The organism is Methylobacterium sp. J-077, assembly GCF_022829365.1.
GTDB lineage: Bacteria > Pseudomonadota > Alphaproteobacteria > Rhizobiales > Beijerinckiaceae > Methylobacterium.
This window is the reverse complement of sequence record NZ_JAKSYJ010000096.1, coordinates 1-47,554: the sequence shown is the minus strand read 5'-3', so window position 1 is coordinate 47,554 and position 47,554 is coordinate 1. Positions and strand designations below refer to the sequence as shown.

Annotated in this window: 40 protein-coding genes and 1 pseudogene; 20 read left to right on the top strand and 21 right to left on the bottom strand. The window is 65.9% G+C overall.

What is annotated here, in order from left to right:
* Positions 1–226 precede the first annotated feature (226 nt).
* The 4 genes and pseudogenes from MKL11_RS07920 to MKL11_RS07905 form a co-directional block, all read right to left on the bottom strand.
* Positions 227–1,451, bottom strand: a pseudogene (locus MKL11_RS07920) (IS701 family transposase).
* A 141-nt stretch (positions 1,452–1,592) separates the two neighbouring features.
* Positions 1,593–2,627, bottom strand: a complete 1,035-nt coding sequence (locus MKL11_RS07915; RefSeq protein ID WP_243941953.1) for an adenylate/guanylate cyclase domain-containing protein — start codon at positions 2,625–2,627, stop codon at positions 1,593–1,595.
* 46 nt (positions 2,628–2,673) lie between these two features.
* Positions 2,674–3,033 (bottom strand): response regulator, encoded by a 360-nt coding sequence (locus MKL11_RS07910; RefSeq protein WP_243941951.1) that lies wholly within the window; start codon positions 3,031–3,033, stop codon positions 2,674–2,676.
* 31 nt (positions 3,034–3,064) lie between these two features.
* Positions 3,065–5,995 (bottom strand): response regulator, encoded by a 2,931-nt coding sequence (locus tag MKL11_RS07905; protein WP_243941949.1) that lies wholly within the window; start codon positions 5,993–5,995, stop codon positions 3,065–3,067.
* A gap of 1,041 nt (positions 5,996–7,036) precedes the next feature.
* Here MKL11_RS07905 and MKL11_RS07900 point away from each other — a divergent pair.
* From MKL11_RS07900 to MKL11_RS07860, 9 genes are all read left to right on the top strand, one after another.
* Positions 7,037–7,786, top strand: a complete 750-nt coding sequence (locus tag MKL11_RS07900; RefSeq protein WP_243941947.1) for a YfdX family protein — start codon at positions 7,037–7,039, stop codon at positions 7,784–7,786.
* A 271-nt stretch (positions 7,787–8,057) separates the two neighbouring features.
* A complete protein-coding gene (locus MKL11_RS07895) occupies positions 8,058–8,261 on the top strand; it encodes a hypothetical protein (protein ID WP_243941945.1) in 204 nt (67 codons plus the stop codon).
* 190 nt (positions 8,262–8,451) lie between these two features.
* Positions 8,452–8,937, top strand: a complete 486-nt coding sequence (locus MKL11_RS07890) for a PRC-barrel domain-containing protein (protein WP_243941943.1) — start codon at positions 8,452–8,454, stop codon at positions 8,935–8,937.
* Between the two features lie 63 nt (positions 8,938–9,000).
* Entirely contained in the window at positions 9,001–10,419 is a 1,419-nt protein-coding gene (locus tag MKL11_RS07885) for a cytochrome ubiquinol oxidase subunit I (protein WP_243941941.1), read from the top strand.
* 6 nt (positions 10,420–10,425) lie between these two features.
* A complete protein-coding gene (cydB, locus tag MKL11_RS07880; protein WP_243941939.1) occupies positions 10,426–11,412 on the top strand; it encodes a cytochrome d ubiquinol oxidase subunit II in 987 nt (328 codons plus the stop codon).
* 693 nt (positions 11,413–12,105) lie between these two features.
* Entirely contained in the window at positions 12,106–13,431 is a 1,326-nt protein-coding gene (ugpB, locus tag MKL11_RS07875; protein ID WP_243941937.1) for a sn-glycerol-3-phosphate ABC transporter substrate-binding protein UgpB, read from the top strand.
* Between the two features lie 31 nt (positions 13,432–13,462).
* Positions 13,463–14,344, top strand: a complete 882-nt coding sequence (ugpA, locus tag MKL11_RS07870) for a sn-glycerol-3-phosphate ABC transporter permease UgpA (RefSeq protein ID WP_243941935.1) — start codon at positions 13,463–13,465, stop codon at positions 14,342–14,344.
* Positions 14,344–15,177, top strand: a complete 834-nt coding sequence (ugpE, locus tag MKL11_RS07865; RefSeq protein WP_243941933.1) for a sn-glycerol-3-phosphate ABC transporter permease UgpE — start codon at positions 14,344–14,346, stop codon at positions 15,175–15,177. The genes ugpA and ugpE overlap by 1 nt, the downstream gene beginning before the upstream one ends.
* On the top strand, positions 15,177–16,238 hold the full coding sequence (locus MKL11_RS07860; RefSeq protein ID WP_243941931.1) for an ABC transporter ATP-binding protein: 1,062 nt from the start codon (positions 15,177–15,179) through the stop codon (positions 16,236–16,238). Before ugpE ends, MKL11_RS07860 begins: the two co-directional genes overlap by 1 nt.
* A gap of 348 nt (positions 16,239–16,586) precedes the next feature.
* Here the strand turns inward: MKL11_RS07860 and MKL11_RS07855 are convergent, their stop codons facing one another.
* The 10 genes from MKL11_RS07855 to MKL11_RS07805 all read right to left on the bottom strand — a co-directional run bounded on the left by MKL11_RS07855 (position 16,587) and on the right by MKL11_RS07805 (position 31,501).
* Positions 16,587–17,858, bottom strand: a complete 1,272-nt coding sequence (locus MKL11_RS07855; RefSeq protein ID WP_243941929.1) for an efflux RND transporter periplasmic adaptor subunit — start codon at positions 17,856–17,858, stop codon at positions 16,587–16,589.
* Positions 17,859–17,871: 13 nt separating this feature from the next.
* Positions 17,872–21,069: an efflux RND transporter permease subunit gene (locus MKL11_RS07850; protein WP_243941927.1), complete on the bottom strand. Its 3,198-nt coding sequence runs from the start codon at positions 21,067–21,069 to the stop codon at positions 17,872–17,874.
* A 709-nt stretch (positions 21,070–21,778) separates the two neighbouring features.
* Positions 21,779–22,696 carry a hypothetical protein gene (locus MKL11_RS07845; protein WP_243941925.1) on the bottom strand — a complete coding sequence of 306 codons (918 nt, stop codon included), beginning with the start codon at positions 22,694–22,696 and terminating at the stop codon, positions 21,779–21,781.
* A 101-nt stretch (positions 22,697–22,797) separates the two neighbouring features.
* Positions 22,798–26,631: a PAS domain S-box protein gene (locus MKL11_RS07840; protein WP_313900740.1), complete on the bottom strand. Its 3,834-nt coding sequence runs from the start codon at positions 26,629–26,631 to the stop codon at positions 22,798–22,800.
* Between the two features lie 5 nt (positions 26,632–26,636).
* Positions 26,637–26,837, bottom strand: coding sequence for a type II toxin-antitoxin system ParD family antitoxin (locus MKL11_RS07830; RefSeq protein WP_243941923.1), 201 nt, complete (start codon positions 26,835–26,837; stop codon positions 26,637–26,639).
* A 340-nt stretch (positions 26,838–27,177) separates the two neighbouring features.
* Entirely contained in the window at positions 27,178–28,968 is a 1,791-nt protein-coding gene (locus tag MKL11_RS07825) for a PAS domain-containing hybrid sensor histidine kinase/response regulator (RefSeq protein ID WP_243941922.1), read from the bottom strand.
* Complete coding sequence (locus MKL11_RS07820; RefSeq protein WP_279600347.1) at positions 28,958–29,293, bottom strand: circadian clock KaiB family protein; 336 nt, start codon at positions 29,291–29,293, stop codon at positions 28,958–28,960. The genes MKL11_RS07825 and MKL11_RS07820 overlap by 11 nt, the downstream gene beginning before the upstream one ends.
* Positions 29,290–29,634, bottom strand: coding sequence for a circadian clock KaiB family protein (locus MKL11_RS07815; protein ID WP_409565827.1), 345 nt, complete (start codon positions 29,632–29,634; stop codon positions 29,290–29,292). Before MKL11_RS07815 ends, MKL11_RS07820 begins: the two co-directional genes overlap by 4 nt.
* Entirely contained in the window at positions 29,631–31,322 is a 1,692-nt protein-coding gene (gene kaiC / locus MKL11_RS07810) for a circadian clock protein KaiC (protein WP_243941919.1), read from the bottom strand. Before kaiC ends, MKL11_RS07815 begins: the two co-directional genes overlap by 4 nt.
* Positions 31,319–31,501, bottom strand: a complete 183-nt coding sequence (locus MKL11_RS07805) for a YlcI/YnfO family protein (protein ID WP_243941918.1) — start codon at positions 31,499–31,501, stop codon at positions 31,319–31,321. Before MKL11_RS07805 ends, kaiC begins: the two co-directional genes overlap by 4 nt.
* Before the next feature lie 400 nt (positions 31,502–31,901).
* On the opposite strand from MKL11_RS07805, the gene MKL11_RS07800 reads away from it, so the two are divergent.
* Together MKL11_RS07800 and MKL11_RS07795 are read left to right on the top strand one after the other, a co-directional pair.
* On the top strand, positions 31,902–32,165 hold the full coding sequence (locus MKL11_RS07800; protein WP_409565826.1) for a PepSY domain-containing protein: 264 nt from the start codon (positions 31,902–31,904) through the stop codon (positions 32,163–32,165).
* A gap of 42 nt (positions 32,166–32,207) precedes the next feature.
* The gene (locus tag MKL11_RS07795) at positions 32,208–32,426 is read left to right on the top strand and encodes a hypothetical protein (protein WP_243941915.1); all 219 of its coding nucleotides are present in this window, start codon (positions 32,208–32,210) and stop codon (positions 32,424–32,426) included.
* 58 nt (positions 32,427–32,484) lie between these two features.
* Here the strand turns inward: MKL11_RS07795 and MKL11_RS07790 are convergent, their stop codons facing one another.
* Both MKL11_RS07790 and MKL11_RS07785 read right to left on the bottom strand, forming a co-directional pair.
* Entirely contained in the window at positions 32,485–33,474 is a 990-nt protein-coding gene (locus MKL11_RS07790) for an inorganic phosphate transporter (RefSeq protein WP_243941913.1), read from the bottom strand.
* Positions 33,475–33,483: 9 nt separating this feature from the next.
* Positions 33,484–34,125: a DUF47 domain-containing protein gene (locus MKL11_RS07785; protein WP_243941911.1), complete on the bottom strand. Its 642-nt coding sequence runs from the start codon at positions 34,123–34,125 to the stop codon at positions 33,484–33,486.
* A 223-nt stretch (positions 34,126–34,348) separates the two neighbouring features.
* On the opposite strand from MKL11_RS07785, the gene MKL11_RS07780 reads away from it, so the two are divergent.
* From MKL11_RS07780 to MKL11_RS07770, 3 genes are all read left to right on the top strand, one after another.
* Positions 34,349–35,590: an MFS transporter gene (locus MKL11_RS07780; RefSeq protein ID WP_243941909.1), complete on the top strand. Its 1,242-nt coding sequence runs from the start codon at positions 34,349–34,351 to the stop codon at positions 35,588–35,590.
* A 43-nt stretch (positions 35,591–35,633) separates the two neighbouring features.
* Positions 35,634–36,461, top strand: a complete 828-nt coding sequence (locus MKL11_RS07775; protein ID WP_243941907.1) for an EamA family transporter — start codon at positions 35,634–35,636, stop codon at positions 36,459–36,461.
* Positions 36,462–36,535: 74 nt separating this feature from the next.
* Positions 36,536–36,961 carry a GFA family protein gene (locus tag MKL11_RS07770; RefSeq protein WP_243941905.1) on the top strand — a complete coding sequence of 142 codons (426 nt, stop codon included), beginning with the start codon at positions 36,536–36,538 and terminating at the stop codon, positions 36,959–36,961.
* Positions 36,962–37,477: 516 nt separating this feature from the next.
* Here the strand turns inward: MKL11_RS07770 and MKL11_RS07765 are convergent.
* Both MKL11_RS07765 and MKL11_RS07760 read right to left on the bottom strand, forming a co-directional pair.
* Positions 37,478–38,695 (bottom strand): DUF2325 domain-containing protein, encoded by a 1,218-nt coding sequence (locus tag MKL11_RS07765; protein ID WP_243941903.1) that lies wholly within the window; start codon positions 38,693–38,695, stop codon positions 37,478–37,480.
* Positions 38,696–38,759: 64 nt separating this feature from the next.
* Positions 38,760–39,128, bottom strand: coding sequence for a winged helix-turn-helix domain-containing protein (locus MKL11_RS07760; protein WP_243941901.1), 369 nt, complete (start codon positions 39,126–39,128; stop codon positions 38,760–38,762).
* A gap of 184 nt (positions 39,129–39,312) precedes the next feature.
* Here MKL11_RS07760 and MKL11_RS07755 point away from each other — a divergent pair, with 184 nt between their 5' ends.
* From MKL11_RS07755 to MKL11_RS07740, 4 genes are read left to right on the top strand one after another with little or no spacing between them, the layout of a single operon-like run.
* Positions 39,313–40,368, top strand: a complete 1,056-nt coding sequence (locus MKL11_RS07755) for an NAD(P)-dependent alcohol dehydrogenase (RefSeq protein WP_243941899.1) — start codon at positions 39,313–39,315, stop codon at positions 40,366–40,368.
* Between the two features lie 50 nt (positions 40,369–40,418).
* Positions 40,419–41,198: a molybdate ABC transporter substrate-binding protein gene (modA, locus tag MKL11_RS07750; protein ID WP_243941897.1), complete on the top strand. Its 780-nt coding sequence runs from the start codon at positions 40,419–40,421 to the stop codon at positions 41,196–41,198.
* A gap of 36 nt (positions 41,199–41,234) precedes the next feature.
* Complete coding sequence (locus MKL11_RS07745) at positions 41,235–41,444, top strand: molybdopterin-binding protein (protein ID WP_243941896.1); 210 nt, start codon at positions 41,235–41,237, stop codon at positions 41,442–41,444.
* Between the two features lie 2 nt (positions 41,445–41,446).
* Positions 41,447–41,956, top strand: coding sequence for a hypothetical protein (locus tag MKL11_RS07740; protein WP_243941894.1), 510 nt, complete (start codon positions 41,447–41,449; stop codon positions 41,954–41,956).
* A gap of 24 nt (positions 41,957–41,980) precedes the next feature.
* On the opposite strand, the gene MKL11_RS07735 is transcribed toward MKL11_RS07740, so the two are convergent.
* Both MKL11_RS07735 and tsaA read right to left on the bottom strand, forming a co-directional pair.
* Entirely contained in the window at positions 41,981–42,835 is an 855-nt protein-coding gene (locus MKL11_RS07735; protein ID WP_243941892.1) for a substrate-binding domain-containing protein, read from the bottom strand.
* Positions 42,836–42,911: 76 nt separating this feature from the next.
* A complete protein-coding gene (gene tsaA, locus MKL11_RS07730; RefSeq protein WP_243941890.1) occupies positions 42,912–43,406 on the bottom strand; it encodes a tRNA (N6-threonylcarbamoyladenosine(37)-N6)-methyltransferase TrmO in 495 nt (164 codons plus the stop codon).
* Positions 43,407–43,842: 436 nt separating this feature from the next.
* Here tsaA and MKL11_RS07725 point away from each other — a divergent pair, with 436 nt between their 5' ends.
* Both MKL11_RS07725 and MKL11_RS07720 read left to right on the top strand, forming a co-directional pair.
* On the top strand, positions 43,843–44,043 hold the full coding sequence (locus tag MKL11_RS07725; RefSeq protein WP_092046589.1) for a hypothetical protein: 201 nt from the start codon (positions 43,843–43,845) through the stop codon (positions 44,041–44,043).
* Between the two features lie 1,229 nt (positions 44,044–45,272).
* The gene (locus MKL11_RS07720; RefSeq protein WP_243941888.1) at positions 45,273–45,860 is read left to right on the top strand and encodes a phasin family protein; all 588 of its coding nucleotides are present in this window, start codon (positions 45,273–45,275) and stop codon (positions 45,858–45,860) included.
* Between the two features lie 145 nt (positions 45,861–46,005).
* On the opposite strand, the gene MKL11_RS07715 is transcribed toward MKL11_RS07720, so the two are convergent.
* Positions 46,006–47,403, bottom strand: a complete 1,398-nt coding sequence (locus MKL11_RS07715; RefSeq protein WP_313900739.1) for an ATP-binding protein — start codon at positions 47,401–47,403, stop codon at positions 46,006–46,008.
* Positions 47,404–47,554 lie beyond the last annotated feature (151 nt).

Below are 47,554 nucleotides of genomic sequence, written 5' to 3'. Positions count from 1 at the left end.
TAGCATTACAGTTGCGTTTTTTGGCTTTTCCGTCGGCTGCGTGTTTTGCTGGGCTTACGGCGGTGACGCCCTTTGGCGTCTGACGCTCGGCGTTTGAGATGGGCGTTTTGGGCGGCCGCCTGATGCGTGCGTCGCCAGAGCGACCACGCGATGACGTGAGCGGGCTGGATGCGCCGCTGCGCCAGCCGCACGGCGATGCGGCGGATTTCCTGGACCGACCAGCGGATCAGCGGGCGCGCAGCCTCGGGGGGCGTGATCTCGTCCGGGCCCGGCTTTTTGGGGGCGGCGCGTTGGCGTGATGGCGGATCACCGCCAGCAGGGCGAAGGCCATCATCACCAGGCTGACGTGCCGGTGCCAGCCGTGCCAGGAGCGGGTTTCGTTGTGAGCAAGCCCGAGTTCGGTCTTGGCCGTCTCGAACGCGTCCTCGATCGTCCAACGCTGGCCCTCGACCGCCACCAGGGTCGCGATCGGTGTGCCGGCCGGGCACCAGGTCGTGAAGTACGCCCGCTCGCCATCGCTCAGGCTGCGGCGGATCAGGAGCCCCCCGCGTCCACAGGCCAGTCTGATCGTCGTCGGCGCCGTCGAGGTCGGCCAGTTCGCAATAGGCCCAATCGTACAGCCGCGCGCCCTTCGTGCCCTCGCCCGCCGACAGGCGCGCCCAGGCCGACGGCGCGAGGCCGTTCGCGATCGTCTCGGCGGTGCCGGCCACCGGCGGCTTGCCGACCCAGGCATTGAACCTGTGATCGGTCTTGACCCCGAGCACGTAGCCCTTGCCCGCCCGACGCAGCGCCATCGCGATGTCGCCGACCCCGTAGACGGTGTCGGCCGCCACCCACGAGAACGGCACGCCGGCAGCGATCGCCCGCTCGATCATCGCCAGCGCCAAGCCCGGTTTGGTCGAAAAGCGCGTTCCCTCCGGCACGTGGGCGGCGGCCAAGCGGGCCGGATCCGAGGTCCAGGTCTTGGGCAGGTACAAAGCCCGATCGATGAACGCATGACCGTGCTGCGAGGCGTAGGCGGCGAACACGCCGATCTGACAGTTCGTGATCTTGCCGGCCGAGCCGGTGTACTGGCGATGCACGCCGCACGAGGCTTTGCCCTGCTTGAGAAAGCCGGTCTCGTCGAGAACCAGAACCGCGTCCGGGTCGGCCAGGGTCTCCAGGGCATAGTCCCGCACCACGTCGCGCAGAGCATCCGCATCCCAGCGTCCGCGCCCGAGCACCGCTTGCTGACGCCAGGGCCCGGGATCGCCCGCGGCTTCCGCCCGCATCCAACCCGTCTTGCGCCGCTCCGCGCCGAGCAGCCCGTCCAGGAATGCCCCGGCCGAGGCCGCGACCCGCTCCTGCGTGAACAGCGGGCGCAAGCGCCCCTTCACCTCCCGCAGCGACGAGGCCCACAACTCCAGCGTCGCCTCGATCGAGGTCCCCGATGTCCATGATGCGCGAATCATGGTGACGCAGAGAGTCAGAACCTCGTCGAAAATGCAACTGTAATGCTAAACAGGCCAATATGATCCTTTCCTAAGCTTAAGACTTATTAATCCGCTTGTCCGTTTCCGGAAATGAAGCGCTTATTTCAGCAACGAGCGATCTCACTTCAATTCGCAACAGTAAACCTCGCACTCGCCCTTGCCTTTGAGGGCGACTTTGCCGACGGAGCGGATCGCGCCGCTGTCCTGCACCCGGGTCGAGGCTTCCTCCGACAGGTGGACGGCACATCCGTCTCCCAGCGCACAGAGCCGCGCCGCGACGTTCACCGTGTCGCCCCAGAGATCGAAGGTGAATTTGGACCGGCCGACGATGCCGCCGACGACCGAGCCGATATGGATGCCGGCCCGGATCCGCCAGCCGGTGGAGCCGTCCGCCGCGATGGCGACCATGTCGCCCGCGCAGCGGACGGCCGCGGTCACCGGGTCGGCATGGGGCGACAACAGATTGGCGGTCGCCATGAAGGCGTCGCCGATCGTCTTGATCTTCTCCATGCCGTGCCGGTGCGCGACCACCTCGAACGCCTCGGCGAGGCGCTGAACCTCGGCGACGACCGCTTCGGGACTTTGGGCGTGGCACCAGGCCGTGAAACCGACGAGATCGATGAACAGCACCGCGACATCGTCGAAGAGCCGAGGCTTGACCTGCCCGGTCGTCATCAGCTCGCTCACGGCCGCGACCGGCAGGATCGCGTGGAGCAGTTCGTCGGCGCGCTTCCGTTGATGCTCGATGGCTTCGAGATGGGCCATCTCCCGGTCGTGAAGGCGCTTCCTGTCGAGGCACGCACGGATCCGGGCTTCGAGGAGCACCGGCTCGAAGGGCTTCGGCAGGTAGTCCTCCGCGCCCATCTCGATGCAGCGCACGATGCTGCCGATCTCGGTCAGCGCCGAGATCATGACCACCGGGGTATGGCGCAGCCGGTCATGCGCCTTGATGCGGTCCAGCACGGCGTAGCCGTCGAGGATCGGCATCATCACGTCGAGCAGGACCAGGTCGAACGGCTCGGCGTTCAGGAGATCGAGGGCGGCGCGTCCGTTCGCGGCCCGGACGCTCGCATGCCCGAGAAGCTCCAGTTCCTGCTCCAGCAGGTCGAGGTTGAAGGCTTCGTCGTCGACGATGAGGATGCGCGCTGGATCCACCGGTCTCGCTCTCTCCGGGCCGAAGCCTCTTCGGGGCCGCCCGCGCTCAGTCGAGCCAGTGATGCAGCTTGGCGAACAACAGGTCTTCATCGACGGGCTTCGTCATGAAGTCGTCGCAGCCTGCCGCCTTGGCCCTGTCAGCGTCGCCGCTCATCGCGTTGGCCGTGATCGCGATGACGGGAATACCCGCCGTCGCCGGGTCGGCCTTGATGCGCCGCGTCGCCTCCCAGCCGTCGATCACCGGCAGCGAGAGGTCCATGAGGATGAGATCCGGAGCGTGGCTGGCGGCCATCGCGACGCCGGCCCCGCCATCGACCGCGAGCACCAGCGCGTAATCGTCCTCCAGAAGCTGCGTCAGCAGATCGCGATTCAACTCGACATCTTCGACGATGAGGATGGTCTTCATCCGGCCACATCCTCGAAGGCTGCGGCGCCGCTCATCGGGCCGCCTCGGCCGCCGGGCTGTCCGCCAGCGGCAATGCCCGCCTGACCTCCCGGACGAGAGCGTCGCGATCGAGGCCCTGCTTGTCGATCAGCCCGCGCACGCGCTCCCGGAGCATGCCCTGATCGGCCGCGTTCAACGATGCCGCCGTCAGGACGACGACGGGGATCGTGCGGCCTACGGGGTCGGCCTGAAGACGGTCGAGGAAGGTGAGGCCGTCCATGACCGGCATCAGGAGATCGAGGAGGATCACGCTCGGGCGCGCTTGCGCGATGCGCTCGAGCCCCGCGACCCCATCCGGGGCCCAGTCGATCGTGCAGCGCTCGGTATCCATCAATTGGCGGACGAGGTCGACAACGTTCGGATCGTCGTCGACCACGAGGATGCGCTCGCTGTTGGGGGCAGCGCGCCCGAGGGCGCCGATCAGCGACTCCCGCTCGAACGGCTTCACGATATAGTCGCTCGCGCCGAGTCGGAAACCGAGTTCCTTCTGGTCGACGATCGAGATCAGGATGACCGGGATCTCGCGGGTCAGCGGGTCGGTCTTGAGCGCGTGCAGCACCTGCCACCCGTCCGTGCCCGGCATCATGATGTCGAGGGTGATCGCGCGCGGCTGGAGCTCGCGCGCCTTGCGCAGGCCGTCCGCGCCGTTGGGGGCGCCGATCACGTCGTAGCCCGCGTCGGACAGGTTCTCCTTCAGCAGGTAGACGACGTTCGGGTCGTCGTCGATCGCCAGCACGAGCCGGGACCCGGTCCGGGGCGCCGTGTCCGCCGCGGGCGCCGGCGCCTGCAGGCCAGGCTGGAGCTCGATGGCCCCCTCGACCCGCTGCGGGATGGTGAGCGTGAAGGTCGAGCCCTCGCCCTCCCGGCTCTCCACGGCGACGTCGCCGCCGAGCATTCGGGCCAGGCGGTGGCTGATGGCGAGGCCGAGCCCGGTCCCGCTATGGGCGCGGCTCGCGGAATTGTCGACCTGCTGGAACTCCTCGAAGATCACGGTCAACGCCGCGTCCGGGATGCCGATACCCGTATCCGACACCGCGAGCGTGATCCGGTCTCTGACGGCGCGGGCCCGCAGCGTGACCGAACCGGTCTCGGTGAACTTGATGGCGTTGCTGAGGAGGTTGATCAGGATCTGCTTGAGCTTCTCCTGGTCGGTGAAGACCGTTTCCGGCAAGTCCCGCACGTCCTTGACCAGCCGCACGCGCTCGCTCCTGACCAGGGGCTCGACCGTGCGGAGGCAGAGGTCGAGGGTGGGCTCGAGCGCGAATGTCGACGCCTTCACTTCCATGCGGCCCGCCTCGACCTTGGCGAGGTCGAGGATGGTGTTGATCAGCGACAGCAGGTGCTCGGAACTCGTGAGGATTTTCTCCAGGTTCTCGAACTGCTTCTGCGGCAGCACGTCCCTGGCCCGGCGCATCACCAGCCGCGTGAATCCGATGATGGCGTTGAGCGGCGTCCGCAGCTCGTGACTCATGTTGGCGAGGAAGCTGCTCTTGGCCCGGCTCGCGTTCTCCGCGGCCTCCTTGGCCTGGCGCAGGTTCTCTTCCGCGCGCTTGCGCTCGATCACCCGCCCGAGTTGCGCGCCGATGTTGACCATGACCTTGAGCAGCGCCGGATCCGGTGCACCCGCCTCGCACGCGAAGAACTCCAGAACTGCGACGACCTCGCGCCCGATCGTGACCGGGAAGGCGAACGCGGCCCGGATGCCGTCCGCGGCGGCCGCCGCGGCGCGGGGCAGGCCGGGCTCCGGTGCGGCATCGAGGGCCCAGATCGGCGCACCGGAGGCCAGCACGCGCCCCGGCAGCCCGATGCCGGCGGAAAGGCGCGTGTCGGCGGTGACGGCTCGGAAGCGTGCGAAGCGCTCCGGCGTATCCGCGTGCCAGAGGCCGGTGGGCACCAGGGTTCCGCTCCCGTCCTCGGCCAGGGCGTAGGCGTGCCCGAGCGGCCACCCGGTATGGGCAGCGACCCGGTCCAGGCAGAACCGTACGGCGTCCTCCACGGTGAGGGCCTCGTTGGCCGCGGCCGCGGTCACCTGCAGCAATTCGACGAAGGCCGTCTGCTCGCGCAGCGCGAGCTCGGCCATCATGCGCTCGGTGATGTCGCTCCAGGACTCGACGACCTCGACGGGTTCGCCGTCCGGGCCGCGGATGAGGCGCTGCTCGTCCCTGACCCAGCGATAGGTGCCGTCCTTGCGCAGGAACCGGTACTCGATGACGTTGTGGCCCATGGCCAGAAGGCGCGGGTACTCGGCCAGGACCCGGTCGCGGTCGTCGGGGTGAAGCCGGTCCAGCCAGAATTCCGGGCCTGCGAGATAATCGCTCGGCTCGTAACCGAGGAGGTCGCGCACGTTCTCGCTGATGAACGTCGGGGCGTTCCGGCCCCCCACCTCGAAGCTGCAGATCATCGAGGGCGACGCGGTCAGGAGGTAGGTCAGCCGCCCCTGCGTCGCGAGCAGGACCTGCTCGGTTCGCATGATCCCCGTCACGTCCGTGTAGACCGCCACCGTCCCGCCATCCCGGGTCCTGCGCTCGTTGATCTGGATCCAGCGCCCATCGACCTGCTGCTGGAGGATCGGCTCGCGCGGGTTGCGGTAGAGGGCGAGCCGGGCTTCGAGCCAGGCTTCGATGGTGACGCCCTCATCCCGCACGACGCAACATTCCGCGGCGGCTCGGGCGATCGCAGCGAACGGCGCCCCCGGAAGGATCACGTCGGCGAGGCCAGGATGGAACTGGCGAAAACGCGTGTTGCAGAGCAACAGACGGTCTTCGGCATCAAACAGGGCGAAACCGTCGGAACTGCTCTCGATCGCCTCGATCAGGCGCTGACGCTCGCCGTCACCCACCGCCGTCTCCCTATCGAAGGCGACCATCGCGTGGCTAGCCGCCTCCAGCTTCTGACGCTCGGATCTCGGGGCTTTCTCGGACATGAACCAGCGTCATCTGTTGATTTAACTGAGGCGAGATCTGAAAATTACCCCTGAAACGAAAGTTCGGCGATCACAATACCGCACGCATCTGCCATGCCGGATGCCCGAGTGGAATGTGCTTCAGCGAATGACAATACTACAGATAGGGTTCGCCGAACAGATGCACTTTGACGAATGAGGGTATTTGGAGCACGGAAGAGTATCGCCCAGGATGAGACCCCGACGGTACCCGGATCGAGGGAACGCGACCGGCAACATGGTCAAAACCCTTTTTGGACGGAGGAGCTCCCCTTCCTCCGAGGTCCGCTCTCATGGACGCTTAGATAGCCCTCGAATGACAGGGATGGGCGCGAAGCCGAACGACCGCTTTTGCGCGGGTCGGCGATCCGGCATGGCGTAGTCTGGCCGAAAGCAGAATGACCGCTTCGGAGCAGGGCTTCCGCAAAAGCGGACGGCCTCCTACCGACCCAACCCAGTCGTTCGAGTTCGCCTTCGCGATGCTCAGGAGCGGACGTCAATCGACCCACCCCGGAAGCGGCGGACATCCGCAAGTCGCCCGAGATGGCCCCGAAGGCCTTACGCTCGCTATAGAGCATGGGCAACAAGGATGGTTTCCAGCATCGGCTAGCCTTAGGCGAGATATCGGGCGCGGCCTCCGCTGCCTTGGCGCGATGTCCTAAAACAAAGCAATAACACCGGGCGGCGAAATCGGCCTCTGCAGTCTGCCCAGCCAAACAGCTACCGACGAATGGGCGCTGAATGCTTCAGGGGTGACGCCAATGCTCCTCGATCATTTATTCCCATCGAATCGCCCAGCGACGTGGCTCAAGCCCGCTCCCTTCTCAACCCCGCGCTGGATTGCATTGCGTATCTCCAAAGCCTGTCCCGTCCATCCATCTTGAATTACTTAATTTAAATCCAATGTACATGTTGATTGCAGTAGATGACGCTATTGTTGCAACACGAGACAACCGGATCGAAGCAATCGACATCCCGAGTTTCGTGCTATGATGGAGACGGACAATGGCTTATCGCAGACCCATGGCTGCAGCGCTCGTGCTCACGACGATCCTCGGCGGCACCGCCTTCGCCGCCGAACAAGCTGCACAGCAGAGCACCCCACAGACGAGCATGATCGACAAGGATGTCGGCAAGCTGTCGAAGGATGGGGCGCAGGGCTACAGAGATCTTCAGCTGACGCGCCTCGCCATCTTCGAAGCGAACCCCGCCCAAGCCAAGGACATAATCGCGAAGGCGCAGGCCGCCTTCGCCAAGGCGAAGACCGACGATGCCCAGTTCACTAAGGCCGAGGCCGATCTGAAGACGCCGGCCGATCTCGCCGGCCACAAGGGGGCGATGAAGGCCGCGACGCCTGAGGCCAAGCCGGCGTCGAAGGAGCAGGTCGCCTGGGTGCCCGTCGACGCGCAACTGACGCTGGGGGACGACTTCGTGGCCACACCGGAGAAGGCCTCCGCGGTCACCGAAGCGAACAAGAACCTCGCGCACGGGGACCAGAAGGGCGCCCTGGAGAAGCTCAAGCTCGCCCATGTCGATGTCGATTTCACGATGGCGGTTTTGCCGCTGAACAAGACCATCTCGGATGTCGATCAGGCGGCGACGCTGATCAATCAGGGCAAATATTACGAGGCCAACGCCGTCCTGAAGACCGCCCAGGACGCGGTGCGTTTCGACATGATCGACGCCGTCGCGGTGCCGCAGCAGGCGGGGGCCGCGAACACGACCTCGTCGCAGACGACCGGCTCCACCGCCGCCGGGAAGGCCAACAAGTAACTAACCCTGGACTCGAATAAGGCCGCAGCGGATGACGCCATGACGAGCCGGGAACCCGGCGGCGCTCCACCGAGCCGGCCCACCTTCCCCCCGCTGCGGCCCGCCGTAGCGGGGTGGGCAGACGCTTGAGGCGACGGCGTAACCCGCAAGTCTTGCGGGCTAAAATCTTCTCGGAATTGTCATCCACAATGACAGGCTCGTGATCGCGGGCCCGGGAACGGAGTATTTTGCAAGAACTTCGTGCCCTGTCAAAAACGCTGGAGAAACGACCATGAACAACAAGACGACGGGCGCTGCCCTGTGTGCCGCCTTCCTCCTGGCGGCGGTGCCGGCCATGGCTGCCCCCAAGGAGATGTCTCAAGGCAAGCGTGACGAGATGTCGGCGAAGGACACCAAGAGCCAGATCACCGCCCAGCAGAAGGAAAACAAGGAAGCCAACAAGAATGTCGATAGCCTGATCAAGAACAGGAAGTAGGCGGGCGACCCACGCCTCGATCGCCTCACAATTCACCCGCCAGCCTCTTGGGCACCTCTGGTGCGGCGCCCGGGACGATGACGGGCATGGACTTGCGCAAAGCGCGCCTCAGGGGGGCGGGCGCCGACGACGGCATCCGCCTCTCGAAACCTTGCTCACCCTTTCCTTCGCCGAACTTCAGGAGAGCCCCATGCGAGCCATCTGGTTGTGCGCGCCTATCCTCGCCCTCGCGGTGGCTACCCCGGCCCTCGCGCAGCAGGCCGACCTTGGAGGCCCCGGCACGGTCGTTCCCGGGACCGGCCCCGGGACGAACGTCCACGGCGCGACCCCCGGCCCACTCATGGAAGCGGCCAATGCCGAGGATGCCGCCAAGCGACAGAACCTGAAGCCGGCGACATTCCTGGCCTCCAAGATGATTGGCGTCGAGGTCCGCAACACCGCAGGCGGGCGCGTCGGGACGATCGAGGATCTGCTGGTCACGGGCGGCACTGTGAAGGCGGTCGTGATCGACGTCACGCGCTTCCTCGGCCTGGACGACAAGCGCATCGCGGTGGAGCCAGGGGCACTGGTCCTCCGGCCGGGCGGGGATCGGTTCACGGCGGTTCTCGACATGGGCACGGACGCGATCTCGGACGCCGAGCCCTTCAACCCCGCTAAGGCTCTCGCCGCGCGCTGAGCGATGGGGCTTGCCCAGCGGCCAGCGCGAAGGGGGCGTATCAGCGACCCCGAGTGAGGATGCATGGATCATACGGCGTTGCTGCTCTCGCGGATCCAATTCGCCTTCACGGTCTCGTTCCACATCATCTTTCCAGCCTTCACGGTCGGGCTGGCAGCGTGGCTCGCCTTCCTGCAAGTCCGGGCGATGGCCTCGGGCCGGCCACTCTACGACCGCCTGTTCGACTTCTGGCTAAAAATCTTCGCCGTCGCCTTCGGCCTCGGCGTGGTCTCCGGCATCGTCATGGCGTTCCAGTTCGGCACCAACTGGAGCGAACTCGCCCGGCGGACCGGCCCGATCCAGGGCCCGCTCCTGGGCTACGAGAGCTTCACCGCCTTCGCCCTCGAAGCCTCGTTCTTCGGGGTGCTGATGTTCGGCCGCGCCCGCGTGTCGCGGTGGTTCTACTTGTTCGCCTGCCTGATGGTCTGCTTCGGCACGAGCCTCTCATCCTTCTGGATCCTGGTGAACAACTCGTGGATGCAACATCCGGTGGGCTTCACGATGCAGCCCAATGGCCTGTTCGTGCCCACCGACTGGTTCGGGATCCTGTTCAACTCCGTGGTCTGGGTACGCTTCCCGCACATGCTCCTGGCCGCCTACGTCACCACGAGCTTCTGCGTGGCGGCGACCGGGGCGTGGTACATGCTGCGCGGCACCGACCTGCCCGAGGCACGGGCGATGGTCCGCATGGGGCTCGGTCTCGCCGCGATCCTGGTGCCGCTACAACTGTTCTTCGGTCATCTGACTGGCGATTACGTCGTCCGGCACCAGCCTTCCAAGATCGCCGCCATCGAGGGCCATTGGGAGAGCCGCGCCCCGGCCGGGGAGATCCTGTTCGCGTGGCCCGACGAGGCCCGAGAGACGAACCGGTTCGTTATCGCCCTGCCTCCTCCTGCAGGCAGCCTGATCGACGACGGGACGCCCACCGGCAAGGTGATCGGCCTCAAGGCCATCCCGAAGGCCGACCGACCGCCGGTCCTGATCCCGTTCTTCGCCTTCCGGATTATGGTCGGCTGCGGCCTGCTGATGCTGGCGCTGGCCTGGGGCGGCATCGCCTTCTATGCAGCCGGGCGGCTCGAACGGGCCCGCTGGCTGCAATGGGGCATCTTCCTCTCCTTTCCCTTGGGTTTCGTGGCCACGCTCACCGGCTGGTTCACCGCCGAGATCGGGCGCCAGCCCTGGACCGTCTACGGGCAGTTGCGGACCATCGACGCCGCGACGCCGATCCTCACGACGCCTCAGGTGGCGACCTCGCTCATTGTGTTCGCCGCGGTGTACGCGCTGATCTTCGCCGCCGGCACGGTCTACATCTACCGCCTTCTCAAGGCCGGGCTCTTGCCGATGCCCGATCTTGGCGCACACAGGGCCAACCCCAAGCGGCCACTCGCCTTGCCGGGAGGGGCCCCGGGGACCCTCGACACGGCTTCGACGCCGGCCGAGTGAGAAGCGATGATCGCGTTCTGGGCCGCGGCCCTCGCCCTCACCATTCTTCTCTACGTGCTGCTCGACGGGTTCGATCTCGGAGTCGGCATGCTGTTCGGGATCGCCCCGAGCGAGACCGCGCGCCGCCACATGATGCAGGCGATCGCCCCGGTCTGGGATGGCAACGAGACGTGGCTTGTGCTCGCCGCCACGATCCTGTTCGGCGCCTTCCCCCTCGTCTACGCGCTGCTGCTCTCGGCTTTCTACCTGCCGCTGCTGCTGATGCTCGCCGCGCTGATCTTGCGGGGCGTCGCCTTCGAGTTCCGCGCCAAGTCCCGGCGCCTTCGAAGAGTCTGGGATGCCGGTTTCGTCGGCGGCTCCGCTTGCGCCGCCTTCGTGCAGGGCACGACCGTCGGGGCCCTCGTGCAGGAATTGCCGATCCGCGACGGGCAGTACGCCGGCGGGGCCTTCGCGTGGCTGTCGCCCTTCTCGTTGCTATGCGGCGTAGGTCTGTGCCTCGGCTACGCCCTGCTGGGCGCGGCGTGGCTGTGCAGCAAGACCGAGGACGATGTGCGCGACCTCGGCTTTCGGATGATGCCCCGGCTGCTCATCGGCGTGCTGTTTTTCCTGGCGGCGGCGTTCCTGTACGCGCTGGCGATGAACCTGCAGGTGCTGCATCGGTGGACCGAGCGGCCGGAACTGCTCATCCTGCCGCTGATCGGGGCGCTCGCGTCCGCCGGCCTCTTCCACGCAGGACGCCGCCGCATCGACGCGCTGCCCTTCCCGTTGACGGCCGTGATCTTCGCGTCGGCCTTCGCCACCCTCGCCGGCTCGTTCCTGCCCTACATGGTGCCCTTCACGATCACCCTGACCGAGGCGGCAGCCCCCGAGGCGAGTCTGTCGTTCATGTTCTGGGGCGCCGGCGTCGTGGTCCTGCCGATCACCCTGATCTACACCTTCGTCGTCTATCGGATCTTCAAGGGGAAAATCCGGCTGGACGGCGGTACCGAGTGAGGGGACTCGGGCGTCCCCTCTCGCTTAGCCCTCGGCGGGTTGCGCCCGGTCGGCATTTCGCGCTGCATACTCGATCAGAACGAGGGACTGTGCGCCCCAGATTTGAGCTTCCGCTTCCCTATCTCTTCGATTGAAAAGCGGACCGGCGGAAATCCACCCGACTGAGACGTTCGTGGCGGCGCCGTTGGCAACCGGATTTGGCCGAAAGTTGCCGGCCCGGTTTTCAGGGTGACGTTGGCAGAAGCGGACGTCGGCGGGCTGGGCAAGAGTTGGCTTCGGTCCGGCACGGATGCGATGATCGCGCGGTTCGGGCCGGTATCGTTCAAACGGGTGAGCCGCGCGACCGGCGTGTGGCATGGCGAGAGCGCGATCCCTGGCCTGGAATATCGAGATGGCACGGCACGACGAGACGAGGCTGCTCGTGTCCGTTAGCCGCCAAATTGATCATGTTTGACTGGATCAGCATAGCGACGCTGTCGGATTGAGGGAATTGAGTTTTCTATACAAAGCGAATGTCTGGGCATAGCGTCCTCTCGCTAGCTGCTTTATTCCGCAGTCGGGTCCGTGCATCATTGGCGGACGAGCATCGTGTTCTCGGACCGGGTGCTTTCGCGGGAACTCGTCTCAAGCCTGATGTCAACGGGCGCGTCGATCCCGCCGCAGGGAGGATTTTGGATGGATCGTCGCGTCCTGTTGGCCGGCGTCGGCGGTCTCGCCGCATGGACTGCGCTTCGCTCGCCCGCCTCTGCTTTGGATGGGGACAGGACGTCCATCGTGCTCTGGCACGCGATGTCGGGCGCGAACGGCGAGGAGGTCAACAGGCTGACGCGCGACTTCAACGCGAGCCAATCCGAGGTCACGCTGGAGGCGGTGTTCAAGGGCACCTACCCTGAGACGCTGACGGCGGCGATCGCCGCCTACCGTGCCGGCAAAGCGCCGCACATCGTCCAGATCTTCGAGGTCGGCACGGGCACGATGCTGCAGGCGGGCCCCGCCATCAAGCAGGCCTGGAAGCTCGCGGAGGAGACCGGGTTCGGTCTTGATCCCAAGGCCTACATCCCCGGCGTGCGCGGCTATTACAGCCTGCCGGACGGCAAGCTCGCCTCGATGCCTTTCAACTCCTCGACGGCAGTCATGTGGTACAATCGCGACGCCTTCGAGAAGGCGGGGCTCGATCCTGACACGCCGCCGGCCACCTACGATGACTACGTGAAGGCGGCCCGCACCCTCGCGTCGAAGGCGCCCACGCCGATCGCGAGCACGTCAGCCTGGATGACCTGGATTCAGTTCGAGGAATATGCCGCGATCCAGAACCTCGCTTACGCCACCGAGAACGATGGCTATGATGGCCTCGGCGCGGAACTGCTCATCAATACCAAGCCCTTCGTCGACCAGCTCCAGCGCTACCTAGACCTGTCGAAGGACGGTGCCTTCAAGTATACTGGCCGCGATGGCGCGCCGGACGCGATCTTCTACTCCGGTCAGGCGGCGATCGGGTTCGGTTCGTCGTCAGGCCGCGCCGACATCGTTAAGAACGCTAAGTTCCGCTACGCCGAGGCCTTCCTGCCGACCGAGCCGGCCCTGAACCCGCGGCCGAACAACTCCATCATCGGCGGCGCCAGCCTGTGGGCGATGACGGCGCCGAAGCGGACCGAGGCCGAGTACAAGGGCGTCGCGGCCTTCTATGCCTTTATCGCGAAGCCCGAGCAGGTCGCGCTCTATGCCCAGAACACCGGTTACGTCCCAGTGACGCTCGCGGGCTACGAGGCCACCAAACAGGCGGGCTATTTCGACAAGAACCCCGGCACTGACGTGCCGGCGCGGCAGCTCTCGCGCGGGGAATTGACCCCGAACTCACGCGGCCTGCGCCTCGGCCGCCTGCCGGAGATCCGCGCGATCCTCTACGAGGAGATCGAGAAGGCGCTCCAGGGCCAGCAGACCGCGCAAGCCGCCATGGACAGCGCCGCCGCGCGCGGCAACCGGGTGCTGCGCGACTTCCAGAAATCCACGCGCGGGTGAACGCGGCGGACCGGCGGAAGGCTCTCCACGCATGGAACGACGGACGCTGTTCCCGGGCCGGCTGCTGCCGGCCCTGCTGATCTTGCCGCAGCTGGTGCTGACGGTGGTCTTCTTCCTGTGGCCGGCCTTCCAGGCGATCCGGTCGAGCCTGGAGAGCGAGGACGCCTTCGGCACCAGCACCCAGTTTGTCGGGCTCGACAACTTCACTGACCTGTTCGCGGATCCGCTCTACATCGCGGCGATCGGGCGGACGGTCGTATTCTGCGCCTGCGTGACCGCCGTCTCGATGGGTGTGGCGCTGGTTCTCGCGGTCCTGGCGGATACCGAGATCCGGGGCCGCACCTTCTATCGCACGATGCTGATCTGGCCCTACGCGGTAGCGCCCGCCATGGCGGCGGTGCTGTGGGTGCTGATGTTCCACCCGCAGATCGGCCTCGTCGGCGCGTGGCTGAACCGGATCGGGATCGCCTGGGACTACAAGCTCGACGGCACGCAGGCCATGACGCTCGTGATCCTGGCCGCCGCCTGGAAGCAGATCAGCTACAACTTCATCTTCTTCCTGGCGGCCCTCCAGGCGATCCCAAAAACGATCATCGAGGCGGCCCGCATCGACGGTGCCCGGGGCTTGCGCCGGTTCCGCACCATCGTCCTGCCACTGATGATGCCGACGGTCTATTTCCTGCTCGTCGTCGATCTCGTCTACGCGGCCTTCGACACCTTCGCGACGGTCTACGCGGTGAACGGCGGCGGGCCGGGTCAGTCGACCCAAACGCTCGTCCTCAAGGTCTATCTCGACGGCGTCGTCAACGCGAATGTCGGCTCGTCCTCGGCGCAATCCGTGGTGCTGATGGCCGGCGTTATCGTCCTCTGCGCCCTGCAATTCCGGTTCCTCGGGCGGAAGGCCGTCACCTGATGCGCCGGAGAACGTCGAATCTCATCCCCCACGCCGTCCTGATCCTGGCGATCCTACTCTTCGCCCTGCCGATCTGGATCGCGATCGCAGGCTCGACACAGGATTCGGCTGCGATCGCCCGGGGCGAGGTCTCGCTGATCCCGAACCTCTCCGGTCTCGGGGTCTATCACGACGTGCTGGTGAACGGGTCGGCGGGGGCTGGGCCGGTCTGGCGCGCCCTGCTGGTCTCGGCCGGGATGGCGCTCGCCATCGCGTTCGGCAAGATCGCCCTGTCGCTGCCCTCGGCCTATGCGGTCACCTTCTTCCGCTTCCCATTCCGCATGGCGGCCTTCTGGCTGATCTTTCTGACCCTAATGCTGCCGGTCGAGGTGCGGCTGATCCCCACCTTCCAGGTCATGTCCTCCCTCGATCTGATCAACAGCTTCACGGGCCTGACGATTCCCCTCATCGCCTCCGCAACCGCGACGCTGCTGTTTCGGCAGACCTTCCTCGCCGTTCCGGACGAACTCGTGGAGGCGGCGCGGATCGACGGGGCCGGGCCCCTGCGCTTCCTGCGGGACATCCTGATCCCGGTCTCGGGTGCCAACATCGCGGCGTTGTTCGTGATCCTGTTCGTCTACGGCTGGAACCAGTACCTCTGGCCGCTGCTCGTCGCGACCGATCCCAAGCTCGACACTGTGGTCATCAGCATCGTCAAGATGATCGGCGTCGACACTGCGACCGAATGGAACAAAGTCATGGCGACGGCGGTGCTGGCGCTGATCCCCCCCGTGGCGGTGGTGCTCCTCATGCAGCGCTGGTTCGTGAAGGGCCTGACGGAGGGTGATAAGTGATGGCGGGCCTGAGACTCGACGGCCTGCGCAAGAGCTTCGGCAGCAACGAGATTCTGAAGGGGGTCGACCTCGCCCTGGCGGACGGCGAGATGCTGGTGATCGTCGGCGCGTCGGGCTGCGGAAAATCCACCCTGTTGCGCATCGTGGCGGGTCTGGAGATGCCCACCACCGGGCGCGTCCTGATCGACGGGCGCGACGTCACTGATCTCGATCCGTCGGCGCGCGACATCGCCATGGTGTTCCAGAACTACGCCCTGTACCCGCACATGAGCGTGTTCGAGAACATGGCCTACGGGCTGAAGATCCGCGGCCTGCCCCGCGCCGAGATCCGGGCGAAGGTCGATGCGGCCTCGGCTCTGCTGGGCTTGGAAGCGCTGCTCGAGCGCAAGCCGCGTCAGTTGTCCGGCGGCCAACGTCAGCGGGTCGCCATGGGGCGCGCCATCGTCCGCGATCCGAAGCTGTTCCTGTTCGACGAGCCACTGTCGAATCTCGACGCCAAGCTCCGGGTGCAGATGCGCGGCGAGATCCGCCGCCTCCAGCGCCGGCTGAAGGTGACGAGCCTTTACGTTACACACGATCAGGTCGAGGCGATGACGCTGGGCGACCGGTTGCTAGTGATGCACCAAGGCGTCCCGGTACAATTGGCGACGCCGACGGAGGTCTTCGAGCGCCCCGCCGACACCTACGTGGCGGGCTTCATCGGCTCGCCAGCGATGAACTTGCTACCCGGCAAGCTCGGGCGGAACGGCACGATGGTGAGGGTCGCTGGCGCCGACATCGACCTCGGATCCCGGCGGTTCGACCGTCCCGATGGTTTCCCCGTGGTTCTGGGCATTCGCCCGGAACACGTCCTGCTCGACCCGGCGGGCACGACATGGCCGGTCGAGGTCGTAGAACTCCTCGGGTCCGAGATGCTGGTGCATGCCGGACGTCCGGGCGAAGCGGCGCTGACAGTCAAGATCGCGAATGGCACTCCGGTGAGCGAGGCGATCCGAGCATCGTTTCCCGCTCCGCATCTCCACATCTTCGACCAAGCAACAGGGCTGCGGATGGAGGCCTGAGGGTCGGGCGATCCCCCATCATGCGTGACGATACACCCCGACGCGATCCATCGTCTGCTTACGAGCTTTCGCTGCGGCCAGCTGAACGGCTGTGATGGGCGCAAAGCCGAACGACCGCTTTTGCGCTTATCGGCGATCCGGCATGGCGTAGTCTGGCTGCAAGTAGTCCCGCAGGTGTAGCGCGTTCGACGCGGCAAAGCAGACGCCTGCGTCCAGTTGCCATGCCGGGACCGCTGGCAGCCAGCGAAAGCACCGTGTGGGCCGGTTGCAGGGCAGCCTGTCCCACTTGTCATATCCAGTAAGGTTGCACCGCGCGGAGGCCTGGAACATCGGCCATGAAGGCTATCGTCAGTTCGCTGAAGCGGTACGCGGCGCGGTCTCCTCCCCGGCGACGCGGACGACGTCTCCGCTGGCCAGGAACTCCTGAGGGTTGTCGATAAGCCGATCGGTAATGCCCACGCCGGCGCGCACCTCGACCTCGTTGCCGAGGTTCCGCCCGAGCGTCACAGGCCTGAGTGCGACCCGGTGGTCGTCGCCCACCTGCGCCACCTGCGTGCCGTTGCGGTCGAAAACCAGCGCGGTGGCGGCCACGCGCAGCGTCCCCGGGTCTGAAGGCACGTGGAACCGCACCTCTACGAACGCCCCCGGCCAGAGTTTGCCTTCCGGGTTGTCAGCCTGGAGCTCCACGAGACCCTTGCGGGAGTCTTCCGCAATGGCATTTGCGGTCGAGGTCACCTCTGCGTCGAACGATGCCTCCTGCCCCGGCACGTGCAAGGAAGCCTTCAGCCCCGGCCTCATCACGGCGAGGAAGGCCTGCGGCACGTTCACGTACGCACGCACCCGGTGGAGGTCCGAGACTCGATAGAGCGGCAGACCCGAGGTTCCCCCTGCGGTGAGCAGGTCGCCGATGTCGACGTTGCGCGCGGTCACGACCCCGTCGAAGGGTGCTCGGACCTCCTTGAATCGTGTCAGTTCCTCCAGACGCCCGACATTTGCCTGCTGGGCGACGATGTTTGCTTTGGCCACCGATAGGGCCGCCGTACGCGAGGCCGCGGTGAAGCGGTCGGTGTCGCCGCGCTCCTCGCTCGACCAGCCCTGCGTTACCAGGCGGGCGGTGCGCTTGTTGGTGGCCGCACTGAGATCGGCGTTCGCTTGGGCTTGGTCGACCGCAGCCTGGAGCTGAACGAGGGTCGCGCGCGCCTCGGCGAGTTGCTGATCGAGGTCGGGCGCCGAGATCTGGGCCAGGACCTCGTCCTTGCGCACGCGTGCGCCAATGTCCCGGTGCCAGGCCGTGACGTAGCCGCTAGCGCGGGCATACAACGTACCAGTGTAGAAGGCGCTCAGCGAGCCGGGCAGGGTCAGGTCTTCGTCCATGGGCCCGCGCCGCGCGTGCACTACACGGACGGTGGGCACTGCTTGCTGTTCGGTCCAGCTCTCGACCTCCTGCATCCCCTTCGCCCGGTCGTTGATGCCGACCCAGGCGAGCGCCGCGGCGCCGATTGCCACGCCTGCCAGCAGCAGGCCGACCCGGCGCCCCGATGGGGGGCGAGGCGACGCGACAGCTGGCTTGGCGCCCGCGTGCGCGGCGTCCTCGGATTTGACGTGTTGGGTGGGGTGCATGCGGGATCTGGGGTTAGGCTGATGGGGATGAGAGGGCTTGGGGGGAAGCGTCTTCGCGTCGGGCCCCGGCGCGGCGGGGCCGCCCATGTAAGATGCCGAAGACCACCGGCACGAAGAACAACGTCGCAAGCGTGGCGAACAGCAGTCCGCCGATCACGGCGCGGCCGAGCGGCGCGTTCTGACCCGGCTCGATCGCCATCGGCGCCATGCCGATCATCATCGCCAGCGCGGTCATCATCACAGGCCGCAGACGCGTCGCCCCGGCCGCCAGGGCAGCCTCGATCGCCGTGCGTCCCGCGTCGAGCTGTTCGCGGGCGAAGCTGATGACCAGAATCGAGTTGGCGGTCGCCACACCCATGCACATGATCGCCCCCGTCAGCGCCGGCACCGAGACGTAGGTGTGCGTGGCGAACAGCATCCACACGATGCCGGCGAGCGCCGCCGGCAGCGCCGTCACGATGACGAACGGGTCGACCCAGGACTGGAAGTTGACGACGATGAGCAGGTAGATGAGCACGATCGCGAAGGCGAGGCCCACGAGCAGTTGCTGGTAGGCTTGCGCCATGGTCACCGCCTGCCCGCGCACCGTGACGGTCGCCCCCTTCGGCAGGTCGGCCCGCGTCTCGTCGATCGCCCGCTGGATGTCCGCGGTGACGCCGCCGAGATCGCGGTCCTGCGTCGTGGCCAGGATGTTGACGGTGGGGGCGATGTTGTAGTCGGTCGCCACCGCGCTGAGCGGCTCCGGGCGGATCGTTGCCAAGCCCCCCAGGAGCTGTTCCGAGCGGGCGGCGGTGATCGGCAGGTTGTTGAGCGCGCCCAGCGTGTCGATCGAATATTGCGGCGTCTGGACTGAGACCGGGTAAGACACGCCGTTGCGCGGGTCGAGCCAATAGGTCGGGGCGGTCTGCGTACTGCCCGACAGCGTCGCTTGGAGGCTCGCGGCCGCGTCGCCCTCGGTCAGGCCGACGACCCCGGCGAGCGCGCGGTCGAAATCGACCCGCAGCGCGGGGTTGCGCGCCTGCTCCTGGATGCGCGCGTCCGCCACCCCGGCCACGCGGCGAACCCGGGCCAGGAGCGTGTTGGCGTAGGCGCGGCCCCCCGCCACGTCGCGGCTGGCGACCTGCACGTCCAGCGCGGCGGGGGAGCCGAAGTTCAGGATCTGGCTGACGATGTCGGCGGGCAGGAACGCGAAGGTCACGCCGGGAAAATCCTGCGGCAGACGCTCGCGCAGCTGTCGGGTCAGGGCCGCGGTTGATGGGCCGCCCTCGCCGCCGCCTCCGGCCTCGTCGAGGGTCACAAGCATGTCGGCGTCGAAGGTACCGATGGTGCCGCTGTTGCCGTAGGAAATGTTGATGCCGCTGATCGGAAGGCCGATGTTGTTGACAACGCTGGCCACACGTCCCGGCGGGATCAGCGCGCGTAGCCTTACCTCGACCCGCCCGGTCAGCGCCGTCATCTCCTCGATGCGCGTGCCCGTGGGAGCCCGCAGGTGGATGCGTAGCGCCCCCGCATCCACGTCCGGAAAGAAGTCCCGCCCGAGATAGGGGACGAGGCCGAACGACAGGCCGACCGCCGCGAGGAAGCCGACCGCGAAGGACTTCCGGCGCGACAGCGCCAAGCCGAGCAGCCCGAGATAGGCCTGCCGCAGGGCCTCGAAGCGGCGCTCGAAGCCGCGCTGAAACCGGGCGAAGACGCTGGGCTTGCCGGCCGGATCCTGTCCGTGGGCGTGCTCGGTCAGCAGGTAGCGCGCCAGCGTCGGCACCAGGGTGTAGGTAAGCGCGTAGGACGCGATCATCGCGAACACCACCGCCATCGCCAGCGGCCGGAACAGGAAGCCCGCCACGCCGCCAAGCGCCAGAAGCGGCACGAAGGCGATGCAGATGCAAAACAGGGCGACGGTGGCCGGCGGCATGATCTCCTGCGCGCCGCGGGTGATCGCGGTGACGATGTCCTCGCCGAACTCCTCCATGTGTCGATTGATGTTCTCGATGGTCACGGTGGCGTCATCCACAAGGATGCCGACCGCTAGGGCGAGCCCGCCAAGCGTCATCACGTTGATGGTCTGCCCGAGCGCCGAGAGAGCGATCAGCGAGCACAGCACGGCGAGCGGGATCGACACGGTGATGATCAGGGTCGAGCGCCAGCTGCCCAGGAAGACCAGGATCATCAGGCCGGTCAGCGCCGCGGCTATGACCCCCTCGCGAACCACCGCCACCACGGACTCGCGCACGAAGCCCGACTGGTCGGCCACGTACTTGAGGTCGACGCCCGTCGGCAGCCCCGCCTGGATGGCGGGCAGGCGCGCCTTGACGTCGGCGATGATGTCCAAGGTCGAGGCGTTGCCGATCTTGAGGATCGACATCAGCACGCCCTTCTTGCCGTCGAGCTGGACGACGTTGGTCTGGGGCGGCGAGCCGTTGCGCACGTGGGCGACGTCGCGCATGAAAACCACGGCGCCGTCCACGACCTTGACCGGCAGGTCGTTGAACGCCTCGATGGTTTTGGGTGAGTCGTTGAGGTCGACGATCCACTCGAAGGTCCCGATCTTCTGGGTGCCGACCGGGTTGATCAGGTTCTGCCGGGCCAAGGCTGCGCCGACGTCGGCCGCCGACAGGCCGTGGGCGTGCAGCGCCGACTGGTCGAGATCGATCTGCACCTGGCGCGCGGCGCCGCCGTAGGCGTAGGGCAACTGCGCCCCGGGGATCGTGGTGAGCTGAGGCCGGATGAAGTTCTGCGCGAGGTCGTTGAGCGCCGTCTGCGAGAGGCTGTCGCTGGACAGGGCGAGCTGGATGATCGGCACGCTCGACGCGTTGTAGGCGAGCATCAGAGGCGGCGTGACGCCCGGCGGCAGCTGCTTGAGTTGCGTCTGCGAGATGGATGTGACCTGCGCCTGGGCTGCGGTGATGTCGACGCCGGGCTGGAAGTAGATCTTCACGATCCCGTAGCCCGGGACCGACTGGGATTCGATGTGCTCGATGTCGTTGACCGTGGTGGTCAGCGAGCGCTCGAACACCGAGACGATGCGCCCGGCCATGTCGTCGGGCTGCAACCCGGTGTACTGCCAGACGACGCTGATCACCGGGATGCCGATCCGGGGGAAGATGTCGGTCGGGGTGCGCACGATCGCCATGACCCCGAAGATCAGGATCAGGATCGACATCACGACGAAGGTGTAGGGCCGCAGCAGGGCCAGTCGGACGATCGCTGCCATACCTTAAATTCGCCTCGATCAATCCGGTCGACGGGTCCTGACGGACGCGGACAGAAGCATATCGTATTATGCATTCATCAGGCCAGTGCGGCAATTTGATGATATTGTTCCCGCGAAATGGCCAGAAACATGGAGATACAATTCTCCATATGCGCTCATTTTATTTACTTTTGCTGTCATCGACGGCTCTGAACAGCCTTCAATGCGTACTTTTGCGGCACGCCGAGCGCTTACTGCGCCTTGACAATTTGGACCACCGTTGAGTCAAACTAAGCTTCCGATTAAATGAGGGCGTGGTGGAGCTGGCCCATCCGCGCTTCGGATTAGCAGCTGATCTCGGACGACACGGGGCAACTGGCCGGCGGCTCATCGTTCGTTGAGGTAGACGCCGATGCCCCGAGCGAGACCGTGCCGGCCTTCATTGGCCGAGGCGCGTTAACCACTGTTTTCGGATGGTGAGCGCATTTCCCACCATGAGGATCGGTGGATCGTACTGAGGTCCGCTTCAATTAAGACGAAGGCCTCGGACGTCCCCGGACGGGCGCAACTCTGAAGGCCCCCTTCTGAGCTCGGATATAACTTCCGCTCCCCACCCTTCTCCGAAATTTAGAGGTTCCGCTTGCGGGTAGCTTGATCAAACACTGTGATTGATACTGCCTGGCTCAGCGACTTCCCCACAGTCCTGTCGAGCCCCCACGTTATCGTCGCCCTAAACCCTCCGAACTATGCCAATCCGACGCCGATCTCTGGCTGGAGCGGCCTCCTCCCATTCACGATCCTGGTCCGCCAGCAATGCGGCACGACGAGCCTCGGTTGTCTCCATTTCCGCTGACAGCGCTTCCCTGGCCCCGTCGCCGGGGTAACGAGCGGTCGTCCTGCACGCTCCCAGAAAACGGGCGAGCGTCATGACGAAACGGTCTACGTCGATGGGCGTCACAATTCCTGAACCGAGGAGGTTGAGGCGCGAACGGCCGGCCATATCCGCACAGGAACCTCCAGCGAACCCGAGCGCTGCGATCTTGTCGGCGTTCAGTGACAGATGTTCGATTTGCTTTTTGCGCAGCAGCTCGAGCCTTCGTTCCCTGGTAGCCGCGACTGCGTGCGTGTGACGTGCGCTCGGCAGCCAACGTGCAATCTCTTCGAGGATGAAAGTTCGAATAAGCTCGACCCGGACCGGGCCGAACTTTCTGATCCTGGCGATCTCGTCCGGGGAAGACTGAGCCAAATGAGATAGGTCGCGAAATCCTGCTTTGCGCAGGCGGGCTCGGAGGGAGGCTGTCAGGAAGCCGCGACCGAATCCCAAGGCTGAGAGATGCTGAATGTTGTCGGCAGAGAGGCCCTCGAACAGCGGGAGCCGCCTGCTGACCTCTTCAAAGAGGCAATCGTACCGGATGGTGCGAGATGATCGCTTGGGCATCGCCGTGGCGCATACGGCGATTTCCGGATGTCCACAACGGGCGGTCGCCGCTGGGATGCGGAAGGTCAGCTTGCCTGCGATCTGATCGGGCTGGAAAGGACCAGTTTGGCCGAAAGCCGCCTGTCCGGTTCGGAGAAAGTCGGCCGGAAAAGCGGACAGGCTCCTACCGACCCAACCCAGCCGCCCGGGCCGCCGTCGGCGCTTCTCCAAAGCGGCCGTTCGTCAGCTCTCTTGCAACTTCGGCTCGGGGTGGCAACCGGACTTTGACCCTTCAGCGGGAAGCGGAAGTTCCGCCCCCAACCTGGGCGGGCTCACGATGCGTGGATGAGATCTTTGATCCTCGAAGCGAGCGCTTCCATCGCGAACGGCTTGGTCAGCACCTGCATGCCGGGCTGCAAGTGCCCGTTGCCGAGAAGCGCGTTCTCCGCGTAGCCGGTGATGAACAGGACCTTGAGGTCGGGGCGCCGCTCACGTCCGGCATCCGCCATCTGCCGCCCATTCATGCCGCCCGGCAGGCCGACGTCGCTCACCAGCAAGTCGATGCGCACGTCTGACTGAAGCACCTTCAATCCAGCGACGCTGTCTGCCGCCTCGATTGCCGTGTAGCCGAGATCCTCCAAGACCTCGGTCACCAGCATGCGAACGGATGGCTCGTCATCGACGATGAGCACGGTCTCGCCCTCTGCGGCACGCTCCACATCGGCGAGCATGCCCACGATGTCATCCTCGTCGGTCTCCCCGTTGTGCCGCGGCAGATACAGGCACACGGTCGTTCCCAGGCCGACCTCCGAGTAGATCCGCACCTGGCCACCCGATTGCCGAGCGAAGCCGTAGATCATCGACAGGCCGAGCCCGGTTCCCTCACCCAGCGGCTTCGTGGTGAAAAACGGCTCGAACACCTTGGCGATCACCTCCGGTGGTATACCGGTGCCGGTGTCGGTCACGCACAGCGAGAGGTACTGCCCTTCCGGGATCTCGTGCTTGATCGCGGCCGGTCGATCCAGCCGTTTGTTCGCGGTCTCGATAGTGATGCGTCCGCCATCCGGCATCGCATCGCGGGCATTGATACAGAGGTTCAACAGCGCGTTCTCGAGCTGGCCCGGGTCGATCAGAGTGGCCCACAGCCCCGCGGCGCCGACCACCTCGAGCGCGATCTGCGGCCCGATGGTGCGCCGGATCAGATCCTCCATCTCCATCACGAGGCGGTTCACGTTGGTGGGCTTGGGATCGAGCGTCTGGCGGCGCGAGAAGGCGAGCAGGCGGTGGGTGAGCGCAGCAGCGCGCTTGGCCGCGCCCTGAGCGACCGTCATGTAGCGGTCGAGGTCGTTCAGTCGTCCCTGGCTCATCCGGGCCTGCATCAACTCCAGCGAACCCGAGATGCCGGCGAGCAAGTTGTTGAAGTCGTGCGCTAGCCCGCCCGTGAGCTGGCCGACCGCCTCCATCTTCTGGGACTGGCGGAGCAGTTCCTCGGCCCGCATCAGCTCTGCCGTGCGCTCAGCGACGCGCTGTTCCAGCGTCTCGTTGAGGGCGCGAAGATCCGAGGCGGCACGGTCGCGCTCGGCCTCGACCGCACGGCGCGCCTCGACGTCGAGTAGGACGCCGGGGAAGCTCAGGGGCGTACCGTCAGGCCCGTGGTCGACCCGGCCATTCGCCTCCAGCCAGTAGTACTTCCCGTCCGCGCGCCGGGTGCGATACTGATGGGCGTACGCGCCGCCGCGCACGATGGCCTCGTTGATCGCCTCGGCTAATCCTGCCTGGTCATCGGGATGAACGGTCGCGACGATCTGCGCGAGCGGGATACCATCCCGACCGAGCGCTGGGTCAAGGCCGAAGGCGCAGGCGAACGCCTCGTCGATTGTAAAGCGGTCGGTCGGCAGATCCCAGTGCCAAGTGCCGATGATAGCCCCGGCCGCCAGCGCGAGCTGGACACGGTCCACGTTCTCGCGGGCGAGCGCCTCGCTGGAGCGCAGGCGCTCCTCCGCCACGCGCCGGGCGGTGACGTCGTTGAAGAAGATTGCGATCTGCCGGTCGACCGGATCGCCGACGGGGACGGCCCGGACATCGAACCAGCGCCCGAATGCCTCGGCATAGTTCTCGAAGTTGGTCGGTTCTCTGGTCTTTGCGACCCGCCCGTAGGTCTCGAACCAGAAGCGCTCCAGATCCGGGGCGAACTCCGTGACCCATTTCCCGCGCAAATTGACACCGGCCTCTCGCTCGAAAGCGGGATTGGCTTCGACGAAGCGGTAGTCCACTGGCTCATCGTAGGCATCGAACTTGACCTGGACGATGGCGAACGCCGCCTCGATCGTGTCCAAGATCGTCCTGAACCGCTCCTCGCTGTGCGCCAGGGCGTCGATCGCCCGCCGTTGCTCGGTGACGTCACGCGCTATGCCCGAGAACCGGACCGGACGCCCGGAGGGATCACGTTCGAGTTCCCCCTTGCGGGCGATCCAACGAAGCTCGCCGGTCCCTGGTCTGCGGATGCGGTACTCGACATCGCGGGGCGGCTCGCCCTCTCGCCGGGTCGCCGCCGTCGAGATGAGGTGCGCGTCCTCGGGAATGATCAGCCCCTCGAACGCCGTCGCGGGGTAGCTCGCCTGCTCGGGCAACCCGTAGAGGCGGCAGAACTCCGGGGTCGGGGTGAGAACGTTGTCGGCTAGGTCGATGGTGAACAGGCCAACGCCGCCGGCAGCCTGAGCCTGACGCAGGCGCGCCTCGGCTTCCACGAGCGCCCTTCCCGCCATGTGCTGGTCGGTGCGGTCCCGCAAGATCTTGACGAAGCCGATGGCGGTGCCAACTTCGTCACGCAGGGCCATCATCTCGCCGCTGCCCCAGAACCGTTCACCGCCCTTGCGCAGATGCCAGCGCTCGTCGACCCCACGTCCCTCGGTCAGGGCGCTGTGCATCTCCTGGGCAGGGATGTCGGCGGCGCGGTCCTCGGGCGTGAAGAACACGGCGGCGGGTTTGCCGTAGACCTCTCTAGGCGTCCAACCGAGGATGCGCGTGGCGCCCTCGTTCCAGTTGGTCACATGCCCGTCGAGGTCCATCACAACGATGGCGTAGTCGGTGGCGCTCTCGAAGACCGCCCGGTAGCGGCTCTCGCTGGCTTGCACGGCACGCTGAGCGGCAGCCTCCCGGACTTCGATCAGACCAGCTGAGGCCGCACCGGCGAACAGGCGAGCGACCTGTAGATGCCGATCCGTGAAGGCGTCCGGTCGGCTCGATTGCAGCTTCAACACGCCGATGCTCCTGCGCCCGCGGAATACCGGCACGGTCACGCACGAGCGCAGCTTCATCCGCTCGGCCCGGAGCTGGTTCACGCGCATGTCGACCCGCACGTCGGGTACCAGCAACGGCTTGCGGGAGTGGAAGCAGGCCCCGGACAGGCTGCCCTCCAACGGAACGCGCTGGCCCTGCAAGGCTTCGAGGGTGCCGACAACGGCTCGGTATACGAGCTCCTCGCCTTCGACGAACTCGACGGCCCCGCCATCAGCCTCGGACACAACTTCCATGGCGCCGTCTATGAGAAGCTTCAGAATAGCGTCGAGATCGCCCCCGGCTTCCGAGATGGCCGTCTGTGTGTGGTGGAGAGTGTCACGGGTACGCTGAACCACCGCCTGCTCGGCCAGTAGCGCATCGCGCTCGATCACCGCCCGCTTGAGGTCGAGCTGGCTCATCACCTGCCGGGCGAGTGCCCTCAGGTTGCTGGCCTGGGCATCGGTCAGGCGGTCCGGGCGGGGCTTGGTGTCGATGACGCACAGGCTGCCGATGACCTGCCCCTCCGCGGTACGCAGTGGCGCGCCGGCGTAGAACCGGATGAAGGGATCGCCGGTGACGAGAGGGTTCGCCTCGGTCCGCGGGTCGGTCGTGAGATCCGGGATGACGAGCAGGTCTGGCTCGGCCAAGACATGGGCGCAGACCGAGCTGTTGAGGTCGGTCTCACAGTGCGGGAACCCGACATTAGCCTTGAACCATTGGCAATCAGCCGCCACGAGGCTGACCAGCGCCACCGGGGTCTGGCACAGCTGGGCGGCCAGCTGCACGATGTCGTCGAAGCCTTCCTCAGGCGAGGTGTCGAGGATGTTGTGGGCGTCGAGCGCGGCGAGCCGGACTGGATCCTGAACGACGTCTTCAATGACGGACATCGCGCTCAGACCGAACCGCGCTCGATCTCTGGCCGCTCTCCCACAGGCGGAGCACCGAGTATCGCGCCTTCACGGTCGATCTTGAGGCGCAGTGCTGAGCGGACCACTTCGCTGGCACTGGTGTAACGGCCTGAGGCGACCTGGACCCGGATGTATGCCTCCAGCTCTTTCGTCAGGGCGATACAACGCGTGGGGGTAGCGGACATGAGCCGCCCTCGCACGGGCGGGCGGAGCTATCAATCCTTATGAGTGACGGCGGCGTTCAATTGTTCGCCCTCACCGATCTCGACATGTTTTCTGTTTTCGGTGCCGATTGCGGCTCGACCACTTTCCATCTGCCCCACCCGTATAACCTTGTTTCATCAAGCGCTGGGGAGCGGACCTTCCGACCTTCTGCAATGGGTGGGTAGCGGACCCTGACCCTTCGCCCTGAAGCGGATGTTCCACCTACGACCCGGTAACGTTGTAGAAGCCGACATCCCAGGTCCTCGAAACCGGACGTTACGAGGCGAGCTTTTTCTTTCGTCTGCCGGATGGCTTCGGCTATCAGCCCACGTCGGAACGCTTTGGCACCGCGACGCGCGACGCCTCGATCATCGAACGGATGCGAGCGGCCATCGTGTCGATCGCGAACGGCTTGGTCAGGACCGCCATCCCAGGCGCAAGGTGTCCGTTTCCCACGACGGAGTTCTCCGCGTAACCCGTGATGAATAGCACGCTCAAGTCGGGCCGCGACACGCGCGCGGCGTCGGCCATCTGGCGCCCGTTCATGCCGCCGGGTAGCCCAACGTCGGACACGAGGAGATCGATGCGCACATCCGATTGCAGCAGCTTGAGACCCGCGACGCTGTCGCCGGCCTCGATGGCGGTGTAGCCGAGGTCCTCCAGGATGTCAGTGACCAACATGCGCACGGTCGGCTCGTCGTCTACGATCAGCACCGTCTCGCCCTGCTCGGATCGGGGGAGCGTCGCCGTTTTAGCCAAACCGAATTCCTTGTCGACTTCTCCGTAGTGCCGCGGGAGGTAGATCGAGACGGTCGTACCCTTCCCCACTTCGGAGTAAATCCGCACCTGCCCGCCCGACTGTTGGGCGAAGCCATAGATCATCGACAAACCGAGGCCGGTCCCCTCGCCGAGCGGCTTGGTGGTGAAAAACGGCTCGAACACCCGCGCGACCACTTCCGGCGGCATGCCGGTGCCGGTGTCGGTGACACTCAACGCGAGGTATTGCCCCTCGGGCATGTCCTGCAGGCGGGCGGCCCGTTCGTCCAGCCACTTGTTCGCGGTCTCGACGGTGATGCGGCCCCCGTCCGGCATCGCGTCGCGGGCGTTGATGCACAGGTTCAGGAGGGCGTTCTCAAGCTGGGACGGATCGACCAGGGCCGGCCAGATCCCCGAGGCCCCGACAACCTCGATCGGGATCGCCGGGCCGACCGTACGCTGGATCAACTCCTGCATTCCGGAAACGAGGCGGTTCACGTCCGTCGGCCTCGGATCGAGGGTCTGACGACGCGAGAAGGCAAGCAGGCGGTGGGTCAGGGCGGCGGCGCGCTTCGAGGCTCCTTGGGCGGCCGCCATGTAGCGCTCGACGTCGTTGAACCGACCCTGCTGCATCCGGGTCTGCATCAGCTCCAGCGAGCCGGAGATACCAGCGAGCAGGTTGTTGAAGTCGTGGGCGAGGCCGCCGGTCAATTGGCCGACCGCCTCCATTTTCTGGGCCTGCCGGAGAGCGTCCTCGATACGTTCGCGTTCGGCGGCCTCGGTCCTGAGGCGGTCGTTGGCATCCGCGAGTTCGCGAAGGTGCAGGCGTTGTTCGCTGAGATCGGTCAGCACGCCGCACAGGAGGGGGATGGTCTCCTCGCGGTGAAGCTGGCTCAGGGATAGGTTGACCGGTAGGCCGATGGCACCGTCGCGCGCCAGGAGAAGCTCGCCGCGGGCGACGCCTTTGGATGCCTCTCCGAGCAATCGCATGAAGAGGGGGACGTCGCCCGCGAAGAGAAACGATTGCAAGGGGAACCCGATGACCCGTTCCTGCGGGGTTCCGAGCATCTCAGCCAGTCGCTGGTTGCAGTAGAGGACCGTACCATCGGCGCAGAGGGTGAACGCACCCTCCTGGATCTGCTCGATCAGGACCCGATAGGGGCGATCCGCATTCTCCAGGGTGTAGAGAAGCCGTTCCCCCGCCGGACCTTCGACGACCACCGCGTCGAAGTCGCCACGGCGGATCGCCGAGACGGTCTCCTCTGCCTCCTCTAGGCGCGCTTCGAGTTCGCGAAGGCGGAGACGGTACTGTTCAGGGGTCGGGTCGAGGTCGTCGAGCGGAGTATCAGCGGTCATCGTTGACGCGCCCGGATACGGGAGCGAGGCCGAGCCCCCGCAGCACCCTGGCCTCGTCGGACAGGTCGCCGATAAGGCGGCGGTGGGGAAGTGGCTCCAGACGAAGGAGCGTCGGCGCCGCCACGACCTGGTAAAGCTCTGCGAGATGAGGTTGCTGATGGATGTCGACCGTCTCCAGGTCGACGCATCCCGCCAAGGGTCCATCGCAAATCCGTCGAAGGTTCTCGATGGCGCGGCGTGACCGTGGGGTCATGCCGACGACGAACAGGCGCAGCACGTAGCGTGGGCCGTCGACGTTCGGATCCGGATGATCGTCGGCGTTCAAACCGCCTTCGCCTTCGGCCGGATGTCGAGCCCGACCAGCACCTTCTCGGTGTTCGAAAGATCGCCGATGATCCGCTTCAGCGGCTCCGGGATGCGGCGAACGAGGGTCGGGATGGCGAGGATCTGGTCGCCCGCGGCCAGTTGCGGGTTCTTCATCAGGTCGATTACCTCGATGTCGTAGCGACCGGCCAGATGCTCTTCGCAAATGCGCTTGAGGTTGGCCAAAGCTGCCATCGACTTCGCGGTCTGGCCGGCGACGTAGAGGCGCATGTGATACGGTCCGCCGTCGATCTCGTCGCCGGTGCTCGGATCCACCGAGGGGCTGCTCGGATCCTGGCTCATTCCGCGGCGCTCCGCCGTTGCGTGATCGCCCTGCGTTCCGTCGCCAGAAGCGTCTCTCGGATCTCGTCCTCGCTCAACAGGATGGCCTCTTCCTCCTCCGCCACCTCAAGGCTGGCACGCAACTCGGCGATCTGAAGCTCGATGGCCTGACGCCGCCGGATCACATCGCGCTTGCGGCGCTCGCTCTCCTGCCCGCGGCGCAGGAACTCGGCCTGCTCTTGGGCTTCCTGGACCACGCGGGCTGTCCCGGTGAGCACACCGGCCGGTCCGACATAGGCCTCGACGAGCTTGACCCCGGCCGCCGACATCTGGAACTCACGAACCTGGTTCGAGTGGCTCATGCCCCGGGCCTTGATCACGTAGAGCGTACGTGTGCGTTCACCGTTGGCTTCGACGCCAAGCAACTTGATCCAAGCATCCATCAACGATGACAGGCCGAGGTCGCCGCGCTCGTCGAAGCCGCCGTCGGTGCGCAGGCTGGTGAACACCGCCGTGATGCCCCGGCCCTTGAGCATGTCGACCATGCGCAAGATCGTCGACTGAAGTTCGGTCGCAGGACCGTGCAGGGCCGAGATCGGGTCGATGACCACGAGGCTCGGCCGGAATTGCTCGATGTCGCGGTGCATGCGCGCGAGGTGGGTCTCAAGCCCGTACAGCGTCGGGCGCGCGGCCTCGAACCGGAGCAGCCCGCTTTCGACGTGGTGCTTGAGGTCCAGGCCGACTGAGGACGCGTTGCGGCAGATCTGGGCGCCGCTTTCCTCGAATACGAACGACATCACCCGCTCTCCGCGTGCACAGGTGGCATCGACGATGTAGGAGCTGACGGTGGTCTTGCCCGTGCCGGCGACGCCCGAGATGAGGACGCTGGATCCGCGAAAGAACCCACCGGAGCCGAGCATCGCGTCGAGCCCCTCGATACCAGTCGCGACGACATCGTTCGAGACGTCGTAATCGAGGTCCGCCGACGTGACCGGCAGGACGCTGATGCCGTCCTCGTCGATCAGGAAGGGGTACTCGTTCGTCCCGTGGGCGGAGCCACGGTATTTGACGACGCGCAAGCGCCGGGTCGTCACCTGATCCTCGACCCGGTTGTCGAGCAGGATCACGCAATCGGAGACGTATTCCTCTAGCCCCTGGCGGGTCAGGGCGCCGTCGCCGCGCTCCCCGGTGATGACCGTGGTCAGGCCCCGGTCCTTGAGCCAGCCGAACAGGCGCCTAAGCTCGGCGCGCAGGATGGACGCGTCGGTCAGGCCTGAGAAAAGGGTCTCGATGGTATCGAGCACGACGCGCTTGGCGCCGATGGTGTCGACTGCGTAACCGAGCCTTATGAAGAGCCCTTCGAGGTCGTACTCACCGGTCTCCTCGATCTCACTGCGCTCGACCCGGACGTGATCGATGGCGAGCTTGCCATCGGCGACCAGCCCATCGAGGTCGTAGCCGAGGGAGGCGACGTTGGCTGCGAGATCCTCGGCACGCTCCTCGAAGCTCATGAACACGCCGGGCTCGCCGTACTGGATCGCACCGTTGACGAGGAAGGTCGCCGCGAACAGCGTCTTACCGCATCCGGCCGAGCCGCAGATCAGGCTGGGACGGCCGACCGGCAAGCCGCCGAACGTCACATCGTCGAAGCCGGAGATGCCGGTCGGAGCCTTTGCCAGGGACTTCGGAATGGATGGCTCAGACGTCACGCCTCGTGTCCCTTCTTCTTCGCCGCGTTCGGATCGGGTGCAGGTCCCATCATCTCCTCGATACGGCGCCGAAGAGCGGTCTCGATGAAATTGGTGAGGGTCCTGTTGTCGCGGCGCGCGAAGTCCCGGGTCGCCGCCAACAGCTCGGCGTCGATCCGGATGGCGAGTGGCTTTTTCACGTCGCGCGCCTATCGACCAGCATCGTCACCGCTTAGGATTGCGCACTGCAAGGTGCAATACAATTCGGCATCTTCCCGAGGGGCGTCCGAACGGACGTGAAGTCGATGCTCGGCACGTCCTCGCCTGTAAGCGATGGAGTTCACTGCCTCACCGAGCAGCCTAGAAGCGGACCTTCTGAGGGTCGGCAAGGGGTGGCAATCAGACCTTGACCTTTCGTCACAAAGCGGACGTTCCACCTCTGACCGACGCTGAGCGAACGTTAGATCACGAGCGCCGCGTGGCGCTCTCGTTCGGCGCCGGTCAGCCGCGATTTGAGCATGCACGACGATCGCCGCGCAACTGACCCACATGCCGCCCGTTATCGGACACATCCAGAAACGGAGGTGGCTAATGAAATCGATGGCTCTCTCTACTCTCATCCTCGCGACGGCATTCGGTTTTGCCAGCCCGGCGCTGGCGAAGACGGATAAGCCAGGACCGGACTGGATCCCAGCCGATCAGGTCAAGCAGAAGCTCATGGACGCGGGCTACACCAGCATCACCGAGTTCGAGGCTGACGACGGGCACTGGGAGGGCGAGGGCGTGAAGAACGGCGTGAAGATGGAGTTCCATGTCGATCCCAAGACGGGCGCCCTGACCAAGGAAAAGCCCGACAAGGATTGACGCGGCGGCTGACGCCGACCGGCTTGGGATCGAGGTAGGCCGGTGACGAAGCGGGTTAAGCATACGGCCTATCTGATCGCCGTGCATCAGAGGCGCGAAGGCGTCCGCGTCTACGCCATCCTGGCCCCTTCGGCTGCGGTGGCGATGGCGCAGGTGTACGCGTTGGCGGCGGATGACGTGCGCGTGGAGGTGGTGGGCTCCCTAGGGCGTGACCTCGCACGACGCCTCGATCTAAAATTGGGTGAGATATGTCTGATCTAGAGCGCCCCGCCTTTGCTCCCGACTGACGTGCTCAGCCTAGACGGCGCGAAGTGATGCTTCATGGAAGCACGAAGCCCGAGATGCCGTAGAGCAGCGCCGCCACCAGCGCCGCGGCCGGCATGGTGATCACCCAGGCGACCACGATCCCCTGGGCGATGTTCCAGCGCACGGCCGAGACCCGCCGCGCCGCGCCGACACCGATGATCGCCCCGGTGATCGTGTGGGTGGTCGAGACCGGGATCCCGAAGGCGGTGGCGGCGAACAAGGTCAAGGCCCCGCCAGTCTCGGCGCAGAAGCCTTGCATGGGCGATAGCCGGGTGATCTTCGAGCCCATCGTGTGGACGATGCGCCAGCCCCCGAGCAGCGTGCCCAGCGCCATGGCAGTCTGGCAGGACAAGACCACCCAGAGCGGGACGTGGAACGCGCCGTCGCCCTCCCCGTGGGCGTAGAGCAGCACCGCGATGATGCCCATGGTCTTCTGCGCGTCGTTGCCGCCGTGGCCGAGCGAGTAGAGCGAGGCCGAGACGAACTGCATCCCGCGGAACAACCGGTCCACGGCGTGGGGTGTCGAGCGCACGAAGATCCACGACACGGCCAGCATCAGCAGCAACCCGAGACCGAAGCCGAGGGCGGGCGAGAGCACAATGGCGGCGCTTGTAGCGATCACGCCCGGCCAGACGATCGCGCCCAATCCGGCCTTGGCGATGCCGGCCCCGAGCAGGCCGCCGATCAGCGCGTGCGAACTCGACGACGGAATGCCGGCGTACCAAGTGATCAGGTTCCAGCTGATCGCGCCGCCGAGCGCACCCAGGATCACCCGGTCGGTTACCGTGGTGACGTCGATGATGCCGGACCCGACCGTGCCGGCGACGTGCAAGCCGAAGATCAGGAACGCCACGAAGTTGAAGAACGCCGCCCAGATGACGGCGTAGCGGGGTGCGAGCACCCGGGTCGACACGATGGTGGCGATCGAATTGGCCGCGTCATGCAGGCCGTTCAGGAAGTCAAAGACCAGGGCGACGCCGATGAGGACGATCAGGAGGGTCACGTGATCGGCTCAGACATGCTCGACCACGATGCTGCTGATCTGGTTCGCGACATCCTCGAACCGGTCCATGACCTTCTCCAGGTGATCGTAAAGCTCGGACCCAACTACGAAGGCCATGGGGTCCTGCCGGGACGCCTTGAACAGCGCCTTCAATCCGGCATTGTGCAGATCGTCCGCTCGGCCTTCGAGCTGGATGACCCGCTCGGTCAGGGTATTGAGGATCGTGGCGTTCTCGCCCAGGGCCCGCAGCTTCGGCAGCGCCTCGGCGGTGGCGGCCGCCGCCTCTTGGATCACCGCGCCCATCTCGCGCATCGACGGCTCGAAGGCGGTGACCTCGAACAGTTGTACGGTCTTGGCGGTCTTGAGCATCTGGTCGATGGCGTCGTCCAACGACCCGACCAGGGCTTGGATGTCGCCCCGGTCGAACGGGGTTATGAACGTTCGGCGCACGGCGAGCAGCGCCTCGCGGGTGATCGTGTCGGCCTCGTCCTCGTGGTCGGCGATCGCCTGGCAGGCTATTGGCACCTCCTGAGTGCCGTCGAGCAGCGCCCGGAGCGCAGCCGCGCCGTCCACGAGCGTAGCAGCATGGCGCTCGAACAGGTCGAAGAACCGGTCCTCCTTCGGCATGAGCGCGCGAAACCAAGCCAGCATGTGAGGTCCCGATATTAGGGGATGACGGTCCTACGACCGCGATCGTTCCCGACTGCATATCACAACGGTTTAAGGCGCTCGTTCGTCGCTAAGCCGCAGCTGATGTGAACCTAGGGCCAGCCAACCCATCAGGTCAGATTTCCTCACGCGAGCGTCAGCATTAGTCGTTTGCCGGCTTCGGCAAAGGGCGGCATCGTACGACGAGAGCGGTGTAGGAAGCGGGATGACGATTGCACCACAGCTTACCTCGTCTCAGGCTGTTGCCCCGTCCCAGGACGCGTCACGGACCCTGGTAGCGACCGGCATCAACCACGCCCTGCACGACGGTTATACGGACCTGATCTACGTGCTCCTACCGGTCCTGCAGGAGGAGTTCGGACTTGGCTATGTCGCCCTTGGACTGCTGCGCACCCTCTACAGCGGGACGATGGCCGCGCTGCAGATCCCGGCGAGCCATCTCGGGCAGATCCTCGGTGCTCGCCTCGTGCTGGTGCTCGGCACCTTGCTCAGCGCGGTCGGCTACACAGTTGCGGGGGCGTCGGGCGGCTTGCTCGGTCTGTGTGTCGGTCTAGCGCTGGGCGGAGCGGGCAGCAGCACACAGCATCCACTAGCATCAGCGGTGATCTCCCGGGCCTACGGACGGAGCGCACGGGGCCCACTCGGCACCTATAACTTCACAGGCGATCTGGGGAAGGCGTCGCTGCCGCCCCTCGTCGGCCTGCTGCTGACGCTTTTGAGCTGGCGCATGACTCTGTGGGTCGTCGCCGGAATGGGCGTCGTGGTCGCTCTTGGTGTGAGCCTACTGCTTCCGCGAGATCCCACCTCACAAGGAGAGCCGCAGGGCAAAGCCACGTCGACAGCCCAGCCACATCACGCGGGGGGCGGGCGGGCCGGCTTCTGGTTGCTCGTCGCCATCGGCACCCTCGACAACGCCGCCCGCCCGGCCTTCCTGCTCTACCTGCCGTTCCTGCTGCAGGAGAAGGGCGCGTCGCTGACCACCGTGGGGCTGGCGCTCTCGCTGGTGTTCATCGGCGGCGCGCTCGGCAAGGCCGTCTGCGGCCGGCTCGGGGAGCGCCTCGGCGTGACCCGGACCGTGCTGCTGACCGAGGTCGGGACCGCGGCGGCGATCCTGGCCGTGATCGCCCTGCCGCTCGCCCCCGCGCTGATCCTGCTGCCGCTGCTCGGCGTGATGCTGAACGGCACCTCGTCGGTCCTGTACGGCACGGTGCCGGAACTGGCCCCGGGCGGGCGGGTCGAGCGGGCGTTTGCCGTATTCTACACCTGCACCCTGGGCGGCAGCGCGCTCTCGATCCCTCTGCTCTACGGCCAACTCGGGGACGCCGTCGGGCCGAACTGGGCGGCAGTCGCTGGGGCCGTGACCGCACTAGCCGTCGTCCCGATCATGTTCGCCCTATCACCGCACCTCGCTAAGAGAGCGGCCGCTCAGCAACCTCTGCCTCGCTGATCGAAGCTCTCCGGCGCCGCGCCACCAATCCCGAGCCACTTCCATGAGCCCGTTCGTCCTCGCCTGCGTGATGTGCGCCGCGATCCTGCATGCCGGATGGAACGCTGTGCTGCGCGGCGGTGGCGACCGGCTGTGGTCCATGACGCTGATGATGATCGCAGTCGCCTGCGTGACCGCAGTCGCGGCGGTGTTCGTGCCATGGCCCAACGCAGCGAGTTGGCCCTACGTGATCACCTCGGCCATCATCCACACCGGCTACAATCTGTCCCTCGTCCGAACCTACCGCGTCGGTGACCTCGGACAGACGTACCCGATCTCACGCGGATCTTCACCCATGCTGGTCGCTCTCGGCGCGCTGATCTTCGCACACGAGGCCATCGACATCGTCTCCGCCGTCGGCATCGCTCTGGTGTCCGCGGGGATCGTCTCGCTCGCCTTCCAGGGCAAGGGGCTCCGAGCCGACTTCCTTCCCGCTGCCCTGACCACGGGGGTTCTGATCGGGGCGTACACCGTCGTGGATGGGATCGGCGTCCGGCTGGCCGGAAGCAGCGTGGCCTATACGAACAGCATGTTCCTGCTGTGGAGCATCACGATGCCGCCGATCTACTTCCTGATGCGGGGAAGACCACCGGCCTACACCAGGGCGCAGACCGGGATGGCGCTGACGGGCGGTCTCGTCTCGCTCCTCGCCTACGGCATCGTCATCTGGGCCATGCAGTACGACGCGATGGGCGTGGTGTCCGCGCTGCGTGAGACCAGCGTGGTCTACGCAGCCATCATCGGGCGCGTGTTCCTCAAGGAGACGCTGACCGCGCGACGGTTCGCATCCTGCGCCGCAATCGCCGCAGGGGCAGCGTGCCTGGCTGCCTAGTCGAATTGCTCACGGCAACTGCACGGTTTTGAGGGAGCGGCCGGGGGCCAACTAGAATAGGAGGAGCGGGCGACATGGTGGATGATGCAAATGTTCGGACTGGCCGGTGCCATTGCGGAGCAGTGCATTTCGAGGTGACGCTCAGCGACGGCTTCAAGTCGATCCGTCGGTGCAATTGCTCGTACTGCCGGATGCGCGGCGCCGTGGTCGCCATGGCGGAGGCGGGTGGGATCGAGATCCTGCAGGGTGCAAAGGCACTCACGAGCTACCGGTTTCATACCGGGGCGGCCCAGCACTTCTTCTGTTGCCGCTGCGGAATCTACACGCATCACCAACGACGATCCAACACCGCTCTATATGCCGTGAACGTGGCTTGCCTGGATGGGGTGAGCCCGTTCGACTTCTCGGAAGTGCCTGTCACGGATGGCGTCAATCACCCGAACGATACCGGGACCTCAGCGCGTCAGGCCGGCACGCTGTGCTTCATCCCGACGGACTGATCATCTCGGACGGCGGCTCAGTCCTACTATCATGTTCAAGCTGACCTGAAACCGGTGATCATCGGCCGGGCGGCCATATCATCACGGCTCGCCAGACCTTGCGCACAATCTGACCTCGGCTCATTCCAATCTTACGTCTATGAGCAGATGGCCAGATATTCCCACGACCCAATCGTAAGTTATTGTCCACGAAGTTGCCGCGAAGCGGACCTTCCGAGGGTCTGTAAAGGGTCGAAAGCAGATTATGGGCTTTACGCGGGAAAAATATGCAGCATCGCGCCAATCACGCCGAGCGTCCCCATGCCAATCAGTGCCGCTGTGATGTACAATCGCATCCAGCTTTCACTGTTGGTAGATGAGAGACCGTCGTCGTCAGGATCGTCAAGCCAATCTGTCACGTGGTCCTATCATATCGGGCATGTTGGGGAGCAGCCCTATGTACCCTGTGCAACGAGGAAATGGCCCTGGCAGCTTCCTCCGGCTTGCCTATGGCCTTCGAGCGATCTGCTTGATCGGCTATGGCGAATTCGCCAGCGGCATGACGACATGCATAAAGCTCGCCAGGCTGGCGCTCCGCACCGGGTGGAAGGGCTTGGCCTGAGCTTCGCAGTACCGTTTCAGATGAAGGCTCGCCTCGTGGCTGACACAGCTCACGGGGAATACCGCTAGATCTGCTTGGCCAACCAACCCCGCCAGGAGGCACAGGTTGTCCTCGATGCCGCCGTCGTGGTTGAGCAGCCTGCCGCCCCTGGCCTCCACAAAGCGGCGAAGATTGGCCACCTGACGCTGCCGACCGCCGACATAGAGGATGATCCGCCCGTCGAGCCGTCCTGATGCTTGGTCATCGTGGGTATCCGTGCTGGGTACATCCAGCGCCGCTTCGAGGGCAGCCAGTTCCCCTTCCACGGCTGACCGGCGAGCTATCTCCGCGGCGAGATCTGCGCTGAGGCGTTCGGCTGCGCCAGACAGTACCGCGAGCCGCTCCTCTAACGCGGCCGCATGCGCGGTCTCCCGAGCCAGCCGCACCTCTAGGCCGCGCGTGGACGGTGGCTCGATGGACGTTGTCGACGGGATGGGACGCTCGGTTTCGATAGCCCGGGTGCGCCTTCCGAGCTCGTCGCGCTCGCGCATAAGCGTCATGATGCGCTCGTCGCGGGCGGCGATGATCTCCTCGCGCCGGTCCAGGTCCTCTTCGAGCTGGCGCAGACGGCGGATGTCGGCTCGGTTCGATTGGCCAACGAGGTGCGAGAGCATGTGCACCTCGCCGAAGATGTCCTGGACCAGAGGCCAATCGGTCGCCGGGTGGGTGATCGCCGCCCAGTAGGCGCCAGGGATCTCACCGCGTTCGAGGTAAACCCTCCACAGGGCTCGTACCGCATCGGCCGTGCGAGCCTCATCGAAGCGCTCGATTTCCCGCTCATGCCGCCGATCTAAGGTCTTCTGCAGCAGACGGGCCCCACCATCCTTGCGGCCGGCGATCTGGACGATCTCGCCGTGCAGCCGGTGCTCGCTGATCGTCCGCGCGTCAGGCCGGCCGAGTTTGGCCAGGATCGCGCGAGCCTCGGCGTTGGTCAGACAGGTGCCGACGATCGAACAGTGCAGGTTCTCGGCAAGCTCCCAGATCCGATCGCGCGGCTTGTCAGCCGGGTCGACGGCGGGCGGCACGAATGGTGGGTGGCCGGCCGACGTGAGAGCGCGCAGGGCAGGACCGTCGAGGTAGGCGTGTGGCGGCATCGGCGTCTCGGCAGGCGCTATATCCGATCAGATATAGCACTCTGTCCAAAAACAACCGGCTTGCCTAGGGGGAGGCCGTGGGCGGCTCGTCGTCCGCGTTCCGTTCAGAGGCGACGATCCGGTCGAGGAATGGGGCTGCAGCGCGATCGGCGGCACGCTCAATCGCGCGGTAGTGCGCCACGAGATCGGTTCCGAGGGCCGACAAGCGCGCGCCGCCCCCCGCCTTGCCACCGATCTGAGCCTCGACCACCGGCTGCCCGAAACCGCTGTTCATGGCCTCGATCAGCATCCACGCCCGGCGATAGGACATGCCGAGCGCCCGTCCGGCTGCGGATATCGAGCCGTGTTCGGCGATCATCTCCAGGAGTTGCACCTTGCCGGGACCGATACGGTTGCCGGGCCCGACGTCGATACGGATGCTCAGGCTTGCCATCGGACCTTCTTGAACACTCCACCCATCATCACAACGCGCCTCGCCACCGGTCGTAGCTGCGCAGGATTGAACCCTTCCCCCCGCTGTATCCAAACGTATATAGCCAATTGCTGAGAGGAAGGCTCACCGAGCCCTCTTCCATGCGCTCCTGGCTGAGCGGTCCTCCTTCAACGAGGTCGAGACGATGTTCCAGTGCACCGGCTACGCTGCCCAGAGCGCCGAGGCGCCGCTCGCGCCGTTCAGCTTCGAGCGTCGTGATCCCGGCGTATCCGATATCGAGATCGAGATCGTCTACTGCGGCGTCTGCCACTCGGACCTTCACACGGTGCGCGACGAGTGGGGCGGCACGCTCTACCCGTGCGTGCCCGGTCACGAGATCGTCGGTCGTGTCACCCGGGTCGGTGCCGAGGTCACGAGCTTCAAGCCGGGCGATCTGGCCGGTGTCGGCTGCATGGTCGCGTCCTGCCGCGAATGCTCCAGCTGTCGCGATGGGCTGGAGCAGTACTGCGAGCCCGGCTTCACCGGCACCTACAACGGCCCCGAGCCGCAGACCGGGGGCCACACCTTCGGCGGCTATTCGAGTCACATCGTCGTCGACAGCCACTTCGTCCTGCGCATCCCGGAAAACCTCGACCTCGCCGGTGTCGCCCCCCTGCTGTGTGCCGGCATCACCACCTACTCGCCGCTGCGCCACTGGAAGGTCGGACTGGGTCAGAAGGTGGGGATCGTCGGGCTCGGTGGCCTCGGACACATGGGCCTGAAGCTTGCCCACGCCATGGGTGCGCAGGTGACGCTGTTCACGACCTCGCCGGGTAAGGAGGCGGACGCCAAGCGCCTCGGGGCCGACGCGGTGGTGATCTCGAAGGATGCCGACGCCATGGCCGCGCTGGGCGAGAGCTTCGACTTCATCCTCGATACGGTCGCGGCCGAGCACGACATCAACGCCTACCTCGCTCTGCTCAAGCGTGACGCCACGCTGGTCCAGGTCGGGGCGCCCGAGAAGCCGCTGCCGATGCAGGTGTTCAGCGTGATCTGGCGGCGGCGCAACTTCGCCGGCTCCCTGATCGGCGGGATCGCCGAGACCCAGGAGATGCTCGATTTCTGCGCCGAGCACGGGATCACCTCTGACATCGAGATGATCCCGATCGACCAGATTGAGACCGCCTATGCCCGCATGCTCAAGAGCGACGTGAAGTACCGCTTCGTCATCGACATGGCGTCGCTTTCGAAGGCGGCCTGAGCCCTCACCTCGACGTGCCTTCACCGCAGCCCCTCAAGGACCCACACCGTATGCGCAGTCTGATCCGCACCGGCCTCGCTGCCGCCCTGCTCCTCGCCGCCGGTGCGGCGCAGGCAGCAGACACCGCAACGGTCTTCGCCGCGGCCAGCCTGAAGAATGCCTTGGACAATGCAGGGAAGGCGTTCACCGCCCAGACTGGGGTCGAGCTCAAGGCGAGCTACGCCGCATCCTCGGCCCTCGCCCAGCAGATCGAGAGCGGGGCGCCCGCGGACCTGTTCGCTTCGGCCGACCTCGAATGGATGGACTACCTCGCCAAGAAGAACCTCGTCCGGCCGGAGACCCGGGTGAACCTGCTCGGCAACCGCCTCGTCCTGATCGCACCGAGTGACACCAAGGAGACCACGGTCGCCTTCACCCCGGAAGCGTTCGCGAAGGCGCTTGGCCCGGACGGTCGGCTGGCCACCGGCGAGGTCAACTCGGTGCCGATCGGCAAGTACGCCAAGGTCGCCTTCGAGAAGCTCGGCCTCTGGGGTGGTGTCCAGCCCCGTCTCGCCCAGAGCGACAACGTGCGAGCCGCTTTGGCGTTGGTCTCGCGCGGCGAGGCGCCCCTCGCCGTGGTCTACGAGAGCGATGCCCGATCGGATCCCGGCGTGAAGGTCGTGGGCGTGTTCCCTGCGGACAGCCACCCGCCGGTGGTGTACCCGTTCGCGGTCACCGTGGATGCAAAAGGCGAGGGCGCGCAGCGCTTTCTGGATTACCTCCGAAGTGCGGCGGCCAAGCCGTTCTTCGAGGCCCAGGGCTTCAGCATCATCGACGGCGGCAAAAGGTAGTCGGCCTCTAGACGGCCACGCAGGAAAGCGAACGTCGTGAAGATCAGCGCACGCAACATCATCAAGGGCACGGTGGTCTCGATCGACAAGGGCGCCACCACGGCGCACGTCAAGATCGAGATCACCCCCGGGCAGGTGGTCACCTCCTCCATCACCAACGAAGCCGTCGATAGCCTCAAGCTCGTGGTCGGTGGTCCGGCTTATGCCGTGATCAAGGCGTCCGACGTCATGATCGCCGTCGACTGACGATGTCGGTCTCCCGCGCCATCCTCGTCGCCGGACTGATCACCGTCTCGGTCAATGCGGCCACGGCTGAGGATGCCCCGGCCTGCGCGAGCTTCGCATGGTCGATGGCGCGGGAGCGGACCGCCTTCGCTTCGCCGAACCTGTCCACTCTGGCATCCGGTTCGGCTCTGCCGAGCGATGCTGGCGCGGCGCAGCTGACGCTGAAGCCTGCTGCGGAGATCGAGCTACCTGTCCCGTCCGAGAGGACGATCAAGCCCGACACGTTCGCGGGCTTCGTGACGGCCACGGTGCCGGCTGCGGGCACTTATCAGGTGACGCTCTCGGACGATGCTTGGGTCGACGTCAGCCAGGACGGTCGCTCGACCCTCAAGCCCACGGCCATCAGCGGTAAGGCAGGCTGCCCGGACGTGCGCAAGAGCGTGCGTTTCGCTCTCGATGCCGGCTCGGTGACGATCGAGATCAGTCGAGCCCCTGGCCCTCAGATCAAACTCGACCTCCTCAAAGCCGAGTAGCTCTGCGCTGGCGCAACAAACCCTTCACGGCTCGCTGATCGGTCCGAGTTCGTGGCGGGCGAGGATCGCCTGGCCTTTCTCGGAGACGAGGAACAGCGCGAGTTGCATCGCGTCCGGATTGTCGGTCAGCAGCGCCATGCCGTAGGTCGCCGGCACGGATAAGTTCGGCGGCAGCTGGATCAAGCTGAGGCCAGGGGCCTCCTTCATCGTGCCGCCCTGGCCGCTGCAATAGTACAGCAGGGCGTCGGCGTTGTTGCCGAGGAACACCGTCGCGCTGGGGCTGCGCCCGGCCATCGGCACCATCGTGTTCGGCGAACCGAGTAGCTTCAGCGCCTTCGTGTTCAGCGTCGCTTTTGCACCGGGGTGAACGGCTTCGGCCCGGCCGAACACGGCTTGAGCGTAGTCGCCACCTGGATCAGCGCCGGGCGTCGAGGTCGCGAGTCGCAGATCGGGCTTGAGTAGGCGATCGAGGAGATTGTCGGTGGACAAGCCGAGATCGGCACGGGCAAGCACGCACAGCTTGTTGCGGGCGATCGGAACGACAGCTTTAGCCTTGCCGACCTCCGCAAGACGACGCGGCCCAGCGAGGTCGGCTGAGAGGTAGAGATCCGCCGTCTCGCCGCCTTCGAGGCGCTGCCGCAGCAGCCCTGCAGGTCCGAAGGTCGGGGCGGCCACGGCTTCGGCAGGCAGGCCGGTGGCAGCGATCACGTCCTTGAGCGCAGCCACGAGACTGCCGGCAGCGTAGACCCGAACCGGTTCCGCTCGTGCACCGGACACGGGCGCTAGGGCGAGGACACCGAGGAATGCGGCACGGCGGAGGAGGCGGGTGGAAAGCGAAAAGCGCGTGAGGGACAACAGCGGCTCCGGATGACCCAGCATCGTTATATCCGCTTGGATATAGCCGAGAAGCGACTAACGTCATCCCCGCAGTGAAGCCGAGCGCGCGACCGCTTGGTCAGCCCTCAGTTTCGAAATCGCCCGGCTGTGGTGGGGCGATCGGCGTGAACAGGGTCCGGTCAGGCTTGAGATCGAGGAGCGGCGTCCCGTCGAGGCAGTCGAGGCCGCGCACCGTCAGAATGTTGCCCTCGATCGCGACGAGCGTGACGATCGATGTGCCGATCGGGTTCGGTCGCACTGGCGAGCGCAACGCGAAAGTGCCCCGCGTCGTGCCATCGTTAGCCGGGCTCTGACGCACGAGATCGCGCCGTGAGCCATCGAGCCAGTACAGCACCTCGATCCGAGCGAAGGTCGCCAATCCGTCGAGAGCTGCGACCCAAGGCTCGAACAGCTCGATGCGGCAGGACGGACCGTCGAGCCTACCTTGCCGCGGGCAAGCGAGACGATCGGTCCAGGGTGTGTGAATACGGCCAATGTAGACCAATCCAGCATCATCGGCCGCGGGCGCGGCGACTGCGATTTCGCCGGCTCTGATTTCATTGAGGCGCACCATGGAGGGCTTCCTCCCATGGACGCCTGACCCACGCTACCGGGTTCGCGCCAGCACCGAAACGCCGAACTACACGGGCGGGATGTTCGTCCGATTGCGAGATCATTGGCCATGGGCCGGTGCTCGCGGTGTCCAGCTCCCCCGCAACGCACCGACCCTCACACGACCGCCCGGCCAAGGCTCCACGGGTAGGCGTCACGGAACTGGCCTGCGCCTGCCTGTCGTCGCGTACTCACCTTTCCGCACGCCGTGCAGTGTCGCGAACGCTTCGGGCACGCCGACGAGTGAGACAGCCTCCATAGCCATTCCGACCTGGTTGTCATCCACAGGCAGCCATCAACAAGGCCGGAACTCGCCGATGCCGCGGTCGTTGACCCCTCAGATTGGATCTGTTCTAATTCGTAACAGAGCGGATCGACCGTCAGATAGGAGCACCGATATGACCAGCGCGCACTGCGACAGCTGCAAGTTCTTTGACGAGCACAAGGGCAATGGCGCTGCTGCGCAGGGCGATGCCGGTCTGTGCCGGTTCAACCCGCCTGTGAGCCAGCCGGCGCCGGAGTCGAAGGGCCTGTGGCCGGTCGTGTCGTCAGAGGACTGGTGTGGTCACTTCACCGCAGAGATGACTGCAGCCGAGTAAACCACTCTCGTCGCATCCCCTTAGGGGAACGCAGGGCCAGCCTTCGGGCTGGCCTTTTTTATTGCCGTGTCGTCAGGGCTGCGGATCGGCACAAGACGGGATCTCACACCGGCACAACGTTCATTCAGACCGCCAAGGTCCAGCACGGCCGTTCCAACGAGCAAGCTCTAGCGGAACGATAGCTCTTGGAACGGTCACGCTGGAACAGCGTGACCGTTCCATTCAGCTTGCCCTATTGGAACAGCCACGCTCCATCCTAACAATTCCAGCCCTCAAGCCCTATTGGACCGCAGCCATACGGCAGCCTCCCCTCCGATCAAGGTGGGCGCTGAGTCGTCACTCTGCTTCCGGCAAAGTGCGATTCCCGAACCAACAAAGATCCTGGAGATGCCGCGCCCTGATCGCCATTTACGTTTCCCTGCACGCGCTGTTTCGGTTCCCTGTGCGCTCACGTAGGGAAAATGCCGCCAAGTTGCGGCACCTGCTGCGAAGTCCTGAGCATATATGCGTCCGTAGCTCGTTTTTCCGAAGCCTTTCCCTGTACTTTCCATGTCGACAGGGAAATCGTCCAAGGAGAAAGGTTCGAGGCTGACTACCCGCACCACCAGGCTTTTTCCTTCTTGGAAGTGGCCTGTGTGGCAACGACTTAGCCTGGGTTCATCAGGCCGATAAGTCCAGACGCCCCCCTGTTCACGGGTCCATCCCCGATCCGACGCGTTCGCGATGCGGAGTCCGCTCCCTCGCCGCGCAGGACCGGCGCGACCGCTCGGCCCGGCCCCTTCTCGCATCGCCTTCGATAAAAGCCTGACGCGCCGCACTTCCTCTCCCTGTGCAGTTCCGGACGGCAGGGATTAGAGGCGCAGGCACTCCTGCAGGCTGCGACGCGCCCATCGCCCGTTCGGTGGAGGGCGCGTCGCGGATTGCGCGGATCGTCTGATTGCAACTCGGCCAGCGATGCGATCTTCGTGAACGTCCTTTCCGACGAAAGGCGAAGGAGTTCCGGTCGAGGTTTCATTTCCTGATGAAAATCGTGTGCCGGGCATGGATGCGATAATATTATCCTGTCGTTCTATCGAAATATATTAATCGTCCTTGACAATATAACACCAGAAGCTGATTTAGGTGCGGCGCAGCAATATTCGAAGTTGGTTTTTCGCCGGCTTCCGATCGGGGTCTTCACCCTTTCGGTCCTGGTGAAAATCTTGATATATATTGGAAGGACTCTCAACATGTCGAACGATCAGAACATGGATCACGGCAAGCAGAACGGCCAGGATGCCCGCAACGCCGAGGCTGCCAAAGCCAATGTCGATGCCACGGCCAAGCAGGGCAAGCAGTTCGCCGATGCCGCCCGCGACGGCATGACCAAGATGTCCGAGTTGCGCGAGAGCGCGACCGAAACCACCAAGCAGGTGATGCAGCAGAGCATCGAGAACGCCGCCCGGCAGGCCCGTGAGGCCTCCGACCGCTTCTCGAAGACGCTGGGCTTCTCCGACGAGCACAGCGAGCATCTGGCGCGCCAGTCGAAGCAGAACATCGAAGCCATCAGCCGCTGCGGGACCGTCCTCGGCCAGGCGTTCCAGGATGCATCGCGCAGGCTGTTCGACCTCGGGCAGAAGCAGTATCAGCGCAATCTCGAGGGCATGACCAAGCTGACGCAGGCCAAGTCCATGCACGAATTCGCCACGATCCAGGGCGACCTGATGCGGGAGGGCCTGGAGCACATGGTCCGCGACAGCAAGGCGATCACCGAGACCTCGGCGCGTGCGGTCGACGAGGCCGGCAAGTCGCTCGCCGCCGTCGCGCAGGCGCGCTGAGCCCGGAGACGCCGCTTGCGCCGTCCGCGGCGGCGGACTGAAGCGCTGTCTGGGGCGGTCCGCGAGGGCCGCCCTTTGGCGTGTCCTGGTCTCGTATCCTGGCCGCCGGCCGCGGGCGCGGGCGATCCCGTGAACGTCGCCTCCCCTACCCCGACCCGAGGCGCCCCGCCGAGCGCTTGGCCGCGGCGACCACCTGCTCGGGGGTCGGCGGGTTGGCCGGGTGGTGGCTCAGGCACAGGGGCGTGGTGAGCTTGGCCGGCCGGCCCGAGCCCTCCGTGGCGAAGTAGAACTCGCCCGCGCCCAGCCGGCCGATATCGGAGGCCGCGCCGCCATTGGCCGCCATGATCTCCTGGGCGGCCGCGATCGTCGCCGGGGCGCTCTGGCGGCCGAAGAACTGGGTCGTGCAGTTCGAGACGATCTGGTTGTGCAGGCCCTTGGGCACCTGCGTCGCCACCACCAGGCCGAGCCCGTACTTGCGCCCCTGCGCCGCCAGCTTGATGCCGCTGCCGAGGCTCGGGCTCGCCCGCTGGGCCGGGAGGAAGGTCTGGGCCTCGTCGACCACGTAGAGCATGCCGCGCGGGCTCGGATGCCGCTTGATCCAGCCGAACAGGGTCATCTGCAGCCGGTTCACGAAATCCTCGCGCGCCGCCTCCGAGCCGAGGCCGGACAGGTTGATCACCGAGACCCGGGTGCGGGCCGGATCGGCCCCGTAAAACAGCAGTTTGGGGTCGAGCACCGCGCCCTTCACCTTGAGCAGCGGGTTGGTCGCCACCGCGGCCCGGAGCTCGTCGGCCATCTTGGCCGCGTGCTTGGCGGCGTCGCCGATCTCGCTCAAGCCATCCGGCAGGTCGGCCAGCAGGGTGATGAAGTCCCCGAGGCTGCCGCCGCCGCGCTCGGCGAAGACCCGCAGGGCGTCGGCCAGCACGCCCCGCTGCAGCCCCTTCTTCGCGCCGGCCAGCGGGCCGAGGGTCTCGGCGGCCATCTCCACCGCCTGCTGGCGCTCGTCCGGGTCGGCGCCGATGCCGGAGAAATCCGGCAGGACCGACAGGAACAGCGGGTTGCCGGCATTCACCCCCGGGGTCCAGACCACGACCTCGACCCGCGCGGCATAGGCCGCCGCCTTCGCGGCATCCGCGTCGGTGAAGGCGGCGGGCCGCTCGGGCCACGAGTCGCCCAGCCGCGACAGGTCGTTGTTGGGGTCGATCACGATGGCCGGGATGCCGGCCAGCGCCGCCTCCTCCACGAGCCGGCGCAGCAGCACGGTCTTGCCCGAGCCGGAGCCCGCGATGATCGCCGTGTGCCGCGGCAGCAGCCGGATCGGCAGGCTCACCGGCTGCGCGTCGGCGTTGAGCCGGCGCCCGACCGGGATCGCGTCCGGGGCGGATGGCGGCAGGCTGGACGATAGGCCCTCAGATTTGACGGGCGCCCTCCCTCCCCCCTCCGCGGGGGAGGGTGGCCCCTGCGTCAGCAAGGGTCGGGAGAGGGGAACTCGGTCTCCAGAAGAGGCAGAGCGAGCGTGCGAGCCAGAGCTTTCTCCGGACACGGCGCTCCCCTCTCCCGACCCGCTTCGCGGGCCACCCTCCCCCGCAGAGGGGGGAGGGAGAGGCGTCCGTGTCCGGCCGTGATTCTCCCGCGCCGGCTCGGCGAGGCCGGCCTGGTGGAACAACGCGGTGGCGCGCACGGGTTTTTGCGCC

Excerpts from the sequence above, each read along its gene's own strand:
- MKL11_RS07910 (WP_243941951.1), bottom strand. The coding sequence starts at position 3,033 with ATGAAGACCATCCTCATCGTCGAAGATGTCGAGTTGAATCGCGATCTG.
- MKL11_RS07905 (WP_243941949.1), bottom strand. The coding sequence starts at position 5,995 with ATGTCCGAGAAAGCCCCGAGATCCGAGCGTCAGAAGCTGGAGGCGGCT.
- MKL11_RS07900 (WP_243941947.1), top strand. The coding sequence starts at position 7,037 with ATGGCTGCAGCGCTCGTGCTCACGACGATCCTCGGCGGCACCGCCTTC.
- MKL11_RS07895 (WP_243941945.1), top strand. The coding sequence starts at position 8,058 with ATGAACAACAAGACGACGGGCGCTGCCCTGTGTGCCGCCTTCCTCCTG.
- MKL11_RS07890 (WP_243941943.1), top strand. The coding sequence starts at position 8,452 with ATGCGAGCCATCTGGTTGTGCGCGCCTATCCTCGCCCTCGCGGTGGCT.
- MKL11_RS07885 (WP_243941941.1), top strand. The coding sequence starts at position 9,001 with ATGGATCATACGGCGTTGCTGCTCTCGCGGATCCAATTCGCCTTCACG.
- cydB (WP_243941939.1), top strand. The coding sequence starts at position 10,426 with ATGATCGCGTTCTGGGCCGCGGCCCTCGCCCTCACCATTCTTCTCTAC.
- ugpA (WP_243941935.1), top strand. The coding sequence starts at position 13,463 with ATGGAACGACGGACGCTGTTCCCGGGCCGGCTGCTGCCGGCCCTGCTG.
- ugpE (WP_243941933.1), top strand. The coding sequence starts at position 14,344 with ATGCGCCGGAGAACGTCGAATCTCATCCCCCACGCCGTCCTGATCCTG.
- MKL11_RS07860 (WP_243941931.1), top strand. The coding sequence starts at position 15,177 with ATGGCGGGCCTGAGACTCGACGGCCTGCGCAAGAGCTTCGGCAGCAAC.
- MKL11_RS07855 (WP_243941929.1), bottom strand. The coding sequence starts at position 17,858 with ATGCACCCCACCCAACACGTCAAATCCGAGGACGCCGCGCACGCGGGC.
- MKL11_RS07850 (WP_243941927.1), bottom strand. The coding sequence starts at position 21,069 with ATGGCAGCGATCGTCCGACTGGCCCTGCTGCGGCCCTACACCTTCGTC.
- MKL11_RS07840 (WP_313900740.1), bottom strand. The coding sequence starts at position 26,631 with ATGTCCGTCATTGAAGACGTCGTTCAGGATCCAGTCCGGCTCGCCGCG.
- MKL11_RS07830 (WP_243941923.1), bottom strand. The coding sequence starts at position 26,837 with ATGTCCGCTACCCCCACGCGTTGTATCGCCCTGACGAAAGAGCTGGAG.
- MKL11_RS07825 (WP_243941922.1), bottom strand. The coding sequence starts at position 28,968 with ATGACCGCTGATACTCCGCTCGACGACCTCGACCCGACCCCTGAACAG.
- MKL11_RS07815 (WP_409565827.1), bottom strand. The coding sequence starts at position 29,634 with ATGAGCCAGGATCCGAGCAGCCCCTCGGTGGATCCGAGCACCGGCGAC.
- MKL11_RS07800 (WP_409565826.1), top strand. The coding sequence starts at position 31,902 with ATGGCTCTCTCTACTCTCATCCTCGCGACGGCATTCGGTTTTGCCAGC.
- MKL11_RS07785 (WP_243941911.1), bottom strand. The coding sequence starts at position 34,125 with ATGCTGGCTTGGTTTCGCGCGCTCATGCCGAAGGAGGACCGGTTCTTC.
- MKL11_RS07780 (WP_243941909.1), top strand. The coding sequence starts at position 34,349 with ATGACGATTGCACCACAGCTTACCTCGTCTCAGGCTGTTGCCCCGTCC.
- MKL11_RS07775 (WP_243941907.1), top strand. The coding sequence starts at position 35,634 with ATGAGCCCGTTCGTCCTCGCCTGCGTGATGTGCGCCGCGATCCTGCAT.
- MKL11_RS07770 (WP_243941905.1), top strand. The coding sequence starts at position 36,536 with ATGGTGGATGATGCAAATGTTCGGACTGGCCGGTGCCATTGCGGAGCA.
- MKL11_RS07765 (WP_243941903.1), bottom strand. The coding sequence starts at position 38,695 with ATGCCGCCACACGCCTACCTCGACGGTCCTGCCCTGCGCGCTCTCACG.
- MKL11_RS07760 (WP_243941901.1), bottom strand. The coding sequence starts at position 39,128 with ATGGCAAGCCTGAGCATCCGTATCGACGTCGGGCCCGGCAACCGTATC.
- MKL11_RS07755 (WP_243941899.1), top strand. The coding sequence starts at position 39,313 with ATGTTCCAGTGCACCGGCTACGCTGCCCAGAGCGCCGAGGCGCCGCTC.
- modA (WP_243941897.1), top strand. The coding sequence starts at position 40,419 with ATGCGCAGTCTGATCCGCACCGGCCTCGCTGCCGCCCTGCTCCTCGCC.
- MKL11_RS07740 (WP_243941894.1), top strand. The coding sequence starts at position 41,447 with ATGTCGGTCTCCCGCGCCATCCTCGTCGCCGGACTGATCACCGTCTCG.
- MKL11_RS07735 (WP_243941892.1), bottom strand. The coding sequence starts at position 42,835 with ATGCTGGGTCATCCGGAGCCGCTGTTGTCCCTCACGCGCTTTTCGCTT.
- tsaA (WP_243941890.1), bottom strand. The coding sequence starts at position 43,406 with ATGGTGCGCCTCAATGAAATCAGAGCCGGCGAAATCGCAGTCGCCGCG.
- MKL11_RS07725 (WP_092046589.1), top strand. The coding sequence starts at position 43,843 with ATGACCAGCGCGCACTGCGACAGCTGCAAGTTCTTTGACGAGCACAAG.
- MKL11_RS07720 (WP_243941888.1), top strand. The coding sequence starts at position 45,273 with ATGTCGAACGATCAGAACATGGATCACGGCAAGCAGAACGGCCAGGAT.